This window comes from Pseudomonas sp. NBRC 111132, assembly GCF_001320565.1.
GTDB classification, from domain to species: Bacteria; Pseudomonadota; Gammaproteobacteria; order Pseudomonadales; family Pseudomonadaceae; genus Aquipseudomonas; species Aquipseudomonas putida_P.
Genome location: NZ_BCBI01000011.1, coordinates 56278 through 112121 on the forward strand (window position 1 = coordinate 56278; position 55844 = coordinate 112121).

The 55844-nt window shown below is 62.1% G+C and carries 58 protein-coding genes (2 of these 58 only partly in view); 7 read left to right on the forward strand and 51 right to left on the reverse strand.

Features of this window, described 5'->3' with window-relative positions:
• From APH35_RS07645 to APH35_RS07880, 48 genes are all read right to left on the reverse strand, one after another.
• Window positions 1–1367: the 5' portion of a chemotaxis protein CheA gene (locus tag APH35_RS07645; protein WP_012273488.1), read on the reverse strand. The gene continues 865 nt to the left of window position 1, outside the view; 1367 of the gene's 2232 nt are visible here — the first part of the coding sequence; the start codon lies at window positions 1365–1367; its stop codon lies beyond the left edge, outside the window.
• Between the two features lie 12 nt (window positions 1368–1379).
• On the reverse strand, window positions 1380–2168 hold the full coding sequence (locus APH35_RS07650; protein ID WP_012273489.1) for a protein phosphatase CheZ: 789 nt from the start codon (window positions 2166–2168) through the stop codon (window positions 1380–1382).
• Window positions 2169–2188: 20 nt separating this feature from the next.
• Window positions 2189–2563, reverse strand: a complete 375-nt coding sequence (locus tag APH35_RS07655) for a chemotaxis response regulator CheY (RefSeq protein WP_171577279.1) — start codon at window positions 2561–2563, stop codon at window positions 2189–2191.
• A gap of 107 nt (window positions 2564–2670) precedes the next feature.
• Window positions 2671–3411 carry an RNA polymerase sigma factor FliA gene (gene fliA / locus APH35_RS07660; protein ID WP_012273491.1) on the reverse strand — a complete coding sequence of 247 codons (741 nt, stop codon included), beginning with the start codon at window positions 3409–3411 and terminating at the stop codon, window positions 2671–2673.
• Window positions 3408–4241, reverse strand: a complete 834-nt coding sequence (fleN, locus tag APH35_RS07665; RefSeq protein ID WP_012273492.1) for a flagellar synthesis regulator FleN — start codon at window positions 4239–4241, stop codon at window positions 3408–3410. The genes fliA and fleN overlap by 4 nt, the downstream gene beginning before the upstream one ends.
• A gap of 93 nt (window positions 4242–4334) precedes the next feature.
• Window positions 4335–5642, reverse strand: a complete 1308-nt coding sequence (flhF, locus tag APH35_RS07670) for a flagellar biosynthesis protein FlhF (RefSeq protein ID WP_012273493.1) — start codon at window positions 5640–5642, stop codon at window positions 4335–4337.
• Between the two features lie 11 nt (window positions 5643–5653).
• Window positions 5654–7783: a flagellar biosynthesis protein FlhA gene (flhA, locus tag APH35_RS07675; RefSeq protein ID WP_012273494.1), complete on the reverse strand. Its 2130-nt coding sequence runs from the start codon at window positions 7781–7783 to the stop codon at window positions 5654–5656.
• A 141-nt stretch (window positions 7784–7924) separates the two neighbouring features.
• Complete coding sequence (flhB, locus tag APH35_RS07680; protein ID WP_012273495.1) at window positions 7925–9067, reverse strand: flagellar biosynthesis protein FlhB; 1143 nt, start codon at window positions 9065–9067, stop codon at window positions 7925–7927.
• A gap of 2 nt (window positions 9068–9069) precedes the next feature.
• Entirely contained in the window at window positions 9070–9846 is a 777-nt protein-coding gene (gene fliR, locus APH35_RS07685) for a flagellar biosynthetic protein FliR (RefSeq protein ID WP_012273496.1), read from the reverse strand.
• Window positions 9847–9853: 7 nt separating this feature from the next.
• Window positions 9854–10123, reverse strand: coding sequence for a flagellar biosynthesis protein FliQ (fliQ, locus tag APH35_RS07690; protein WP_012273497.1), 270 nt, complete (start codon window positions 10121–10123; stop codon window positions 9854–9856).
• A gap of 21 nt (window positions 10124–10144) precedes the next feature.
• Entirely contained in the window at window positions 10145–10900 is a 756-nt protein-coding gene (gene fliP / locus APH35_RS07695) for a flagellar type III secretion system pore protein FliP (protein ID WP_060514507.1), read from the reverse strand.
• Window positions 10900–11334, reverse strand: coding sequence for a flagellar biosynthetic protein FliO (gene fliO / locus APH35_RS07700; RefSeq protein ID WP_012273499.1), 435 nt, complete (start codon window positions 11332–11334; stop codon window positions 10900–10902). Before fliO ends, fliP begins: the two co-directional genes overlap by 1 nt.
• A gap of 12 nt (window positions 11335–11346) precedes the next feature.
• Complete coding sequence (gene fliN / locus APH35_RS07705) at window positions 11347–11811, reverse strand: flagellar motor switch protein FliN (protein ID WP_012273500.1); 465 nt, start codon at window positions 11809–11811, stop codon at window positions 11347–11349.
• Between the two features lie 47 nt (window positions 11812–11858).
• Window positions 11859–12827 carry a flagellar motor switch protein FliM gene (fliM, locus tag APH35_RS07710; RefSeq protein ID WP_012273501.1) on the reverse strand — a complete coding sequence of 323 codons (969 nt, stop codon included), beginning with the start codon at window positions 12825–12827 and terminating at the stop codon, window positions 11859–11861.
• A 9-nt stretch (window positions 12828–12836) separates the two neighbouring features.
• Window positions 12837–13334 carry a flagellar basal body-associated protein FliL gene (gene fliL, locus APH35_RS07715; protein ID WP_012273502.1) on the reverse strand — a complete coding sequence of 166 codons (498 nt, stop codon included), beginning with the start codon at window positions 13332–13334 and terminating at the stop codon, window positions 12837–12839.
• Between the two features lie 151 nt (window positions 13335–13485).
• Window positions 13486–14751: a flagellar hook-length control protein FliK gene (locus APH35_RS07720; protein WP_060514508.1), complete on the reverse strand. Its 1266-nt coding sequence runs from the start codon at window positions 14749–14751 to the stop codon at window positions 13486–13488.
• A 72-nt stretch (window positions 14752–14823) separates the two neighbouring features.
• On the reverse strand, window positions 14824–15171 hold the full coding sequence (locus APH35_RS07725) for an Hpt domain-containing protein (protein WP_060493030.1): 348 nt from the start codon (window positions 15169–15171) through the stop codon (window positions 14824–14826).
• 48 nt (window positions 15172–15219) lie between these two features.
• Window positions 15220–16911: a fused response regulator/phosphatase gene (locus APH35_RS07730; protein WP_060514509.1), complete on the reverse strand. Its 1692-nt coding sequence runs from the start codon at window positions 16909–16911 to the stop codon at window positions 15220–15222.
• Window positions 16912–16919: 8 nt separating this feature from the next.
• Window positions 16920–17225, reverse strand: a complete 306-nt coding sequence (locus APH35_RS07735) for an STAS domain-containing protein (protein WP_012273506.1) — start codon at window positions 17223–17225, stop codon at window positions 16920–16922.
• Window positions 17226–17339: 114 nt separating this feature from the next.
• Window positions 17340–17792 carry a flagellar export protein FliJ gene (fliJ, locus tag APH35_RS07740; RefSeq protein WP_060493032.1) on the reverse strand — a complete coding sequence of 151 codons (453 nt, stop codon included), beginning with the start codon at window positions 17790–17792 and terminating at the stop codon, window positions 17340–17342.
• Between the two features lie 6 nt (window positions 17793–17798).
• The gene (fliI, locus tag APH35_RS07745) at window positions 17799–19154 is read right to left on the reverse strand and encodes a flagellar protein export ATPase FliI (protein WP_012273508.1); all 1356 of its coding nucleotides are present in this window, start codon (window positions 19152–19154) and stop codon (window positions 17799–17801) included.
• Window positions 19144–19926: a flagellar assembly protein FliH gene (gene fliH, locus APH35_RS07750; RefSeq protein ID WP_012273509.1), complete on the reverse strand. Its 783-nt coding sequence runs from the start codon at window positions 19924–19926 to the stop codon at window positions 19144–19146. The genes fliI and fliH overlap by 11 nt, the downstream gene beginning before the upstream one ends.
• A gap of 36 nt (window positions 19927–19962) precedes the next feature.
• Entirely contained in the window at window positions 19963–20982 is a 1020-nt protein-coding gene (gene fliG / locus APH35_RS07755) for a flagellar motor switch protein FliG (protein ID WP_003254434.1), read from the reverse strand.
• Window positions 20975–22753 (reverse strand): flagellar basal-body MS-ring/collar protein FliF, encoded by a 1779-nt coding sequence (fliF, locus tag APH35_RS07760; protein WP_012273510.1) that lies wholly within the window; start codon window positions 22751–22753, stop codon window positions 20975–20977. The genes fliG and fliF overlap by 8 nt, the downstream gene beginning before the upstream one ends.
• A gap of 15 nt (window positions 22754–22768) precedes the next feature.
• The gene (gene fliE / locus APH35_RS07765; RefSeq protein ID WP_003254438.1) at window positions 22769–23101 is read right to left on the reverse strand and encodes a flagellar hook-basal body complex protein FliE; all 333 of its coding nucleotides are present in this window, start codon (window positions 23099–23101) and stop codon (window positions 22769–22771) included.
• 87 nt (window positions 23102–23188) lie between these two features.
• Window positions 23189–24544: a sigma-54-dependent transcriptional regulator gene (locus APH35_RS07770; protein ID WP_012273511.1), complete on the reverse strand. Its 1356-nt coding sequence runs from the start codon at window positions 24542–24544 to the stop codon at window positions 23189–23191.
• Window positions 24544–25761: a sensor histidine kinase gene (locus APH35_RS07775; RefSeq protein ID WP_060514510.1), complete on the reverse strand. Its 1218-nt coding sequence runs from the start codon at window positions 25759–25761 to the stop codon at window positions 24544–24546. Before APH35_RS07775 ends, APH35_RS07770 begins: the two co-directional genes overlap by 1 nt.
• A 209-nt stretch (window positions 25762–25970) precedes the next feature.
• On the reverse strand, window positions 25971–27446 hold the full coding sequence (fleQ, locus tag APH35_RS07780; RefSeq protein ID WP_060514511.1) for a transcriptional regulator FleQ: 1476 nt from the start codon (window positions 27444–27446) through the stop codon (window positions 25971–25973).
• Window positions 27447–27614: 168 nt separating this feature from the next.
• Window positions 27615–27944: a hypothetical protein gene (locus APH35_RS07785; protein WP_060514512.1), complete on the reverse strand. Its 330-nt coding sequence runs from the start codon at window positions 27942–27944 to the stop codon at window positions 27615–27617.
• Window positions 27925–28326, reverse strand: coding sequence for a flagellar export chaperone FliS (gene fliS / locus APH35_RS07790; RefSeq protein WP_012273515.1), 402 nt, complete (start codon window positions 28324–28326; stop codon window positions 27925–27927). The genes APH35_RS07785 and fliS overlap by 20 nt, the downstream gene beginning before the upstream one ends.
• A gap of 127 nt (window positions 28327–28453) precedes the next feature.
• Window positions 28454–29842: a flagellar filament capping protein FliD gene (fliD, locus tag APH35_RS07795; RefSeq protein ID WP_060514513.1), complete on the reverse strand. Its 1389-nt coding sequence runs from the start codon at window positions 29840–29842 to the stop codon at window positions 28454–28456.
• Window positions 29843–29925: 83 nt separating this feature from the next.
• Window positions 29926–30282 carry a flagellar protein FlaG gene (locus APH35_RS07800; RefSeq protein WP_060514514.1) on the reverse strand — a complete coding sequence of 119 codons (357 nt, stop codon included), beginning with the start codon at window positions 30280–30282 and terminating at the stop codon, window positions 29926–29928.
• Between the two features lie 76 nt (window positions 30283–30358).
• Window positions 30359–31810 carry a flagellin N-terminal helical domain-containing protein gene (locus APH35_RS07805; RefSeq protein ID WP_012273518.1) on the reverse strand — a complete coding sequence of 484 codons (1452 nt, stop codon included), beginning with the start codon at window positions 31808–31810 and terminating at the stop codon, window positions 30359–30361.
• Between the two features lie 388 nt (window positions 31811–32198).
• A complete protein-coding gene (locus APH35_RS07810; RefSeq protein WP_012273519.1) occupies window positions 32199–33128 on the reverse strand; it encodes a ketoacyl-ACP synthase III in 930 nt (309 codons plus the stop codon).
• Window positions 33129–33415: 287 nt separating this feature from the next.
• Window positions 33416–34978 carry a flagellar hook-associated protein 3 gene (locus APH35_RS07815; protein WP_060493040.1) on the reverse strand — a complete coding sequence of 521 codons (1563 nt, stop codon included), beginning with the start codon at window positions 34976–34978 and terminating at the stop codon, window positions 33416–33418.
• A 13-nt stretch (window positions 34979–34991) separates the two neighbouring features.
• Entirely contained in the window at window positions 34992–37034 is a 2043-nt protein-coding gene (flgK, locus tag APH35_RS07820) for a flagellar hook-associated protein FlgK (RefSeq protein ID WP_060493041.1), read from the reverse strand.
• A gap of 12 nt (window positions 37035–37046) precedes the next feature.
• On the reverse strand, window positions 37047–38201 hold the full coding sequence (flgJ, locus tag APH35_RS07825; RefSeq protein WP_060514515.1) for a flagellar assembly peptidoglycan hydrolase FlgJ: 1155 nt from the start codon (window positions 38199–38201) through the stop codon (window positions 37047–37049).
• Window positions 38202–38212: 11 nt separating this feature from the next.
• Window positions 38213–39322 carry a flagellar basal body P-ring protein FlgI gene (locus tag APH35_RS07830; protein WP_049275241.1) on the reverse strand — a complete coding sequence of 370 codons (1110 nt, stop codon included), beginning with the start codon at window positions 39320–39322 and terminating at the stop codon, window positions 38213–38215.
• 12 nt (window positions 39323–39334) lie between these two features.
• Complete coding sequence (flgH, locus tag APH35_RS07835; RefSeq protein WP_012273524.1) at window positions 39335–40030, reverse strand: flagellar basal body L-ring protein FlgH; 696 nt, start codon at window positions 40028–40030, stop codon at window positions 39335–39337.
• A gap of 36 nt (window positions 40031–40066) precedes the next feature.
• Window positions 40067–40852 carry a flagellar basal-body rod protein FlgG gene (gene flgG, locus APH35_RS07840; RefSeq protein ID WP_012273525.1) on the reverse strand — a complete coding sequence of 262 codons (786 nt, stop codon included), beginning with the start codon at window positions 40850–40852 and terminating at the stop codon, window positions 40067–40069.
• Window positions 40853–40899: 47 nt separating this feature from the next.
• A complete protein-coding gene (gene flgF, locus APH35_RS07845; protein WP_012273526.1) occupies window positions 40900–41640 on the reverse strand; it encodes a flagellar basal-body rod protein FlgF in 741 nt (246 codons plus the stop codon).
• Window positions 41641–41800: 160 nt separating this feature from the next.
• Window positions 41801–41983, reverse strand: coding sequence for a hypothetical protein (locus tag APH35_RS07850; RefSeq protein ID WP_016498521.1), 183 nt, complete (start codon window positions 41981–41983; stop codon window positions 41801–41803).
• Between the two features lie 158 nt (window positions 41984–42141).
• A complete protein-coding gene (flgE, locus tag APH35_RS07855) occupies window positions 42142–43464 on the reverse strand; it encodes a flagellar hook protein FlgE (RefSeq protein ID WP_012273528.1) in 1323 nt (440 codons plus the stop codon).
• Window positions 43465–43492: 28 nt separating this feature from the next.
• Window positions 43493–44194 (reverse strand): flagellar hook assembly protein FlgD, encoded by a 702-nt coding sequence (gene flgD, locus APH35_RS07860; RefSeq protein ID WP_012273529.1) that lies wholly within the window; start codon window positions 44192–44194, stop codon window positions 43493–43495.
• A gap of 12 nt (window positions 44195–44206) precedes the next feature.
• Window positions 44207–44650: a flagellar basal body rod protein FlgC gene (gene flgC, locus APH35_RS07865; RefSeq protein ID WP_012273530.1), complete on the reverse strand. Its 444-nt coding sequence runs from the start codon at window positions 44648–44650 to the stop codon at window positions 44207–44209.
• Window positions 44651–44652: 2 nt separating this feature from the next.
• Window positions 44653–45063: a flagellar basal body rod protein FlgB gene (flgB, locus tag APH35_RS07870; RefSeq protein ID WP_012273531.1), complete on the reverse strand. Its 411-nt coding sequence runs from the start codon at window positions 45061–45063 to the stop codon at window positions 44653–44655.
• A gap of 272 nt (window positions 45064–45335) precedes the next feature.
• Window positions 45336–46163, reverse strand: coding sequence for a protein-glutamate O-methyltransferase CheR (gene cheR, locus APH35_RS07875; RefSeq protein WP_012273532.1), 828 nt, complete (start codon window positions 46161–46163; stop codon window positions 45336–45338).
• A gap of 49 nt (window positions 46164–46212) precedes the next feature.
• The gene (locus tag APH35_RS07880) at window positions 46213–47142 is read right to left on the reverse strand and encodes a chemotaxis protein CheV (protein WP_010955104.1); all 930 of its coding nucleotides are present in this window, start codon (window positions 47140–47142) and stop codon (window positions 46213–46215) included.
• Between the two features lie 77 nt (window positions 47143–47219).
• Between APH35_RS07880 and flgA the strand changes: the two genes are divergently transcribed.
• The 4 genes from flgA to APH35_RS07900 all read left to right on the forward strand — a co-directional run bounded on the left by flgA (window position 47220) and on the right by APH35_RS07900 (window position 49791).
• On the forward strand, window positions 47220–47972 hold the full coding sequence (gene flgA / locus APH35_RS07885; protein WP_012273534.1) for a flagellar basal body P-ring formation chaperone FlgA: 753 nt from the start codon (window positions 47220–47222) through the stop codon (window positions 47970–47972).
• A gap of 164 nt (window positions 47973–48136) precedes the next feature.
• The gene (gene flgM / locus APH35_RS07890; RefSeq protein WP_012273535.1) at window positions 48137–48451 is read left to right on the forward strand and encodes a flagellar biosynthesis anti-sigma factor FlgM; all 315 of its coding nucleotides are present in this window, start codon (window positions 48137–48139) and stop codon (window positions 48449–48451) included.
• 49 nt (window positions 48452–48500) lie between these two features.
• The gene (locus APH35_RS07895; protein ID WP_012273536.1) at window positions 48501–48968 is read left to right on the forward strand and encodes a flagella synthesis protein FlgN; all 468 of its coding nucleotides are present in this window, start codon (window positions 48501–48503) and stop codon (window positions 48966–48968) included.
• A 79-nt stretch (window positions 48969–49047) separates the two neighbouring features.
• Window positions 49048–49791: a flagellar brake protein gene (locus APH35_RS07900; protein WP_012273537.1), complete on the forward strand. Its 744-nt coding sequence runs from the start codon at window positions 49048–49050 to the stop codon at window positions 49789–49791.
• A gap of 105 nt (window positions 49792–49896) precedes the next feature.
• Here the strand turns inward: APH35_RS07900 and APH35_RS07905 are convergent, their stop codons facing one another.
• The 3 genes from APH35_RS07905 to bkdR all read right to left on the reverse strand — a co-directional run bounded on the left by APH35_RS07905 (window position 49897) and on the right by bkdR (window position 53267).
• Entirely contained in the window at window positions 49897–51240 is a 1344-nt protein-coding gene (locus APH35_RS07905; RefSeq protein ID WP_012273538.1) for an MFS transporter, read from the reverse strand.
• Between the two features lie 128 nt (window positions 51241–51368).
• The gene (locus APH35_RS07910; protein WP_177335355.1) at window positions 51369–52610 is read right to left on the reverse strand and encodes a glutamine synthetase family protein; all 1242 of its coding nucleotides are present in this window, start codon (window positions 52608–52610) and stop codon (window positions 51369–51371) included.
• 171 nt (window positions 52611–52781) lie between these two features.
• The gene (bkdR, locus tag APH35_RS07915) at window positions 52782–53267 is read right to left on the reverse strand and encodes a Bkd operon transcriptional regulator BkdR (RefSeq protein ID WP_012273540.1); all 486 of its coding nucleotides are present in this window, start codon (window positions 53265–53267) and stop codon (window positions 52782–52784) included.
• A gap of 198 nt (window positions 53268–53465) precedes the next feature.
• Here bkdR and APH35_RS07920 point away from each other — a divergent pair, with 198 nt between their 5' ends.
• The 3 genes in view from APH35_RS07920 to APH35_RS07930 are tightly spaced (at most 1 nt apart) and all read left to right on the forward strand, a layout consistent with a single transcriptional unit that may run on beyond the window.
• Complete coding sequence (locus tag APH35_RS07920) at window positions 53466–54698, forward strand: 3-methyl-2-oxobutanoate dehydrogenase (2-methylpropanoyl-transferring) subunit alpha (RefSeq protein WP_012273541.1); 1233 nt, start codon at window positions 53466–53468, stop codon at window positions 54696–54698.
• Window position 54699: 1 nt separating this feature from the next.
• Window positions 54700–55758 carry an alpha-ketoacid dehydrogenase subunit beta gene (locus APH35_RS07925; RefSeq protein WP_012273542.1) on the forward strand — a complete coding sequence of 353 codons (1059 nt, stop codon included), beginning with the start codon at window positions 54700–54702 and terminating at the stop codon, window positions 55756–55758.
• Window positions 55759–55844 carry the start of a dihydrolipoamide acetyltransferase family protein gene (locus APH35_RS07930; protein WP_060493046.1) on the forward strand. 1186 nt of this gene lie beyond the right edge of the window, so the window shows 86 of its 1272 coding nt (coding positions 1–86); the start codon lies at window positions 55759–55761; its stop codon lies off the right edge, out of view.

The following is a 55844-nucleotide window of genomic DNA, read 5'->3' on the forward strand; positions in this document are numbered from 1 at the left end:
TTGTCCAGGTCGGTCTCTTCGCCGACCAGCTCCAGGTTGATCTCTTTCTTCAGTTGGCGAGCCAGGTCGCGAACCAGCCGCGGGAAGCGGCCGAAGACTTTCTTGATCGGCTGCATGCGGGTTTTCATCACCGCGGTCTGCAGGTCGGCGGTGACCACATCGAGGTTGGACACGGCCTTGGACATGGCCTCGTCACCGCTGTTCAGGCCCAGGCGCACCAGGCGGTTACGCACCAGCACCAGTTCGCCGACCATGTTCATGATCTCGTCCAGGCGTGCGGTATCGACGCGCACGGTGGTTTCCGCTTCGCTGACGGCATGCTTGTCGGCGGTCGGCGCCGGTGCGCGCGGTGCTGCGGCAGGTTTGCTGGCCGGCGCTGGCGCGGCGGCGGGCTTGGCCACCGGCTGGCTGGTGGCCTTGGCGGCAGCCGGCGCTTGCACCTTGGCCGCAGCCGGCGTCTCGACAGCGGCAACGTCACCACCGAACTTGCCCTTGCCATGCAACTGGTCCAGCAGGGCCTCGAACTCGTGCTCGCTGATTTCATCGCTGGTGGCGCTGTTGTCGGCCACGGCAGGCGCCGGCGCCTTGACGGCAGGCAAGGCGTCAGCCTGGAAAGTACCCTTGCCATGCAGCTGGTCGAGCAGCGATTCGAATTCGGCGTCGGTGATTTCGTCACTGAGCGCTTCGGCGCTGACGGCAGCCGGCGGCACAGCAACCTCGGCACTGAACTGGCCTTTGCCGTGCAACTGGTCGAGCAGCGATTCGAACTCGGCGTCGGTGATTTCGTCACCGGCACCACTGACGGCCTCGCCCTGCATCTGTTCATCGGCCGCCGCTTGCGCCTTGACCGCATCGAGCGAATCGAGCAGCTGCTCGAACTCGCTGTCGGTGATGTCCTGCTGTTGCTCCTCGGCCTCTGCCGGCTCCGCAACCGCCACCTCGGCAACGGGCGCCGGCGCTGCAACAGCTTCGGCCCCACCAGGTTCGGCCAGGCGCGACAACGCGGCCAGCAACTCAGGGGTGGCGGGCGTGACTTCGGCACGCTCGCGCACCTGGCCAAACATGCTGTTGACCGTATCCAGTGCCTCGAGCACCACATCCATCAGTTCCGCATCGACCCGGCGCTCACCTTTGCGCAGGACGTCGAACACGTTCTCGGCGATATGGCAGCACTCCACCAGCTCGTTCAGCTGGAGGAAGCCGGCGCCCCCTTTTACAGTGTGGAAACCGCGAAAGATCGCATTGAGCAGGTCGGCATCGTCGGGCCGGCTTTCCAGCTCGACCAGTTGCTCGGACAGTTGCTCAAGAATTTCGCCGGCTTCTACCAGGAAATCCTGGAGGATTTCTTCATCGGCGCCGAAGCTCATCAAACGTGCTCCTTAAAAACCCAGGCTGGACAGCAGATCATCGACATCGTCCTGACCGGACACGACGTCTTCACGCTTATCGGCATGAATCTGCGGACCTTCACCCCGAGTCGGATGTTTTTCTCGATCTTTTTCTGCGCGCAATTGATCGTGGTCATGCTGAATGCCTGCAAAACGATCAACTTGGCTGGCCATCAGCACCAGTTTCAGCAGGTTGCTTTCCACTTCGGTTACCAGGCTGGTAACGCGTTTGATCACCTGGCCGGTCAGGTCCTGATAGTCCTGAGCCAGCAAAATGTCGTTGAGGTGGCCGGCGACCTTGCGGTTACCTTCGGCGCTGTGCGTCAGGAAACTGTCGACACGCTTGACCAGGTCACGGAATTCCGGCGCAGCCACTTCGCGGCGCATGAAGCGTTGCCAGTCGGTACTCAAGGCCTTGGCCTCGCTTGCCAGGTCGTTGAGCACCGGGGTGCTTTCCTCGACCAGGTCCATGGTGCGGTTGGCCGCGCCTTCGGTCAGCTTGACCACGTACGACAAGCGCTCGGTGGCGTCGGTAATCTGCGACACCTCCTCAGCCTGCGGCATGGTCGGGTCGATCTGGAAACTGACGATGGCGCTGTGCAGCTCGCGGGTCAGCTTTCCCACTTCCTGGTACAGGCCGCGATCGCGGGTTTGGTTCAGCTCGTGAATCAGCTGCACCGCCTCGCCGAAACGGCCCCGCTCCAGGCTTTCGACCAACTCCTGGGCATGCTTCTTCAGGGTCGATTCGAACTCGCCCAAAGAGGTTTGTGATGAATCCATGGCGCGCCCCCTGACGTGACTCAGCCGTTGACGCGTTCGAAGATCTTCTCGATCTTTTCTTTGAGCACCTGAGCGGTGAACGGCTTGACCACGTAACCATTGACGCCGGCCTGGGCCGCTTCGATGATCTGGTCGCGCTTGGCTTCGGCGGTCACCATCAGTACCGGCATGCTTTTCAGCTTTTCGCTGGCACGCACTTTACGCAGCAGGTCGATGCCGGACATGCCCGGCATGTTCCAGTCGGTCACCAGGAAGTCGTAGTGGCCGTTCTCCAGCATCGGCAGCGCCGTGGTGCCGTCATCGGCCTCTTCGGTGTTGGTGAAGCCCAGGTCACGCAACAGGTTCTTGATGATCCGCCGCATCGTCGAAAAGTCGTCAACGATGAGGATTTTCATGTTCTTGTCCAATTAGACCTCCAAGCAGTCTCAAACGCGCTCGGCCTACCGAGCACGCACTCATTCAATTCGGTACAACGTGGAAAACGACTGCAACGAAAGCGGGCTCAACGTGCCCGCCATTCCCCCAGGCGGCTGCGCAGGCGCGCGGCACACTGGCTGTGCAACTGGCTGACCCGCGACTCGCTGACACCCAGTACCTCGCCGATTTCCTTGAGGTTCAGCTCTTCGTCGTAGTACAGCGCCAGCACCAGGCGCTCACGCTCCGGCAGGTTGGCGATCGCCTCGGTCAGGGCAACCTGGAAGCGCTCGTCTTCCAGGCCACGCGCAGGTTCGACCTGGCCACTGGCGCCATCCTCATGCAGCCCTTCGTGCTCGCCGTCCTGCAACAGGTCGTCGAAGCTGAACAGGCGGCTGCCCAGGGTATCGTTCAAGATCCCGTAGTAATCATCGAGACTCAATTGGAGTTCGGCAGCAACTTCATGATCTTTAGCGTCACGGCCAGTTCTAGCCTCAACCGCACGCATTGCGTCACTGACCATACGAGTGTTGCGGTGTACCGAACGCGGCGCCCAATCGCCTTTGCGCACTTCGTCCAGCATGGCCCCGCGGATGCGGATGCCGGCGTAGGTTTCAAAGCTGGCGCCCTTGCTAGCGTCGTACTTGTTGGCCACTTCCAGCAGGCCGATCATGCCGGCCTGGATCAGGTCCTCGACCTGGACGTTGGCCGGCAAGCGCGCCAACAAGTGGTAAGCGATGCGCTTGACCAGCGGGGCGTAGCGTTCGATCAGCTCGTACTGGGCGTCTTTCGCCGCCCGGCTGTACATCTTGAAGCCGCTGGCGTTCATAGCACGGGTCCCGCGCTGGTGGGTTGCACCAGACGCTCGACAAAGAACTCCAGGTGGCCGCGCGGGTTGGCCGGCAGCGGCCAGCTGTCGACCTTTTGCGCAATCGCCTTGAAGGCCAGCGCACACTTGGAGCGAGGGAAGGCTTCGTAGACGGCGCGCTGCTTCTGCACCGCCTTGCGCACGCACTCGTCGTACGGCACGGCGCCCACGTACTGCAGGGCAACGTCAAGGAAGCGGTCGGTGACTTTGGTCAGCTTGGCGAACAGGTTGCGCCCTTCTTGCGGGCTCTGCGCCATGTTGGCCAACACACGGAAACGGTTCATGCCGTAGTCGCGGTTGAGCAGCTTGATCAGGGCGTAAGCGTCGGTGATCGAGGTAGGCTCATCGCACACCACCAGCAGGACTTCCTGGGCGGCGCGAACGAAACTGACCACCGACTCGCCGATACCCGCAGCGGTATCGATCACCAGCACATCGAGGTTGTCGCCGATTTCACTGAACGCCTGGATCAGCCCGGCATGCTGGGCCGGGGCCAGGTGCACCATGCTCTGGGTACCCGACGCTGCCGGCACGATGCGCACACCGCCAGGGCCCTGCAGCATCACATCACGCAGCTCGCAGCGCCCTTCGATGACATCGGCCAGGGTACGTTTGGGGGTAAGGCCCAGCAACACGTCGACATTGGCCAGGCCCAGGTCGGCGTCCAGCAGCATGACCCTGCGGCCAAGCTCGGCCAGCGCCAGGGACAAGTTCACTGAAACGTTAGTCTTGCCGACGCCACCTTTGCCGCCGGTCACGGCGATCACCTGTACGGGATGCATGCTACCCATGTCTGTTCTTTACCTTGTCTCGCTGGGACTCAGGCCACACGTAGGGCAATTCTGCGTGCCCCTTGGCATAGCTACTTTGCACACGCTTCATGCTCAACCCGCTCGCCGTGGGTTGTGATAGAGATCAGCGAACATGTCGGCCATGGCCTCTTCGCTGGGCTCGTCCTGCTGCTGCACATTTACCGCGCGGGTGACCAGTTGGTGGCCCCGCGGCAGGTGCAGGTCGTCAGGAATGCGCGGGCCATCGGTAAGGTAGGCCACAGGCAGTTCATGACTGATGGCAAGGCTCAGCACGTCGCCAAGGCTTGCCGTTTCATCGAGTTTGGTCAGGATGCAGCCGGCCAGGCCACAACGCTTGTAGCTGTGGTAGGCAGCGGTCAGCACCTGCTTCTGGCTAGTGGTAGCCAGCACCAGGTAATTCTTAGCGGCGATGCCACGCCCGGCCAGGGTTTCCAGCTGCATGCGCAGCGCCGGGTCGCTGGCCTGCAGGCCGGCGGTATCGATCAGCACCACGCGCTTGCGCAGCAACGGCTCCAGCGCGGCTGCCAGCGACTGGCCTGGGTCGACGTAGGTCACCGGTACATTGAGAATGCGACCGAGGGTCTTGAGCTGCTCCTGAGCGCCGATACGGAAGCTGTCCATGCTCACCAGCGCCAGGTTCTGCGCGCCGTACTTGAGCACGTAGCGCGCAGCCAGCTTGGCCAGGGTGGTGGTCTTGCCCATGCCGGCCGGGCCGACCATGGCGATGACCCCGCCCTCTTCGATCGGCTCGATTTCAGGAATCTCGATCATCCGTGCCAGGTGCGCCAGCAGCATGCGCCAAGCCTGGCGCGGCTCTTCGATCTCGGCGGTGAGGTCCAGCAGCTCGCGGGCGATAGGCCCGGACAAGCCGATGCGCTGCAGGCGGCGCCAAAGGTTGGCCTGCTGCGGCTTGCTGCCCTGCAACTGGGTCCAGGCCAGCGAGCCGAGCTGCACTTCCAGCAGCTCGCGCAGGCCCGACAGCTCGGAGCGCATGGCATCGAACAGGCGCGGGTCGACCGGCGCGGCAGCCGGCGCAGCGGCAACCTCAGGGGTATCGACGTGCGGCTCGATCAACGGTTCGGCAGCGGTCAACGACTGCCCGGCGAACAATTGGCGGTTGTTGTCGCTGCTGTCCTGACGGTGGTCCAGCTCGGCCTGGGCAGTGGCGATGCGCGTATGGGTCTTGCGCAGCTCTTCTTCCAGCTCGGCGTTGGGCACGCGCGGGGCCAGGGCGGACAGCTTGTAGTCCAGCGCGGCCGTCAGTTCGACACCACCGGCAATGCGGCGGTTGCCTATGATCGCGGCATCGGCGCCCAGCTCGTCACGGACCAGCTTCATGGCCTGACGCATATCGGCGGCGAAAAATCGCTTAACTTGCATTATCCACTACCTCAGCCGTTAGGGCCCACGGTGGCAACGATGGTGACTTGCTTGTTGTCCGGTATTTCCTGATACGCCAGAACATGCAAATTCGGTACAGCCAGGCGACCGAAACGCGACAGCATGGCGCGGATCGGGCCGGCGACCAGCAGGATGGCCGGCTGGCCCTGCATTTCCTGGCGCTGGGCCGCTTCGATCAGCGAACGTTGCAGCTTCTCGGCCATGCTCGGTTCCAGAAGAACACCCTCTTCCTGACCCTGCCCGGCCCTTTGCAGACTATTGAGCAAAATCTGTTCCAACCTTGGCTCCAAGGTAATCACTGGCAGCTCCGACTCAACGCCGACAATGCTTTGCACGATGGCGCGACACAATCCGACGCGCACCACCGCCACCAGCGCGGCGGTATCTTGACTCTTGCCGGCGTTGTTCGCGATGGCCTCGGCAATACTACGAATATCGCGCACTGGCACCTGTTCCGACAACAGCGCTTGCAGCACCTTGAGCAGCCCCGACAAGGAAATGACACCCGGCACCAGCTCTTCTGCCAGTTTAGGCGATGCCTTGGCCAGCACCTGCAGCAACTGCTGAACCTCTTCGTGGCCGATCAGCTCGTGGCAATGCTTCTGCAAGATCTGGTTGAGGTGAGTGGCCACCACGGTGCTTGCGTCGACCACGGTGTAGCCCAGCGACTGCGCCTGCGAGCGCTGCCCAACGTCAATCCACACGGCTTCCAGGCCAAACGCCGGGTCGCGCGCAGCAATACCGTTGAGGGTGCCGAACACTTGCCCTGGGTTGATCGCCAGTTCGCGGTCCGGGTAGATCTCGGCCTCGGCCAGGATCACCCCCATCAGGGTCAGGCGATAGGCACTGGGTTGCAGGTCGAGGTTGTCACGAATGTGCACGGTAGGCATGAGAAAGCCCAGGTCCTGCGACAGCTTCTTGCGCACGCCCTTGATTCGCGCCAGCAACTGGCCGCCCTGGTTGCGATCGACCAGCGGAATCAGCCGATAGCCGACTTCCAGGCCGATCATGTCGATCGGCGTGACGTCGTCCCAGCCCAGCTCCTTGGTTTCCAGCGCACGCTGCGGCGACGGCAGCAGGTCCTGCTGGCGCTGCGCCTCTTCCTGGGCCTTGGCCTTGACCTGCTGCTGCTTCTTCCACACCAGGTAGGCGCCGCCACCGGCCAGCAGGCCGAGGCTCAGGAACGCCACATGCGGCATGCCTGGCACCAGCCCCATGACGATCATCAGTGCGCCAGACACCGCCAGCGCCTTGGGCGAATCGAACATCTGCCGGTTGATCAGCTTGCCCATGTCCTCGGAGCCCGAGGCGCGGGTGACCATGATCGCAGCGGCGGTGGACAGCAACAGTGATGGCAATTGCGCCACCAAACCGTCACCAATGGTCAAAAGCGCGTACACCTTGCCGGCATCGCCGAAGCTCATGCCGTGCTGCAGCATACCGATCAGCATGCCACCGATCAGGTTGATGAACAGGATCAGCAAGCCGGCGATGGCGTCGCCGCGCACGAACTTGCTGGCGCCGTCCATCGAACCGTAGAACTCGGCCTCCTGCGCCACTTCGGCACGGCGGTGCTTGGCCTGGGCCTGGTCGATCAGGCCGGCGTTGAGGTCGGCGTCGATGGCCATCTGCTTGCCGGGCATGGCGTCCAGGGTGAAACGCGCACTCACTTCCGAGATGCGCCCGGCACCCTTGGTCACCACCACGAAGTTGATGATCATGAGGATGGCGAACACCACGCCACCGACCACGTAGTTACCGCCGATCACCACTTCACCGAAGGCCTGGATCACCTTGCCGGCGGCGCCATGGCCTTCCTGCCCGTGCAGCATGACCACGCGGGTGGAAGCCACGTTAAGCGCCAGGCGTAAAAGCGTGGCCACCAGCAGGATGGTGGGAAAGGCTGCGAAGTCGAGCGGGCGCAGGGCGTACACGCAAACCAGCAGCACCACGATCGACAAGGCGATGTTGAAGGTGAAGAACACGTCGAGCAGGAACGGCGGTATCGGCAACATCATCATTGCCAACATCACCAGCAGCAACAGCGGCACACCCAGGTTGCCCCGGCCGAGCCCGGCCAGGTTGTTACGGGCGTTGCTGATTAACTGAGTGCGATCCACCGCGAGTCCTCTTGATGCAAAACTTTGACGCCCAGGGGGCGCCTGGGCGAGGCTCTGCAAGAAGCCTTCCAACTTTGCTCGGTGAGTGGTCGCCTCAAGATTTTTTACGCCTGTGGGATCGAGCGCCGCCCGCGTGGCGCATCAGCTGTCGCGGCGCAGGTCCGGCGGGATCGGCAGGTCGTCTTTCAACGGCTCAGGGCGCTTGCCCTTGCCGGAGCGGTACTGACGGATCTGGAACACATAGGCCAGCACTTGAGCCACGGCCAGGTACAGGCCGGCAGGGATTTCCTGTTCAACCTCCGTGGAGTAGTAAATCGCCCGCGCCAGCGCTGGCGACTCGAGGATCTGGATCTTGTGCTCCACGCCGATTTCACGAATCTTCAAAGCCATGAAGTCGCTACCCTTGGCCAACAGCAGCGGCGCCGCTCCGCCCTTCTCTGGGTCGTACTGCAGCGCTACCGCATAGTGCGTCGGGTTGGTGATGATCACATCGGCCTGCGGCACCGCCGCCATCATGCGTCGCTGCGACACCTCGCGCTGCAACTGACGAATGCGCTGCTTCACCTCGGGCTTGCCCTCGCTGTCCTTGTACTCGTCGCGCACTTCCTGCTTAGTCATTTTCATTTTCTTGTGCGTCTGGTACAGCTGGAACGGCACGTCCGCCGCAGCGATCAGCAGCAGCCCGGCCGACATCCACAAGGCGCTCCAGCCCACCACCTGCAGGCTGTGGATGATGGCCTGCTCCAGCGGTTCATTGGCAATCGACAGCAAGGCCTGGCGGTCGTTGGACAGCACCACCACCGCCACGATCAAGATCACGAAAAACTTGGCCAGCGCCTTGAGCAGCTCGGTCAAGCTGTTCATCGAAAACATGCGCTTGATCCCGGACAGCGGGTTCATGCGGCTGAATTTTGGCTGCAGCAGGCTGCCGGAAAACAGAAAACCACTGAGGGCAATGGGCGCTACGAAAGAAATAACGAACAGCAGGATCAAAACCGGCTGCACCGCCCATATCGCCATTTTTCCCGAGGCCAGCAGGAACGCGCCCATGGCCCGTTCGTCGACGATGACCTCGCGAGTCAGGCTGAAATTCATGCGCATCATGCTCAGCAACGTCTCGGCCAGGTGGCCGCCAAACGCCAACAGGCCGCCGGCGCCCGCCAGGGTGACCGCCACCGTGTTCAACTCCTTGGAGCGGGCGATTTCGCCTTTCTCGCGAGCATCGCGCTTGCGCTTCTCGGTGGGGTCTTCTGTCTTGTCCTGACCGCTCTCGCTTTCCGCCATGCTCAGCGCGCCCTCGCCAGTTCACGCAGCCATTGCAGCGTCTCGCTGGCCAATGCCTGATAGTGGGACAGCACATCGGCCAGGCCTACCCAGAAGATGAACATACCCAGCACCAGGGTAAGCGGGAAACCGATGGAGAAGATATTCAACTGCGGCGCGGCACGGGTCATCACGCCAAAGGCGATGTTCACCACCAGCAACGCGGCGATCACCGGAAGAATCAGCAGCAGGCCGGCGGCAAACACCCAACCCATGCGCCCGGCCAGTTCCCAGAAGTGGTTGACCACCAGCGCGCTACCCACCGGCAACGTGGTAAAGCTCTCGGTCAGCACCTCGAAAACCACCAGGTGGCCGTTCATCAACAGGAACAGCACGCTCACCAGCATGGTCATGAACTGGCTGATCACCGTGACGTTGACGCCGTTGGCAGGGTCGACCATCGAGGCGAAGGCCATACCCATCTGCACCGCGACGATCTGCCCGGCAATCACGAAGGCCTGAAACAGCAGCTGCAAGGCCAGGCCGAACAGCGCGCCGACGATGATCTGCTCGGCGCACAGCAACAAACCGCGCAGGCTCAGCGGGTCGAACTCAGGCAGCGGCGGCAGCGCCGGCACGATCACCACGGTAATCGCCACCGCCACGTACAGGCGTACCCGCGCAGGTAACATGCGAGTACCGAAGATCGGCATGGTCATCAGCACCGCGGTCACCCTGAACAACGGCAGGATGAAGGTGGCGACCCAGGTGCCGATCTGCGTATCGGTCAGTTCCAGCATCGCCGCATCAACCAATGAGCTGCGGGATGTTGGTGTAAAGGGTGGTGATGTACTCCATGAACTTCTGCACCAGCCACGGCCCGGCGACGATCAACGTGATCAGCATCACCAGCAGGCGCGGCAAAAAGCTCAGGGTCTGCTCGTTGATCTGCGTGGCAGCCTGGAACATCGCCACTACCAGGCCCACCAACAGGCTAGGCACAACCAGCACGGCAACCATCAAGGTGGTCAGCCACAGGGCGTCACGGAACAGGTCGACAGCTACTTCAGGTGTCATCGGCGGCTCTCCTTGACGGCGTCAGACGCCGCCGAAACTGCTGGCCAGGGTGCCCATGATCAGCGCCCAGCCATCCACCAGCACGAACAGCATGATCTTGAACGGCAGCGAGATGATCAGCGGCGACAGCATCATCATACCCATGGCCATCAGCACACTGGCCACCACCATGTCGATGATCAGGAACGGGATGAAAATCATGAAACCGATCTGGAACGCCGTCTTCAACTCGGAGGTGACGAACGCTGGCACCAGGATGGTCAGCGGCACCTGGTCGGGGCCGGCGATGTCGGTACGCTTGGACAGGCGCATGAACAGGTCGAGGTCGCTTTGCCGGGTTTGCGCCAGCATGAAGTCCTTGAGCGGCCCCTGGGCCTTGTCGATGGCCTGCTGGGCCGTCATCTGCTCCTTCAGGTAAGGCTGCAGGGCGTCCTGGTTCACCCGGTCGAACACCGGGGCCATGATGAACATGGTCAGGAACAGCGCCATGCCGGTGAGCAACTGGTTCGATGGCGTCTGCTGCAGGCCCAGGGCCTGGCGCAGGATCGAGAACACGATGATGATGCGGGTGAAGCTGGTCATCAGGATGACGAACGCCGGGATGAAGCTCAGCGCCGTCATGATCAGCAGGATTTGCAGGCTGACCGAATACTCCTGCTGCCCGTCCGCGGTATTGGACAGCGTAATGGCCGGGATCGACAGCGGGTCGGCAGCCAGGGCCAGTGGCGCGGCCAGCAGCAGCGCCAGAGTCAACAACGTACGCAGCGCGCCGCTCATCACTTGTTGTCCTTAGGGTCCTTGCCCATCAGCTCCATCAACCGCTGGGCAAACTCCGGCGCCGCCTGACGGGCGCTTGCCGGTACTTCCACGGGTTCGGCCAGCACATGCAGCGCCTCGATGCTGCCGGGGGTATGGCCGATCAGGATCTGCTCCTTGCCCACCTGCACCAACAGCAGGCGGTCACGCGGGCCGATGGCACGGCTGCCGACAATCTCGATCACCTGCCCGCCCTTCACCGCCGTGCTCTGCAGGCGCCGCAGCAGCCAGGCCAGAAAGAAGATCAGGCCAACGACCAACAGCAGGCCGAAGACCATCTGCGCCAGCTGCCCGCCGAGGCTGCCAGGTGCCGCTACCGGGGTCGCCGCTGGCGTAGCCGCAGCCAGGCAGGCGTGGCTGCCAAGCAGCGCCGCTAGTGCCGCGAGGGCGCGCATCGTGCCCTTCACTCAGCGCAGCTTCTTGATACGTTCGCTGGGGCTGATCACGTCAGTCAGGCGAATGCCGAACTTTTCGTTGACCACGACCACTTCGCCATGGGCAATCAGTGTGCCGTTGACCAGCACGTCGAGGGGCTCGCCGGCCAGGCGGTCGAGCTCGATCACCGAGCCCTGGTTCAGCTGCAGCAGGTTGCGGATGTTGATCTCGGTGCTACCCACTTCCATGGAGATGTTCACTGGGATGTCCAGGATCACGTCCAGGTTAGGGCCTTCGAGGCTGACGTTTTCGTTCGGCTTCGGCGAACTGGCGAACTCTTCCATCGGCAGGCGACCAGAACCGCTGCTGCCAGCATCACCGCCCAGCAGCGCATCGATGTCGGCCTGCCCGGCCGAGCCGGTTTCTTCAAGGGCAGCAGCCCATTCATCGGCCAGTGCCTGGTCCTCTGCGGAGGTGATCTCGTTTTCGTTAGCCATGGTTTCCTCGACAGGCATTCAATTCGTTGTGAGCGACCGGCACGCCGTCAGCGGCGTTCGATCGGGTCGATAATCTGCAGGGCCAGGTTGCCCTTGTGCGAACCCAGGCGCGCCTTGAACGCCGGCACGCCGTTGGCGCGCAGCACCAAGTGCTCGGGCAGTTCCACCGGGATCACGTCACCCGGCTGCATGTGCAGGATGTCGCGCAGCTTCAACTGGCGCCGGGCGACCGTGGCGGTCATTGGCACGGCAACGTCCAGCACGTCCTCGCGCAGGGCCTTGACCCAGCGTTCGTCCTGGTCGTCCAGGTCGGACTGGAAACCGGCATCGAGCATTTCTCGCACCGGCTCGATCATCGAGTACGGCATGGTTACATGCAGGTCGCCGCCGCCACCGTCCAGCTCGATGTGGAAGGTGGACACCACTACCGCCTCGCTGGGGCCGACGATGTTGGCCATGGCCGGGTTGACCTCGGAGTTCATGTACTCGAAGGTGACCGGCATGATCGCCTGCCAGGCTTCCTTGAGGTCGACGAAGCACTGGTCCAGCACCATGCGCACCACGCGCAGTTCGGTTGGCGTGAACTCACGGCCTTCGATCTTGGCGTGGCGGCCATCGCCGCCGAAGAAGTTGTCCACCAGCTTGAACACCAGCTTGGCGTCGAGGATGAACAACGAGGTGCCGCGCAACGGCTTGATCTTGACCAGGTTGAGGCTGGTCGGCACATACAGCGAGTGCACGTATTCGCCGAACTTCATCACCTGCACACCCCCTACGGCCACGTCGGCGGAGCGGCGCAGCAGGTTGAACATGCTGATGCGGGTGTAACGGGCGAAGCGCTCGTTGATCATTTCCAGGGTCGGCATGCGACCCCGCACGATACGGTCCTGGCTGGTCAGGTCGTAGCTTTTGATGCTGCCAGGCTCGGATGCACTCTCGGTCTGCACCAGCCCGTCGTCGACGCCGTGCAACAGGGCATCGATTTCATCCTGGGACAGCAGGTCCTGTACGGCCATTGCGGACTCCTACTGCAATACGAAATTGGTGAACAGCAACTGGTCGATGACCGGCTTGCCGACTTCTTTCTGCGCCACTTCCTGGACCACCGCAGTGGCCTTCTGGCGCAGCATCTCCTGCCCTACCGGGCTGCTGGCAAGGGTGTCGAAGCCTTGCCCGGAGAACATCATCACCAGGTTGTTGCGGATCACCGGCATATGCACCTTGAGCGCATCCAGGTCGGCCTGATTACGCGCCTGCATGGTGATGCTCAGCTGCATGTAGCGCTGGCGGCCGTTCTGGTTGAAGTTGACCACGAAGGCCGGGGTCAGCGCTTCGTAGATGGCCGCAGGCTTGACGTTGCTGGCTGCAGCGTCGGCGGCCGGGGCCGGCTCGCTCTTGTGCATGATGAACCAGGTAGCGCCCACCGAAAGGCCGATCGCCAGCAACAGGCCCACGACGGCCAGCAGGATCAGCTTGAGTTTGCCTTTAGTGGCGGGGTCTTTGACTGCTTCGCTCTTCGCCATGCCAATAATCCGTCGTCCATCGGGGGTTCAAGGGAGGATGGCTTGGCTTGAGCAAGTGTTATGCCAGATTTTGCAGAAGATCGGTTTCACCAGGATCTGCAGCACCGCCTTCTTCGCGGGCGAGCCCGCGAAGAGGCCAGGTTAACGGCGGTCAGGCGTAGTAATCGACCGCGCTGTCGCCGACAACCACCTGCTGTTCCACAGGCCGCGCACTGTCGGCAACCTCAACCCCACCCTGTTCGCCCCGGCGCGCCGCCACCCCGGACAGATTGCTGCCCTGTGCCTGCCCCTGTTGCTGTTGCTGTCCGCGCGACTGGTCGGCCACGTTCACATCCGGTTGCGCCAAGCCCTGCTGGGCGAACAGTTCGCGCAGGCGGTGCACCTGGCTGTCGAGGGCATCACGCACGCCGGCGTGGCCGCTGATGAAGGTCACCTGGGTGGCCTGGTCCGCCGCAACATTGACGCGAATGTCCAGGCGGCCCAACTCTGCAGGCTCCAGCTGGATATCCGCCGACTTGAGGTTCTGGCTGGACAGGTACATGACCCGGTTGACCAGGCCTTCGGCCCAGGCATTCTGATTCATCGGCAACGGTTGATGCAGCGGGCTGGCATTGGCCGGCACGGCGTTGGCGGTCTTGGCCGTGGCGGCCTGGGTCAGGCTGGCCAGGCGGTTGGCGAAATCATCGACACGGGTGTCGCTGCTGGCGCTCTTGGTGTCCTTCAGACCCTCTTCGACCAAGGCACCGAAGGCCTTGTCACCGGACTCGGTGCTATCACCTTCGGCATTCTCGACCAGATTCGCCAAGGTATTGACGGCTGCCCGCCCCTCTTCACCCTGGGCCTGAGTGGGGTCCAAGGCATGTGCAGAGGTAGCCCCCTTGGCCTGGGCACTGTGCTCCAGGGCCAGGCGCAGGGTCGGCAAGTTGGCCAGAGGGTCGGCATCCGGGTCGAAGGCCTCTTCGGCAGAAGGCTCTTCAGGCAGCGTCGCGGCAACCTGGGTTTGCGCAGTGGCAGCCTGCAGCACCGGCGCTACCGCCTCGGCCTGGGCCTGGATCAGTTGCGCGCCGGGCTGGGCATCGGTGACTTGGCCGGCCACCAGGCTGGCATCACGCAGCCCGGTATCGGCCTGGGCGGCATCGTCTGCAGGCAATTTGTTGCCGTCATCGGCAACGGCGGTTTTGTCAGCGGGGTCTTTCTTGCCGCTCGCTGCCGCCTCGGGTTTGTCCTTGGGCTTGGCCTGGGCGGCCTTGTCATCTTGCCCGGCAACCTTGTCGCGGCCCTGCCTGGCCATCACCTGGCCAAAGCCGTCGCCCTTGCCGCCAAACGCCTGCAGCGGCTTGTCCGCCTGCATGGCGGCCGAACGCGAGGTATTGGTAACGGCATTGGCTTGCAACAAAGGGTTGGGTGCGACAGGCATCGAGCGGTCTCCGCGCCAGAAACAAAAAAATCATCCGGACAGAGACAGGCAAGACTCGCGCCAACTCGCGAATCAGCCTGCGGAAATACGTTCTTGCTCACCACGGTAGAAGCGCTGCACCTCGACGAATTCCAGGTCGATGCGGCTGATCAAGTCTTCAATACCGTACAGCGGGGGCCGCCGTGCGCGCTCTTCCAGCTGTTGGCACAGGTTGGCCAGGGCCACCGCCCCCATGTTGCTGCTGCTGCCCTTGAAGCTGTGAGCGGCTGCACCCAGCTCTTCGGCACTTTTGGCCGCGTGCAGCTGGCCCAGGCGCCGTTCGGAGTCGTCGAGAAAGGTTTGTACCAACTGCAGGTAACCCTCTTCCATGACTTCACGCAGGTCGCTGAGTACCTTGTGGTCAATATGCAGGTCAGACACTTGTTCACTCCTTGATCAAGCCAGATTATGCCCGAGCCAGCTGGTGGCTCACCATACGAACTCCACTTGCGCGCAACGCCCGCCATCACTCCAGCGCGCGTCACTGGCCAACCGCCGAACCAGGTTCAGACCACGGCCGCTAAGCCCCTGATTCCGCGAGGGCCGCGCAAGTACCCGCTGCACGTCGAAGCCGGCACCGCTGTCGCGCACCTGAATCTTCAGACGGCCACCGTCGCCATGGGGTTCAACCTTGAAATCGATGCTTACAAAGCCGCCTGTCAACGACCCCAGGCGCCGCGCGCGCTCCTGATAATAGTCGGCAAAGCCCTGCACATCGCGCTTGAGCTGAGAATCCAGGCCCAGCACACCATGCTCCAATGCATTGGAATACAACTCGCTGAGCACACTGTGCAGGCTGCCAGTGCGCGCGCGCAGGCCGTGAATTTCCTGCAACAACTGCACCAGATACGGCACCGGATTGAAGCGTTTCAGGCTCTCGCCACGCACCTCGAAGCCCAGCGACCAGTCCAGCGGGCTAGAGCGGCCGCTATCAGAGTAGATCATCGGCGCCGGCACCCGCTCCTCGGCGGTGAACATGCGAATATCGCACAAGCTGATGTCATCGCGTGGGCGCCCACCAAAGCGCTCCAGGGCCTGCATCAGTTCATCGAACAACTGCGCTGGGTCGCGGTTGTCGGCCAGCACCTGACGTAGGCGCTGCACGCCAAACAAGCGGTCCTGGTCGTCGGCGGTATCGAGTACGCCGTCCGACAGCAGCAACAGGCGCTCGCCCGGCGCCAGCGGCAACACTTCAGTGCTGTCATCGAAGCGCTCGGCAGCGAGAATGCCCAGCGGCAGGTGCCGTGAATTCAGCACCGACAGCACCTGGCCATCCACCGACAGGCGATAACCATCAGGCATGCCGCCATTCCAAACCTCCACCGAACCGCGCTGCATACTGAGGTTGAGCAGTAGCGCGCAGCAGAACATGTCCACTGGCAGGATACGTTTGAGCTTGGCGTTCATCTCGCGCAGGATCTGCGCCATACCGTAGCCCTTGGCGGTCATGCCGTAGAACACCTCGGCCAGTGGCATGGCGCCGACCGCCGCCGGCAAGCCATGCCCAGTGAAATCGCCGAGCAGTACGCGCATATCGCCGGCCGGGGTAAACGCTGCCAGCATCAGGTCGCCATTGAACAGCGCGTAGGGCGATTGCAGGTAGCGGATGTTGGGCGCGCCAAGGCAGCCGGAGTGGGCCACCTTGTCGAACACTGCCTTGGCCACCCGCTGCTCGTTCAGCAGGTGGTGATGGTGCCGGGTAATCTGGTCGCGCTGCTCCAGCACAGTGGCCTGCAACCGGCGCAGGCGGTCCATGGCGCGTATCTTGGCGGCGAGGATCACCGCGCTGTAGGGTTTGGCCATGAAGTCATCGCCACCCGCTTCCAGGCAGCGCACCAGGCCTTCCTCCTCGTTCAGCGAGGTCAGGAAAATGATCGGCACCAGCGCTTCGCCCGCCAGGGCCTTGATTTGCCGCGCCGCCTCGAAGCCGTCCATCACCGGCATCAGCGCATCAAGCAGCACCAACTGCGGGCGCCGCTCGATGAACAGTGCTACCGCCTGCTCGCCGTTTTCCGCGGTGACGACCTGGTGGCCCTGACGGCGCACGATCTGCGCCAACAACAGGCGGTCGGCGGCCCCGTCCTCGGCGACCAGCACGGTCAACGCCTGTTCGGCCGGCATGTCGGCGCTCAACTGATATCGAAGAGTTTTTCGAAATTGGAAATGGCGAGGATCTTGCGCACGTCAGAGCTGGCATGCACCACCCGCACATCGGACTCATCGCCGCCCGCGTGGTCGCGCAGCAACAGCAGCATGCCGAGCGCGGAACTGTCGAGGTAGGTGGTGTCCTTCAGGTCGACGACCACCGAATCGGGCCGATCGGGCTGACGTTCGTAGGCATCGCGAAATTCCTGATGCTTGCCGAAATCGAAGCGACCCTTGACCTTGATCGTCAGCTTTTTCCCGTCCTGCGAAAAATCAGTCTCGACTGCCATGCTAGCGATTCCTTCGATGATGGCGGATGCAACTCCTTAAGGTTTAGCAGGCGATGCCGGGGGTGACAAGTGCTCGGCACAGGCGCAGAAAGTGCCAGGGCAAGCACCCGAGACCTATAAATGACTCTGCCGAGGCAGGCGCTGGGACAGTTCGTCCAGCAACCGCTGCTCACGCTTGTCTTCAGCGCGCCGGGCTTCGTCCATGTAGCGCTGCACCAGCTTGCGCAACCCTTCCACCCGGGCATAGGCCTGCTGCCAGACACCACGGGCGTTGTTGAGGTTGTTCTGATGCCAGACCAGGCTTTGCCGCTGCTGGGTCATGGCCGCTTCCAACTGCCCAAGAAAACGCTGGTAGTTGACCAGCCAGCTGCCATTGACGCCCTGCCCGCCGCGGTTGATCCACTGCAACTGGTAATCCTCGCGAAAGCGCTCCAGCTCGGCCAGCTTGGCCTGGGCCGTGACCACCTGCTGCTGGAAGTGCCCAAGGCGCTGAGCCGCCTTGCGCTCGGCCTCTTCGGCCATGTCCACCACCGGCGCCAGGCGCGCGGCGCGTCCGGGCAGCGCCATGGCTTATCAGCCTGCCGGGGGCGTGAAAATCGCCCCCAGCTGTTCGCGGCTCTGCGCCATACCCACGTTTTCACGCAGGCCTTGGCGCAGAAACTCCACCAGCTTCGATTGCAAGGCAATGGCCAGGTCGGTCTCCGGGTCACCACCCGCCACGTAGGCACCCACGCTGATCAGGTCGCGGCTTTGCGACAGGCGCGACCACAGCTGCTTGAACTTCTGCGCCTGGCGCAAGTGGTCGGCATCGACCACCTGGGGCATGACCCGGCTAATCGAGGCTTCGATGTCGATAGCCGGGTAATGGCCTTCCTCAGCCAGCCGGCGCGACAGCACAAAGTGGCCGTCGAGCACACCCCGTGCCGAGTCGGCGATAGGGTCCTGCTGGTCGTCGCCCTCGGACAGCACGGTATAGAACGCCGTGATCGAACCACCGCCCGGCTCGCCATTGCCTGCCCGCTCCACCAGCTTTGGCAGCTTGGCGAACACCGATGGCGGGTAACCCCGGGTGGCCGGCGGCTCACCGATGGCCAGGGCGATTTCCCGCTGAGCCTGGGCGAAACGGGTGAGCGAGTCCATCAGCAACAGCACATTCTTGCCTTTGTCGCGGAAGTACTCGGCAATGCGCGTGCAGTACATGGCGGCACGCAGGCGCATCAGTGGCGCATCGTCAGCCGGCGAGGCCACCACCACCGAGCGCTTGAGGCCCTCCTCACCGAGGATATGCTCGATGAATTCCTTCACTTCGCGCCCCCGCTCACCGATCAGGCCGACCACGATGATTTCGGCTTCAGTGAAGCGTGTCATCATGCCCAGCAGCACCGATTTACCCACACCGGTACCGGCAAACAGGCCCAATCGCTGACCACGGCCGACAGTAAGCAGACCGTTGATGCTGCGAATGCCCACATCCAGTGGCTTGCTGATAGGGTCGCGGTTGAGCGGGTTGATCACCGGGCCGTCCATCGGCACCCAGTCCTCGGCCTTCATGCCGCCCTTGCCATCCAGCGCGCGGCCGGCGCCGTCGAGCACCCGCCCCAGCATGCTCATGCCCATGGGCAGGCGGCCGCCGTCATCCAGCGGCACCACCCGGGCGCCCGGGGCAATGCCGACGATGCTGCCAACCGGCATGAGGAACACCTTGGGCCCGGAAAAGCCCATGACTTCGGCCTCGACCTGCACCGGGTGGTAACTGTCGTCGTTGATCACCAGGCAACGGCTGCCTACTGCGGCGCGCAGGCCCTCGGCTTCCAGGGTGAGGCCGACCATGCGCAGCAGGCGGCCTTCAACGACAGGTTGCGCCGGCAGTTCGATGGCCTCGGCGTAGGTGCCCAGGCGCTTGCCGAAACTGGTGCGCTCAAGGTGCATCAGCGGTATCCACCGGACTGCCCAGGTCTACCGACATGTCTGGCGCCGCCGGGTGCAGGGAATGGTCGTGCAACTGGTCGAACAGTTGTGCAACGGCTTTTTCGATACGTGTTTCCATGGTCGCGTCGATACGGCTGTGGGCCGTTTCAATGCGGCAGCCGCCAGGCAGCAGTGCGCTGTCTTCCAGCAGCCGCCAGCTTTCCTCATGGCGCTCTCGCAGGGCCTTGGCCAGGTCGAAATCCTGCGGGTTGAGGTGGATGCGGATATTGTCCGCGCCCATGGGCAGCAGCTTGAGCGCTTCGCGCAACACCTGGGTGATCTGGCTGGAATCGTTGCGCAGCTCGCGACCTATCACCTGACGGGTCATGTGCGCCACCAGGTGTACCAGCGACTTCTCGATTTGCGTGTCCTGCTCGGCAATCGGCTCCATCAGGTTGGCCATCAGCCGCTCGAGGCTTTCCAGCTTGGCCTTCAGAGCCTCTTCGGCTTCCTGGCGGACCTTAAGCTGGGTACTGTGGAAGCCTTCACGCTCACCGGTGGCGAAGCCCTCGTTGTAGGCCTCCTGGCGGATGGCTTCGAGCTCTTCCAGGGTTAGCGGCTGGACTTCTTCCAGCGGCACTTCCTCGACTTCTTCCTCGATGACCTCAGGCTCCGGCTCAGGCTCGGGGACGGGCTCTGGCTCGGGGTCGAAGCTGGGCAGCGCCCATACGTCCACGCCCTCTAGGTCGCGGGCACGGATCAGGTCGCTGGGGTGATGTTCTTTGGTGGACATTGAAATGCCTGTTGGTCAAAGCGTGAAGCTTGCCGCTTAAATCATTTCCTCGGCACCCTTGCCGCCGAGCACGATCTCGCCGGCCTCGGCCATGCGACGGGCGATGGTGAGGATTTCCTTCTGCGCCGTTTCCACGTCGCTGACCCGCACCGGCCCCTTGGCCTCCAGGTCGTCGCGCAGCAGTTCCGAGGCACGTTTGGACATGTTCTTGAAGATCTTGTCCTTGACCCGCTCGTCGGCACCCTTGAGCGACACCACCAGCACGTCGGACGACACTTCGCGCAGCAGTGCCTGGATACCCCGGTCGTCGACGTCGGCCAGGTTGTTGAAGACGAACATCAGGTCCTCGATCTGCTCCGACAGGTCGCTGTCGATTTCGCGGATCGCATCCATCAGCGCACCTTCCACCGAGCTGTCGAGGAAGTTCATGATGTCGGCAGCACGCTTGATACCACCCAGGGTGGTGCGTGCGGCGTTGGAGTTGCCCGAGAACTGCTTCTCGAGGATCTGGTTAAGCTCCTTCAGCGCCGCCGGCTGCACGGTGTTCAGCGACGACACGCGCAAGACGATGTCCAGGCGCACCTTGTGGTCGAAGTTGCTCAGCACTTCACCAGCCTGGTCAGGGTCGAGGTAGGCCACCACGATGGCCTGGATCTGCGGGTGCTCGTAGCGGATCACGTCGGCCACGGCGCGTGGTTCCATCCACTTGAGGCTGTCCAGGCCGCTGGTGTTGCCGCCAAGCAGGATGCGGTCGACCAGGCCATTGGCCTTGTCCTCGCCCAGCGCCTGGTTGAGCATCTTGCGGATGTACGCGTCGGACCCCACGCCCAGGCTGGTCTGGTCGCCGACGATGTCGACGAATTCGCTCATCACCTGCTCGACCTGGTCACGGTGCACATTGCCCATCTGCGCCATGGCCACACCCACCCGCTGCACTTCCTTGGGCCCCATGTGCCGCAGCACCTGGGCCGCATCGGTCTCGCCCAGCGAGAGCAGAAGGATCGCCGCTTTGTCGACGCGGCTCAGCTTGGCGGTAACGGCTCGGTTATCACTCATCGGCGTTGATCCAGTCTTTCACGACCTGGGCGACACGGCCCGGGTCTTCGGCCACCAGGCCTTTGATTGCGTTGAGCTGTGCCTCGTAACCCTCGCTCGGGCTAGGCAGCAGAATGCTTGTCGGGCCACCCAGGCTGACGCGGTCGTTGGCCAACTCGCCATCCAGACCCATCATGCCGCCCAGCTCCATGTCGCTATCCGAGGCAGCCTGCTTGCCGCCCCCTGTAATATTGTTGAGCACCGGCCGCAGCACACCGAACACCAGCACCAGGATGAACACCACACCCAGCACCTGCTTGACGATGTCCCAGAACCACGGCTGCTGGTAGAAGGCGATGTCGGCGATTTCCTCGCCACGGTCGGCGGCGAACGGCACGTTGATCACCGTCACGCTGTCGCCACGGCTGGCATCGAAGCCGACGGCGTCCTGCACCAGGCGGGTAAAGCGCGCCAGGTCCTCGGCAGCCCACGGCGCACGGGTGGCGTCACCCGTGGCAGGGTCGAGCTTGACCTGATCGTCCACCACCACCGCCACCGACAGACGGGTCATGCGGCCTTGCTGCTGGCGGGTATGGCTGATGGAACGGTCCAGTTCGAAGTTCTTGGTGCTTTGCTGACGTTTATCTGACGGGTACGGCGCGAGCATCGGCTGGCCGGTGGCTGGGTCCATGATCTGCTGGCCGTTGGCATCGACCAGCGGCTGGCCCGGCTGAATGGCCGAAGCTGGCGTGGCAGCGCCACCGGTGGTTTGCGGTGCCGACGCGGCGCCCGGCGGCTGGTTGCTCAGCGCGCCTGGCACGCCTTGCGGGCCTTGGCTGCTGGCACGTTGTTCATCGACCGACTGCTCGCTGCGCAGTGCCGGCTGGTCGGGATTGAACTGTTCGGAGGTGGACTCGACCGCGCTGAAGTCGAGGTCGGCAGACACTTCGGCCTTGTAACGGTCGTTGCCCAGCACCGGCTGCAGGATGTTGTGCACACGCTGGGTGAGCATGCTCTCTACCCGGCGGCTGTAGTCGAACTGCTTGCCGGCTTGGGTCAGTGATGAATCCTGGATCTGCTCGGACAGCAGGTTGCCCTTCTGGTCGACGACGGTGACCTGGGATTTGTCCAGTTCCGGCACACTGGTGGCTACCAGGTTGACGATGGCCATCACCTGCCCGGCTTCCAAGGCGCGACCCGGGTACAACTCGACCAGTACCGAAGCGCTGGGCTTGCGCTCATCACGCACGAACACCGAGCTTTTCGGGATAGCCAGGTGCACGCGCGCGGCCTTGACGTTGTTCAGGCTGGAAACAGTGCGCGCCAGTTCGCCTTCGAGGCTGCGGCGGTAGCGAGTGGCCTCCATGAACTGGCTGGTGCCCAGGCCCTGCTCCTTGTCGAGCAGTTCGAAACCGACATTACCGTCGCTTGGCGCTACGCCGGCGGCTGCCAGTTTCAGGCGCGCACGGGAGAGGTCGTCGGCCTTGACCAGCAGAGCACCCGAGTTGGGCTCCACGTTGTAGGGGATGTCAGCAGCGGCCAGGGTATCCATGACCTGCTTGGTGTCCATGCCCGACAGGCTGCCGTACAACGGACGGTAATCGGGCTGTTGCGACCACAGCACCACGGCAAAGCCAATGGCCACGCTGGCCGCCAGGCCAACCATGAGGCCAATTTGGCGCAGCATGGGCATCTGCGAGATGTTTTCCAGAAACGCCATGCCAAACAACGGCGGCTTGGCCGCTGGCGAGCCAGCCTTGGCGGGGGCGTTTTCGACGACTGCTTCAGCCATGGGTTACATCCGTCCTCAAACCGGCATCTGCATGATGTCCTGATACGCCTGGACCAGCTTGTTGCGTACCTGGGTCATGGCCTGCATCGACACGCTGGCCTTTTGCGAAGCGATCATCACGTCGGTCAGGTCGACGCCGCTCTTGCCGATTTCGAAGGCGTTGGCCAGTTGGGTCGAAGCCTGCTGCGTCTCATGCACCTTGCCGATGGCCTGGCCGAGCATGTCGGCGAAGGTACTTTGCCCAGGCGCCAGCTCTGGTGCTGCGGTGACCTTGGGCAGCGACATGGCATCGGCCTGCATGGCCCGCATGTCCAACATCAGACGATTGAATTCAACACCTTGGCTCATGACCCTTCTCTCTCCTGCGGCCGCATTTTTTTGACACTCATGCGGCGAATAGCCTACGTAAAGCAACAAAGGTGCCAGCCTTGCAGCTCAACCGAAAAGGCTGGCCTCGACGTCAAACCCGGCATCACGCATCTGCGCCAGCTTATAGCGCAAGGTACGCGGGCTGATCCCCAGGCGTTCGGCCGCCTCTTTGCGGCGGCCGCGCTCGGCGCGCAGGGTGTCGATGATCATCTGGTACTCGTGACGGCGCATGTCATCACCCAGGCCGCCGGCCTCAGCGGCCACCTCAAGCGATGGCTCCGTGCCAGCCGACAACGGAATGGCGCCTGCCAGACAAAAATCCGCCGCCTCGATCACGCCACCCTGTTGCAGGATCAGCGCCCGCTGCAACGCGTTGTCCAGTTCGCGCACATTGCCTGGCCAGGCATAGGCCTGCAGGCAAGCGCGTGCCTGCGGCGATAGGCGCACCGGGGCATGCTTCATCTTGGCCACATGCCGCGCCAGCAAGCGCTCGGCCAGCTGCAGGATATCGCCTGGGCGCTCACGTAGCGGGCGCCAGGCCAGCGGGAACACCGACAAGCGGTAGTACAGGTCTTCGCGAAAGCGCCCAGCTGCCACTTCCCCCGCCAGGTCACGGTTGGTGGTGGCCAGCACACGAATGTCGAGGCTGATCGGCTTGCGGCCGCCCACCCGCTCCACTTCGCGTTCCTGCAGCACGCGCAGCAGCTTGGCCTGCAACGCCATGGGCATTTCCGAGATCTCGTCGAGCAGCAGGGTGCCGCCTTCGGCCTGCTCGAACTTGCCGGCCTGGGCGGCGATAGCGCCGGTGAACGCCCCCTTCTCGTGGCCGAACAGGGTGGCTTCGAGCATGTTGTCGGGGATCGCCGCGCAGTTGATCGCGACGAAGGGTTGCGTGGCACGTGGCGACTGCTGGTGAATGTAACGCGCCAGCACTTCCTTGCCGGTACCGGACTCGCCGGAAATCAGCACGGTCGAGTCACTGCGCGCAACCCGTGCGGCCAGCTCCAGCAGTTGGCGGCTGGCCGGCTCGCAGGCCACCGGCCCCTCTTCGCCGGTCACTCGCCCGGCGGCATGGCGCTGCACAAGACTCAACAGCGCCTTGGGCTCGAACGGCTTGACCAGGTAATCGGCGGCGCCCTGGCGCATGGCCTCGACCGCACGCTCGACGGCAGCGTGCGCCGTCATCAACAACACCGGCAGCTGTGGTTGCTGGCGGCGCAGCTGACTCAGCAGCTGATGCCCATCCATGCCAGGCATGTTCACGTCACTGACCACCAGGCTGAAGGCGTCACCCCGCACAGCCTCCAGCGCCTCTTCAGCACTGCCCACGGCCTGGTAGGCGAAACCGCCGATTTCCAAGGTATCGCCCAGCGCCTGGCGCAATACGCGGTCGTCCTCGACCAGCAGCACCTTGACCGCCATTACACACCCTCCGCCAATTGCCCGTCGATCAAGGGCAGTTCTACCCGCACGCAGGTACCCCGGCCTACCTTCGAGCGCAGGTTGATCGTGCCCTGGTGCGCCCGCACCACCGCCTTGACTACAGCCAGGCCCAAGCCCGTACCTGTGGCCTTGGTGGTAAGAAACGGCTCACCCAGGCGGCCGAGCAAATCAGCATCGATGCCGCTGCCGGCATCGCTGACGCACAGGTGCAAGCTGCATTCGCGGCGGTACAGGTGCACCTTGAGCCGCGCCGGGCCGTCGCTGGCCTGCAGGGCATTTTCGATCAGGTTGAGCAAAGCGCCGACCAGGGTGTCGCGGTTGCACAGCAGCTCACCCAGGTGGCTGTCACACTGCCAGCGCACGGCGTGCCCCTGCACATGCGCCTGGGCCGCTTGCTGCAGGGCCTGGAACAAGGCTTTCGGGGTCACCCGATCACCCAGCGGCAACTCGCCACGGGCGAATACCAGCATGTCACGCACCTGGTGCTCCAGCTCATGCAGACGCTCTTTCAAGGTAGCGGCGAAGCGCTGGCGGGTTTCCGCGCTCAGTGCCGGCTCGTCATCGGCCAGGTGGCTGGCGTAGAGCATGGCGGCCGACAGCGGTGTGCGGATCTGATGGGCCAGCGAGGCGACCATGCGCCCCAGCGACGACAGACGCTCGTGACGTGCCAGCTGGTCTTGCAGGCGACGGGTTTCAGTCAGGTCGTTGAGCAGCACCAACTGGCCGGGTTCGGCATCCAGCGAGCGAGTGGCGATCGACAGGCGGCGGCCGTCGCGCAGTGAGACTTCGTGGCCGTCATCCTTGCGCGGGGCGAAGCTGCGGGCGATTACCTGGCGCCACAATTGGCCGATAAGCGGCTCGCCAAGCAGCTGGGAGGCGGCCGGGTTGGCTTCGCGCACCAGGCCCTGACCATCGATCACGACCACCCCACCAGGCAGCAGGTCCAGCAGGTTCTGCAGGCGGTTGGCCAGGCGTTCTTTTTCGCTGAGTTCGTCAATGCGCTGGGCGCTGACCACGGCCAGCTCACCCTTGAGCTCACTGACCCGAGCTTCGAGCAGGCTGTAGGACTGGCTCAGCTGGCTGGATACCTGATTGAACAGGGTGAAGGCTTGCTCGATACCCAGGCGGCTGTCCTGCTCGACCGGGGTTTGCCCCTGTTGATCGGGGGCTCGGGTTATGTGGGCGGCCTGGGGCATCGTGCTCTCTCGCGTGGCTGACCGTCATAAAAACGGTGTGTTGCCAGCGGTGTAGCAATAGCCGTGCCGGGGATGGGGTTAAATGTATAACTGGGGCATGACTCGGCCATGACTGAGGGATGTGGTGGGGCGGAAATCGAGCGCCGCGCGGGCGGCACTCGATCTGACAGGCACCAAAGAAGCCGAGGCGAACACCACCCCCAACAAGGTCAATCTTCTGCCTGATCCTCGCCACCCTGGCGGCTCATACCATACTTGCGCATCTTCTCCACCAGCGTGGTACGACGAATACGCAAACGTTCCGCTGCGCGCGCAACGATACCGTTGGCATCGTCCAGCGCCTGCTGGATCAGCCCCTGCTCCAGGCTGCCGAGGTAGTCCTTGAGGTCCAGGCCTTCAGGCGGCAGCATGGCATGGTTGCTGAAGTTCGGCGTGTGGCCATTGATGGCCACGCGCTCCTCCAGATCACTGCGCAGGCTGTCGACCATCTGCTCGTCTTCATCGTCGACATAGCGGAATTTCTTCGGCAGTTCGGACACGCCAATCACCCCGTACGGGTGCATGATCGCCATGCGCTCGACCAGGTTGGCCAACTCACGCACGTTACCCGGCCAGCCGTGGCGACACAGCGACATGATCGACGCAGAGTTGAAGCGAATGGACCCGCGCTTCTCGTGCTCCATGCGCGAAATCAGCTCGTTCATCAGCAACGGGATGTCTTCCACCCGCTCACGCAACGGCGCCATCTCGATGGGGAACACGTTCAGGCGGTAGTACAAGTCTTCACGGAAGGTGCCGTCCTCGATCATGCTTTCGAGGTTTTTGTGCGTCGCGGCGATGATGCGCACATCGATGCTCTGGGTCTTGTTGCTACCCACGCGCTCGAAGGTGCGCTCTTGCAGCACGCGCAACAGCTTGACCTGCATCGGCAACGGCATGTCACCGATTTCGTCGAGGAACAGGGTGCCGCCATTGGCCAGCTCGAAACGCCCGGCACGGCTGGTGATTGCCCCGGTAAAGGCACCCTTCTCGTGACCGAACAGTTCGCTTTCCAGCAGCTCAGCCGGGATCGCACCGCAGTTGACCGGTACGAATGGCGCTTCACGGCGCTTGGAATGGTAGTGCAGGTTGCGCGCCACCACTTCCTTGCCAGTGCCCGACTCACCCAGGATCAGCACGCTGGCATCGGTATCGGCCACTTGCTGCATCATCTGCCGCACATGCTGGATGGCACGGCTGGTGCCTACCAGGCTGCGGAACAAGTTGGGCTCGCGTTGGCGACCGCGCTCGCGCGCCTGGTCGTACATTTCGCGGTAGACCTGGGCACGGTGCAGCGAATCCAGCAGTTGGCTGTAGCTTGGCGGCATTTCCAGGTTGGAAAGTACCCGGCGGCGAAGGTCTTCTGGCAACTCTGCAGAAGAAATTTCACCTAAAAGCAGAACCGGAAGGAACTCATCCCAGGCAGCCACTGTCTTAAGCAGCCCAAGAAGGTTGCCCGGAGCATTTACGGTACCGATGAGCACGCACAGCACTTCGCGGCTCGAGGACAAAGGCTCCACCGCCTGCTGCCAGTCATGGCTGGCGCACGCGAGGTTTTCTTCGCCGAGGAAGTTCAGCACCACCGCAAGGTCGCGGCGGCGCGCGCTGTCGTCATCGATCAGCAGAATCTTGGTTTCACGCCACATGCAATAGCAACTTCCCTAGTCATATCGGCGCCCTGCAGGGGCATGCTCGACATCATTCCGACTGAATGGTCAGTGTTCGGACGTCTGAAATTCGAAAACAGCCACTAGTAAAGTCAAAAAGGCCCACACAGTCAAATTTATGGCGCCTTTTGTTAAGTTGTGCGCATCTTAACTGAACAGATGGTAAACCTTCGAAGCATTTTTAGCTTGATTGATCTGCATCATCTCTTCGGCAATTGCCTGGCGTTCACCGGTTGTCACGTCGATCAGGTTGCGGTAGACCTGCAGCACCCCTTCCAGCTTCTCCCGCAGCAACGCCTGGTCCATCGCGTGGGTTGCCAGCACCTCGTCAATGCACGTGCGGCACGCCACATCCAGCTTGGCGATGGCTTCCCAGTCACGCTCACCCAAGGCGCCGATCAGGGCGTCGCAGGTGTCATCGAGGCGTTGCAGTGCGGTCACGGTAATCTCCTTGCCTTCAGCTGGCAGGCTGAGCATCGGCAATGCCATCCCAACCACTTTTCACGGTAATCAGCAGTTGGGCAACTTCGTCGATAATGCCGGCATCGTTGTCCACGTTGGCCTGCATCAGGCGGTTGGTCATGTAAACGTAGAGGGCGTCGAGTTTTTCAACGTACTCGGGGTTTTCACTCTTTTCAGGCTGCAGGCCATCGCGCAGACCAATGATGATGTCGATCGCCTTGCCGAGCATCAGGCCCTTTTCCGCAATGTCGCCACGCGCCATGGCACCCTTGGCCTGCGCCATGCGATCGAGACCGCCTTCCATCAGCATCTGCACCAGGCGATGCGGCGTAGCTTCGGAAATCTGGGCATGGGAATTGACCTTCTGGTACTGACGAAGGGCTCTCATGGGATTCATCTTGCGACCTCGTGACGGGCAGGCTTAAGGGGGAGATATTCCTTGTATCGGGCAGGCGGCGAAAAACTTTACCGGCCGATGACATGAAGCCCGGCATCATGCCCGGACTCCATGCAATGTTCACGGATTAATCGTCACTGTTCGACTTGTTCAGCGCGTTGAGGGTGCTGAGCACGGAATTCTGCTGCTGGCGCAGCTGGGTGACCAGGGTATCCATGTTGTTGTACTTGTCCTGCAGGCTCTTCTGCAGGGCTTCCATACGGGCGTCCAGGGTGTCCTGCTCGGTCTTCAGCTTGGTCAGGCTTTCGCTCAGGACCTTGGAGCGTTCGGCGAGGGTGCCGGTACTGGCCTTGGCGAAGGGCTCGGTCACCTTTTGCAAGCGTGCCAGCAGGCCATCCTTGCCATTGAAAATACTGGTCAGGTCCGCAGCATTGGTGGAAGCAGCCTTCTCCCACTTCTTGTCGTCGAGACTAAGCGCACCGCCATCCTGAGCGGAGGTAACACCGAAGGCGGCGAGCGATTTCAAGGTACCGTTGCCGGATACTGCATTGAGCTCTTCACGAATAGACGTCATCAAAGTGCGCATCGTGGCATCACCGGTCAGCGCCGCAGCAGTCATGGAGCCATCGGCATTCTTGGTGACCTTGGTTTCTGCGTTCATCACAGTGAGCAAGGCATTATAGGTATCGATGAACCCCTTCAGCCCCGACTTCAATGTGGCGGAACTGGTAGTCAACGAGAGAATAGTCGCTGTCTTTTCACCACTCGTAGCATTTGTCGGCGACGTACCCACTAACTTGATATTGAGCCCGCTGACGGCATCGTTGATGTCGTTGGTCTTGGACTTCATGGCAACACCGTCGAGCGTGTACTCGGCGTCTGCCGGCTCTTCGACCACGGTATAGCCGGTATCGATACCCGAGTTGCCCGAAAGCGTAATGTCGGAGCCTTCGCCCATCTTGGTAGAGGTAACAACCAGACGCGAGCCATTGGCATCCGTCAGTACGTTGGCACTCAGACCCGCCGTACCAAACTGGCTATTGATGCTATCGCGCACCTGCTGCAAGGTTGCACCGGCAGGAACACTGAGATCGTAAGCCTTGCCATTCTGAGTCATCGTCAAGGTGGTCGGCGTGCTACCGGGGTTTACTACCGAGCCCGCACCATTGGCGTAAACCTTGGTCGAAACCTTCGACGCCGTCGCCAGCTTGTCGACAATCAACTTGAACGAGCCGTTGGCAGCCCCGGTGCCCATGGTCACGGTCGCGACCTTCTCATCCGAAGACTTAAGGCTCAGGCCACCAAAGCTATTGGTGTCGGTCATGTTGGTCAAGGCGCCGCGGAACGCATCCAGGGCCGCCTGAATCTTGCCAATAGAGGACAACGTGGTGGTTGCCTTCAGCGTTTGCGTATTGATCTGCGCCTGCTTCGGCGCTTTCTGCGCGGCCACCAGCGAATCGACGATCGCCTGGGTATCGATGCCCGAGCCAATACCGCTGACTGTTGTACCTGCCATCATTGCTCTCCTTGTTCAGTAGCTGCTGGATCCTTGGCGGACAAAACCACCAAAGCGTCGACAGCAACAAAAATCATGCCAGCCTATGCTTGATCATCGAATAGCAGGCTGCTGGCTTCACTGAGGCTTTGCGCCAATTTCAGCGCAAGTTCCGACGGAAGCTGCCGGATCACCTCGCCGGACTGGGTGGCAATTACCTTGACCACGACCCGACCGGTGGAATCATCAATGGAAAAATCCAGCTGACGCTGGCTCGACTGGACGAAATCACGAATCTCGCCAACCGCCTTTTCCAGGTCTTCGCGCGAGTGCGGCTGGTTATCGGGGGTAGCAGCTTCCTGCACTTTGGCAGGCACCGCAGGGTCCCGGTCACGATCAGCGACTGGCGCCTGGGGTAACACGGACGGATACACCTGGCTCAGCTTGACACTCATGTCCATGTTTCGAACTCCTCATGTCAAAAAGGGCGAAAGGGCACGTAAACGCGCCCTTTCACCCTTTACTCAGGCGCCTGAATTACTGGAGCAGTTTCAGGACCGAGGATGGCAGCTGGTTAGCCTGCGACAGGATTGCAGTCGAAGCCTGTTGCAGAGTCTGCTGCTTGGTCAGCTCGGCAGTTTCCGAGGCGAAGTCCACGTCCTGCACGGTGGAGCGAGCAGCGGTGGAGTTCTTCTGGATGTTCTGCAGGTTGTCGACGGTGGTTTGCAGACGGTTCTGAGTAGCACCCAGGCCCGAACGGACGCTGTCGATCGAACCGATGGCCTTGTCGATAACCGCCAGAGCGTTCTGTGCCTTGGTAGCGTCCGTGACGTCGGTGTCAGCGATAGTAGTCTTAACCGAGGTCGCTGCAGTACCAGCAGCAGAGAACAGCTTGGTTACACCACCGCCGGTCAGCGAGTAGCCTTTGGCCGAATCCAGCGAAATTGCACCGGTAACATACAGATCAGCAGCGGTCAGTGCAGTGCCGGAAGCAGCGTACTCGCCATTACCGTCTTTGGCATTAACCTTGATACCAGCTTGAGCAGCTGCGTCACCGGCACCGAATACCAGGTTTTCGCCGGTATCCGACTTGACGGAAAGCGAACCGCCGTTGGATTCATCATAGTTGACGCTGATGCCCAGCTTAGCGGCGTTAGATTTCAGCTGGTCTGCAAGACTAGCAGTGTCGGTCACACCAACAAACGATACTTTCTGGCTACCAACGGTCAGCTCGAAGTTGGCGGCAGGACCAGCAGTCACGCCGGCAATTGCAGTTTTATCAACACTGAACTGAACTTCAGTGCTTGCAGTTGCAGTCAAACCACCGATAGCGCCATTGAGGTTGGCAGCGATCGTTTTGGCCGAATCACCGGCAGTAACGGTAACGTCCTTGGTTTGACCGTTACCGGTCACAGTTACAGTACCTGCGTCAACACCCGTAGCGCTTGGAGTGATAGCAACGCTTTTGACCTGCTGCGAGCCAATGTTGTTAGCAGCAACGTTGTCCAGCGTCAGGTTGATGGTTTCGTTGGCGTTGGCGCCGACCTGGATGGCCTTGGTGCCGTACGAACCGTCCAGCAGTTTCTGGCCACCGAACGTGGTGGTCTGCGAGATACGGGTCAGTTCCGCGGTCAGAGCCTGGTATTCGTCGTTGTTCGACTTACGGTCGTCGGCGCTCAGGGAGCCAGTAGCCGAGGACAGTGCCAGGGTACGCATTTTTTGCAGGATGTCGGTCGAAGCCTGCATTGCACCTTCAGCGGTCTGGGCGATCGAGATACCGTCGTTGGCGTTCTTCACAGCCTGGCCCAGGCCGTTGATCTGGCTGGTCAGACGGTTGCTGATCTGCAGGCCAGCAGCGTCATCTTTGGCGCTGTTGATGCGCAGACCCGAGGACAGACGCTGCATCGAAGTGGTCTGGGCAGTGCTGGCCTTGGTCAGGTTGCCCTGGGTGGTGATCGACGCAATGTTGGTGTTTACAGTTAAAGCCATGACGAAATCCTCGTTGGATGGGTACTGCGGCTTCCGGCCTTGGCAACCGCCGGATTGGCCTAGAGAACCTTCGTAATAGTTATCGTCGGGTGCGCGGGTTGCTTGAGGGCTTTTTCGAAAAAAAAATGCTGGCATGGGGCCAGCCCCGAGAAATCAAGGGGTTAAGGCCGGTTTATTGGCGTCAAAAACCCAGAACGAAGCAGCCACAGCTCCCTGTAGGAGCAGCCTTGCGCTGCGAAGAGGCCCGCACGACCACAAAAATTCATTTGCCTTGCTGGCCCCTTCGCAGCACAAGGCTGCTCCTACAGGGCATCGGGGCCGCATGCCACAGACATGAAAAAAGCGCCGGGCGGTGGCCGCCGGGCGCTTTTTTGGACTAACCGGGGGATCAGTCGCGATACAGGATGGCAGAGCCCCACGACAGGCCCACACCAAAGCCACTGATGGCCACACGCTTCCAGCTGCCATCGAGCATGTGCTTCTGCAGCAGCAGCGGCACACTGGAGGACACGGTATTGCCGGTTTCCAGCATGTCCTTGACGAACTTCTCCGGGTGCTGCTCTTCGAAACGTCGCGCCACGGCGTCGACAATCGCCGCACTGCCCTGGTGAATGCAGAAGGCATCGATATCCGACGACTTCAGGCCACTGGCATCCAGCAGTTCGTGCAGGTGCGCCGGCACCTTGACCAGGGCAAAGTTGAACACCTGGCGGCCGTTCATGAAGAACTTGCCATCGGTGACCTTCAGGTGCTCGGCACCGGAACCATCAGTACCAAAACGCGCCTGGCCGAGGTTCCACACCGCATCTTCGCCCATCCAGGTAGCCGTGGCGGCATCGCCGAACAGCATGGTGGTGTTGCGGTCTTCCGGGTCGACGATCTTCGAATACGGGTCGGCGGTGATCAGCAGGCCATTCTTCAGCCCTGCCGCCTCCATGAAGCCCTTGATCGCATACAGGCCATACACGTAGCCCGAGCAGCCCAGCGACACGTCGAACGCCGCCACGCGGGTCGACAGGCCAAGTTTGCTCTGGACGATGGCGGCGGTGTGCGGCAGGCCTTCTTCGTCACCGTTCTGGGTGACCACGATCAACGCATCGATCGATTGCGGATCAAGGTCGGGGTTGCTGGCGAACAGGGCCCGGGCGGCTTCCACGCACAGGTCGGAGGTTTCCTGTTCTTCGGCCTTGCGCGGCAGGAACGAGGCGCCGATCTTGCCGAACATGAACTCTTCGTCCTTGCCGAACTTCGCACCCTGGACGTAGTTGTCCAGGCCAGCGGTGGGCACGTAACTCGCGATGCTTTTGATGCCAATCATTCTGGCTTCCCAATGAAAACAGCCAAAGACCACCACTCGATGAATTGAGGGCGCCAAATACCGGAGCGTCACCGCCAGGGGTTGAAGGCAGAGCTCGCCTGCGCACCGGTAACAAAATGCTGCAACAGCTGCTGCATAGAATACAGGGAAGATGACCGTTTTGACTCATTGGTCACATTGAAATGCTACGAAAGCCGTGCCAATGGTGTGGAGACTGGGGAATTCGAGGAATGACCAGGCGGACACAAGGCCGATGTGGGGGCGGCCTTGTGTCGCGAAAGGGCAGCTTAAAGCTTGTTGAACAGGCTCAGCTGGGAAATACGCGAGAAAGCCAGCTGCGAGGCCTCCAGCATGGCCTGCTGCAAGGTCAGGGTGATGGCCGCCTGCGACATGTCGGTGTTGCCGATGGCGTTCTGGGTGGTCTTGTTGGCCAGGCCCAGGCTGGTGTTCTCCTGGCGCTGGATCTCCAGCGAGTTGCCACGGGCACCGATCGAACCCCGGGTAATGTCCACCTGCTCACGGGCGCTGGCCAGGTTGGCGATGGCCGAAGCTGCCGCGTCCTTCAACGCATTGGCCGAGCCAGCACCGGTCACCGGCGTGTCCAGCGCAGCACGCAGCTGGCTGATGGTTTCCAGCACGTTCTGGTTCTGGTGGGTATTGGCAGTGACCGCGAACTGGTCACCCGCCTCCGGCGAACCGGCCACCTGGTAAGTCACCCCGGCCACGGTCAACGACGGCGCGGTAAAGGTACCCGTGGCTATCGCCTTGCTATCGGCCGTCAGCGGCTGGGCATAGAGCTCGTAAGCGCCAGGACCTGTGAACTTGATCACCGCACCATTGCTGGGGAAGGTGCTGCGATAGGCGGCTTCGTCGGTCACGCTGCTGCTGGTGATCTGGGCACTGGACGTGTTGTTGCCATTACGCGTGGCATTGAACGAGTCTGGGCGTGCCTCCAGGGAAAACTCGCGCCCCGCCACTGCCGCATCGGCATCGGCGCCCTCTTCCAGGGTAACGGTGATTTCGAACTCCACGCCACGCAGGGCAATGCGGTTGGCCCCTTCCGTCTTGCTGTCGAATGTACCGTTGGTAGGGGTTTCAGACGTAACGTCCCGGCCATTGGCATCGGTGATGGTGTATTGGGTTGCGCTGGTGAAGGTCAACTTGTACGGCTGGCCTGCCGTGAAGCTGTTGTTGTAACTGGTGCTCGAGGTCATCAGGCCTGACGACACCCCGACCACGCCATCGTCGGTGGCAGGCACCAGCAGGGTCGACTGGGTGCGGCTCTTGTTGCTGGCCGAGTCGAAGATGCTGAAACCCGTGTCGTTGGTAGCCAGGTTCAGGGTATCGGACACCTGCAAGCTCAGCTGGGTCTGGTCGCCGTGGTAGCTGTAGGTGCCATCGGAATTGCGCACATAGGGCGGCGTAGTGCTTTTGGAGCCGCCAAACATGTAGTCGCCGTTGGCATCGCGCGAGTTGAGCAAACCGAAGATATTGGCCTCGATCTCTTTCAGCTCGGTGCTGATGGCTGTGCGATCAGAGTCGGTAACCCCAGCGCCACCGGCGCGAATCGCCAGCTCGCTGGCGCGCTGCATGGCGTCGTTGATGGTGGAGAGCACGCTCTCCTCCTGCAGCAGGGAATTGCTGACGGTATTGATGTTGCCGCTGTACTGGTCCAACAACGCCTGCTGCTGTTGCAGCAACAGCAGGCGCGCAGCACCGACCGGGTCATCGGCGGCGGTCTGGATACGGATACCCGACGTCACCTGATCGTTGGTCTTGTTCATGCTGGAGAAGTTCTTGGAGTAGCTACTGGCGCTGGCCTCATAGAACTGAGCAGTGGAAATACGCACGAGAGTCTACTCCTTACAAAGCATTGATCAGGGTGCTGAAGGTTTCTTGCGCCGCCTTGATGATCTGCGACGACGCCGTGTAGTAGTGCTGGAACTTGACCAGGCTGGCCGCTTCGTCATCCAGGTTGACCCCGGACACCGCGCTGCGGCTTTCACTGGCGGACTTGAGCACCGCCTCGGTCGCCGTGGTGTCGATGGTCGCCTGGTTGGCCTTGGCACCTACGCGCTCGACCAGCGAAGCATAAGCCGAGGTGAAGCTGGTGCCGCCGCCAGAACCGGTGTTGACCGTCGACTTGGTCTGCAAGCCCAGCAGCGCCGTGGCGTTACGGTTGTCGGCCTTGCCATCGGCATTGAACGACAGGGTAAAGCTGTCATTGGCTGCCGGGCTGCCGCCGATAGTGGTCTCGACGCTGAAGGTACGCGGGTTGCCGCTGGCATCCTTGATTGGGTTTCCGGCCGCATCGAGCATCGGCACGGCAATCGACAGTTTGTTGTCCGTACCCGGCACCACGCTGCCAGTGCCGATCTGGGTGCCCTTGGCATCGAACAACTTGTAGCCTTGAGAACCACCGCTGGCAGCATCGAACACCACGCGCACCGGCATCGAGTCGCGAATCGACTGCTGGATCAGCGCGGTGTCGGCACCGCCGTAGATGTCCAGCGATTCGCCCAGGGTCGGCTGGGTGATGGTGCCCGTGCCGCTGTTGCCGCTGCCCGAGGTGGCGCTGATGGGCCCGGCGAAGGCCAGCTTGTTGGCATCGGTCAGGGTGGTGGTGATGCTGCCGGCCGCAGCGCGCGTAGGGATAACCTTGAAGCTGTCGCCTGCCGCCAGGCCGCCACCGTTCAGCGACAGGCTGAAGCCGTCGATCACCGGCGCCGGGTCGGCGTTGAGGTCGAAGCTGCCCATGTCGGTGCCGTCGGAACGGCGCACGCTGTACTGGTTGGCGCTGGTGAACTTGACCTCGTAGTCGTAGGTGGTCAGCGCACCGCTGTTGGCGATGGTCACATCCAGGTTGCCAGAGCCGGAACTGTTGTTCGACGAGGCCAGGCTGCGCTGCGCCAGGGCAGTGGCACTGTTGATGCTGGAGAACAGCGAGCTGCCGAACTGGCCATTGGCATCCAGGCCCTGCCCCAACTGGCTGTTGATGCTGTCAGCCACCACCAGGGCAACGCGCCCCAGCTCGTTCATCGACGGCGTCAGCACATCCTGGCGATAGCGCAACAGGCCACCGATCGCGCCACCGGTCACCACCGAGGTCACATCAGAGCTGAACGACTCGTAGTTGATACGCAGGCTGGCCTGGCTCTTGTCGGCAGCACCAGGCTCTACCGACAGGGTGTTGGCCTTGTTGCCGGTTACCAACGACTGGCCGCTGCCCAAGTACACGTCGTAGTTGCCGTCACGCTCCTGCACCGTGACACCCACCAGCTCGTTAAGCTGACGCACCGCTTCGCTGCGCGCATCCAACAGGCTGTTAGGGGTGTTGCCAGTGCCGCTGGCCGCGGCGATCTGCTTGTTGTACTCGGCAATGCTGGCGGTCAGCTTGTTGACCTGGCCAGCCATGGTGTCGAGCTGGGAGTTGATCGTGGCATTCTGCTGGGTGAGCTGGGTGCTCACTGCGTTGAAACGGTTGCTCAGGGTTTGCGCCTGAGTCAGCAGCAGCTGGCGCGAAGCGACGTCACCGGGCTTGGCCGCTGCAGTCTGCAGGGCCGAGAAGAATGCGGTGAGCACCGAGCTGATGCCGGTGTCACGGTCGGCCAGCAGCTTGTCGATGCTGGTGATCTGGTCCTGGAAGGCAACCGAGTCCGCCTGCAACGAGGTGGCGGTCTGCAGTTGGTTGTCCAGGTAGGAGCTATAAATGCGGCGCACATCCGCCAGCGTGGTACCTGTACCCAGGAACCCGGCGCCGATGTTGTGCGAGGCCCCCGCTGCCTGAATCGTCTGCTGGCGCGAATAGCCACTGGTCGCGGCGTTGGCGATGTTGTTACTGGTTACCGACAAGGCCGCCTGGCTGGCACTCAGGCCACTCAGGCCGATCGAAATCAGGCTCGACATGATTTAGTCCTTTTATAGATTCGTGGTTCTGCCAGCCATGGCGTACTGCGGGGTTGACTGCATTTGCTGGGCGATGCTGATGATCTTTCTCGCATAGCCCGGGTCGGTCGCATAACCTGCCTTTTGCAGCTCTCTTGCAAACTGCTCAGGGTTATCGGCCGAGTCCAGCGCATCTTGATAGCGCGAATTGCTCTGCAACAGGCTTACCAGGTCGTGGAAGCTGTCCTGGTACGAGTCGTAGCTGCGGAACGCCGCCGTTTCCTTGACGAACTGGCCATCGCGGAATTCGCTGGTGATCGCCCGCGCCTGCTCGCCCTGCCAACTGCCAGTGGCTTTGATGCCGAACAGGTTGTGGCTGCTGCTGCCATCGCTGTTGCGCATCACCGACTTGCCCCAGCCGGTTTCCAGCGCGGCCTGGGCCACCAGGTAGCGTGGGTCGATACCAATGCGCTTGGCGGCCTGCTCGGCCATCGGCAACATGGTGGCGACGAATTCATCACTGTCGGCAAACGCCTTGTTCGGCGCCAGCGGTGGCTGGGCCACGGCACGGCCGACAATGCGCAGGCCGTTGTCGGGCACGGCGAAGGCCTTGGCCACTTGCTGGCCGTCACGGGCTGGCACAGCGGCGGTATTGGTGGTGGCCGCCGATGGCACGATACCGGCCAGCAGGCGGTCGGTGAGCTTGCTCGGCAAGGCCAGGCGCCGCGAGTTGAGCGCAGCGACGTCGTTGCGGGTCGTGGACGCGTCCGTGGCATGCACCGGCTCTGCGACCTTGTTGCCCCACAATGCCGGGCCACTGTTATCGACGCGCGGGAACGGGCTGGTGTTGACCGACGCACTGCGGCCCTTGGTCAGCTGACGCACCAGTACGTCCTGCAGGCCGATACCGCCCCCTTCGCGGGACATGCTCACGGCCAACTGCTGGTCGTACATGTCGCGGTACTGCTTCACCGTTTCAGTGTTCATCGGGTTGTCGTCGGCCAGCACGTCGCTGGCCTTGCGCGAGGCCTTGAGCATTTCGCTGATGAACAGCGATTCGAACTCCTGGGCCACCTTGCGCACGTTGGCTTCGCTGTCGCGATCGCCGTGCTTGAGGGCACTGAGGCGGTTGAGGTCGGTATAGGCGCCGCTGTCGACACTGCCGGAAACCTGGCTTTTGATGTTCATCCGCGCCGTCCTCAGATCACGATCAGGTCGGCCTGCAAGGCGCCGGCCTGTTTCAGGGCTTCGAGGATCGCCATCAGGTCGCCGGGCGCGGCGCCCACCTGGTTCACCGCGCGGACGATTTCATCCAGCGTGGTGCCTGGGCCAAACTTGAACATTGGCTTGGCTTCCTGCTCGGCATTGACCCGCGAACGCGGCACCACGGCGGTCTGGCCATTGGAGAAGGCCCCCGGCTGGCTGACGATCGGGTCTTCGGTAATGGTCACGGTCAGGCTGCCATGGGTGACCGCCGCCGGCGACACCTTGACGTTCTGGCCGATGACGATAGTGCCGGTACGCGAATTGATGATGACTTTGGCTACCGCCTGGCCTGGGTCGATTTCGAGGTTTTCGAGGATCGACAGGTAATCCACACGCTGGCTTGGGTCCATCGGCGCACTGACCCGCACCGACCCACCGTCCACGGCCTGCGCCACACCTGGGCCGAGCAGGTCGTTGACCTTGTCGACGATGCGCTTGGCGGTGGTGAAGTCGGGGCGATTGAGGTTCAGGGTCAGGGTATTGCCCTGGTTGAAGCCGCTCGGCACCGCACGCTCGACACTGGCACCACCCGGAATACGGCCAGCCGACGGCACGTTGACGGTAATTTTCGACCCGTCACGGCCCTCAGCGTCGAAGCCGCCCACCACCAGGTTGCCCTGGGCAATGGCATAGACGTTGCCGTCGATACCCTTGAGCGGGGTCATCAGCAGGCTGCCACCGCGCAGGCTCTTGGAGTTACCGATCGAGGAAACGGTAATGTCCACCACCTGGCCAGGCTTGGCGAACGCCGGCAGGTCGGCATGCACCGACACCGCCGCTACGTTCTTCAACTGCACGTTGCCGGAACCGGCCGGCACCTTGATGCCGAACTGCGACAACATGTTGTTGAAGGTTTGCAGGGTGAACGGCGTCTGGGTGGTCTGGTCACCCGTACCGTTCAGGCCCACCACCAGGCCGTAACCGATCAACTGGTTGGAACGCACGCCAGAAATGCTGGCGATGTCCTTCAGGCGCTCGGCCTGTGCCGCAAAGGCACAGGACAGGAGCAGGGTTGCGGCAATCAGCTGCCTCACGTTGAACATGGTCATCCGTACTCAGAAAGGCCAAAGCGGGCTGATGAAGAAGCGGTCCAGCCACCCAGGCTGGCTGGCATCGGCGAACGAGCCAGTACCGGAATAAGTGATGCGCGCGTCGGCCACACGGGTGGACGGCACGGTGTTGTCGGTGGCGATATCGTCGGCACGCACCATGCCGGCAATGCGCACCAGCTCTTCGCCGGTGTTCAGGGTCAGCCACTTCTCGCCGCGCACGGCGATGATGCCGTTGGGCAGTACTTCGGCCACGGTCACGGTAATCGAACCGGTCAGGGTGTTGCCCTGGGTGGCCTTGCTGTCGCCTTTGGTGGCGCGCTCGCCGTTGTAGCCGGCTTCCAGCGACAAATCACCACCGCCGAACGGGTTGTTGGTGTTCGGTGTGCTGCCAAACAGCGAGGTCAGGCCGATGTCGGCCTTGCTGTTCTTCTGGATCTGCGAGCCCGCGTTCTTGCTGGCCGAGGTTTTCTCGTTGAGGGTGATGGTGATGATGTCACCCACCCGGAACGCCTTGCGGTCGCTGTACAGGTTCTGCTCGAAACCGGCCTGGTAGATCGAACCGTTGTTGGCCGCTGCCGGCAATGGGGTGCGCGGCAACACCGGCGCGTAGTACGGGTCGTTGGGCTTGGGCGTCGGCGCGACGCAACCTGCCAGCAACACCGCCCCCCCCAGGGCGAAAACGGACAACAGACGATTCATGACGCTTACCTCACGGGTGCAACGGAGTGACAGGGCTTAGAGCTGCTGGGTTACGAACGACAGCATCTGGTCGGCGGTGGAAATGACCTTGGAGTTCATCTCGTAGGCACGCTGGGTGGTGATCATGTTCACCAGCTCTTCCACGGTGCTGACGTTGGAGTTTTCCAGGGTCTGCTGCTGGGTGGTGCCGAAACCGTTCAAGCCTGGGGTGCCGACTTGTGGCGCACCACTGGCGGCGGTCTCGAGGAACAGGTTGTCGCCGATTGCCTGCAGGCCAGCCGGGTTGATGAAGTCGGCGGTCTGGATGTTGCCGATCACCTGCGCTGCCGGGTTGCCGGCGGTGGTGATCGACACAGTGCCGTCCTGGCCGACGGTGAAGGTCTGCGCATCGTTTGGCACCACGACAGCAGGCTCCAGGGCGTAGCCATTGGCGGTGACGATCTGGCCGTCGGAGTTCAGGTGGAAGGTACCGTCACGGGTGTACGAAACAGTGCCGTCCGGCTGCAGAATCTGGAAGAAACCACGGCCGTTGACCGCCATGTCCAGCGGGTTTTCGGTGGTTTGCAGGCTGCCGGCGACGAAGCTTTTCTGGGTGCCGACAATGCGCACACCGGTACCGACTTGCAGGCCCGAAGGCAGCTCGCTGTCCTGGGTGGACTGGGCACCAGGCTGACGCTTGATCTGGTAGAGCAGGTCGGCGAACTCGGCGCGATCACGTTTGAAGCCGGTGGTCGAGACGTTGGCCAGGTTGTTGGAAATGACCGTCAGGTTGGTGTCCTGGGCGGACAGGCCGGTTTTAGCGACCCAAAGAGCCGGAAGCATGTAAGTTCTCCTCGTGCGCCTGTTTTACGGCACCCGTTCAAAAGTGATTAGCCGATTTGCAAAACCCGAGCCATGGCTTCGTCGCCTTCCTTGGCCGTGTTCATCATCTTGACGTGCAGTTCGAACTGGCGGGACAGCGCCAGCACCGAGGTCATTTCCTCGACAGCATTGACGTTGCTGCCTTCCAGGAAGCCTGCCACCACCCGCACGTTGACGTCGGCATCGGCCGGCTGGCCGGAGGTGGTGTGGATCAGGCCATCCAGGCCCTTCGTCAGGCCTTTGGTGTCCGGGTTGACCAGCTTGATGCGGTCGACCTCGGCCATCACCCGCGGGTCTTCACCCATGGAGCGGATGCTGATGGTGCCGTCGGCGCCCACCTCCACTTTCTGCTCTGGCGGGATGGCGATCGGGCCACCGTTGCCCATCACCGGCATGCCATTGCCGGCACGCAGCACGCCGAGGGCATCGATGTTCAGGCTGCCGGTGCGCACATAAGCCTCGCTGCCGTCCGGTGCCTGCACGGCGATGAACCCCTTGCCGGTCACGGCAACATCCAGGTCACGCCCCGTCTCAACCAACGGACCTTCGCTGAAGTCGGTGGCCGGGCGCTCGGTCATGGCAAAGGCGCGCGCCGGAAAGCTGTCGCCAAACACCGGCATCGAACGGGCCTGCTCCAGGTCACGCTGAAAACCGTTGGTGGAAATGTTCGCCAGGTTGTTGGCGTGGGCCTTCTGCGCCAGCGCGTTCTGGCTGGCACCGGTCATGGCCACATAAAGCAACTTGTCCACAGTATCTCCTCTGCGCGTCGCTGCCGCGCTGTCACTTGGCAGGTTCGAAGCAATAATCGAACCAAGTCTGAAACCGCCTGTTTATGGGGGTTTAAGCGGGGCGAGGGGCAAAAAACGTCAGTTTGTCGGCGGATGTTTGCCGCCTGCGGCAAAGGCTTGTTCAGAAGGTGCGGCAAGCGGCGTTGTTGTAGGGGCCGGAATGGCGCACCCAACCTTCGCCCGGGTTGCTGGCCGAACACAGGTAGCGGCCGGTGGCCAGGCTTTGCCATTGGTAGAACGGGGCGGGAGCGGCCGAGAGCGGCAAGGCCATGGCCAGGAGAGCTGTGAGCATTAGCCGTTTCATGGAGGGGGAACCTTCGAGAATTTGGGGCCGCGTTGCGGCCCATCGCGACACAAGGCCGCCCCTACAGGTGAACGTGATCTCCTGTAGGAGCGGCCTTGTGTCGCGATGGGCTGCAAAGCAGCCCCAATTACAGACAACACCACACTAACAAGCGACCATCAGGTCATCTGAATGATGGTCTGCATGATGGTGCTCTCGGTGGAAATGGTCTTGGCGTTCGCCTGGTAGTTGCTCTGCGCCTTGATCAGGTTGACCAGCTCACCGGTCAGGTCGACGTTGGAGTCTTCCAGCGCACCGCCAGTGATCTGGCCCAGGGTGCCGGTGTCCGGGGCGCCGATCACCGGCACACCCGAAGCGTAGGACTCTTTCCAGTTGGTGCCGCCAATCGGGGTCAGGCCCTGCAGGTTGGCGAAGTTGGCGATGGCCACCTGGCCGATCACCTTGTCCTGGCCGTTGGTGAAGTTGGCGAACATGTTGCCGCTTTGGTCGATGGTCAGGCCCGACAGCTCACCGGTGGCAAAGCCGTCCTGGCTCTTGGCGGTGGTGGCGGATGCGGCGTTGTACTGGGTGGTGCCAAGCATGTCCAGGTTGACCCCGGCAACGTTGGCGGTAGCGCCGTTGGCACCCCATACACCGGCAGCGTTCTTCTGTGCCGGGATCCAGTTGTCGAGGGTGAAGCTTTTGTTGGCCGCGATGGTCATGCCACCCGCTACCGGGCCTGCGGTCATGGCCGCAGTGTCCAGGGTACCGTCAGACTTGAACGGCAGCTTGTTGGCCAGCGGCGTGGTCGAAGTCGGGTCGGCCGGGTTGCGCCCGTCGATGGTGGTGTACATGGTCCAGGAGTTGCTGGTGGCATCCTTGACGAAGTACTGGTTCAACTGGTGCGCGTTACCTTGGCTGTCGTACACATCGGTATTGAATGTGTAGTTGTAGGTGCCAGTGTTGGCGGGGTCGAACGGCGTCACGGCCGGTGCCGTGGCACTGGAATTCAGGTTGACGTTCTCGGAGATTTTTCCGGTCGGGTTCGGCGTCAGGTTCGAGGTGTCGATCTGCAGATCAGTCAACACGCCCTGGGTGATCTTGCCGTTGGCATCCACGGCATAACCTTGCAGCTTGGAGCCGGACGCGTTGACCACGTAGCCGTCCTTGTCGCTGTAGAACGCACCGGCACGGGTGTAGATCTTCGAGCCGTTGTCGCTCATCACGAAGAAGCCGTTGCCATCGATGGCCATGTCCAGCGCCTGGCCGGTGCCGTTGATGTTGCCAGGGGTGAACAACTGCGACACAGCCGCCGTCTTCACACCCGTGCCGACGGTGTTCTTGCCGGCACTGGTACCGCGAATGGAGTTGGAGTACTGGTCGGCGAACTCGGCGCGCGACGACTTGAAGCCGGTGGTGGCGACGTTGGCAATGTTGTTGCCGGTAACGTTCAGGGCCTTGTTCGCTGCATAGAGGCCGCTAAGGCCGATATTGAAAGACATGTGTAACTCCTGTCGTTTTGCTCAGGCCCTAGATGCCGATGCTTTGGATTTTGGAAAGCGCAACACTGCCCAGCCCAGCCAGGTTGAGTGTCATCTCCGAACCGTTGGTACCCATGGTCACACTGGTCACCGAGGCCGGCAGGTTGGTGGTCATGGCCGTGGCCTTGCCGTCGATCGAAGCGGTAGCCTTGAAGGTGTAGGTACCTGCTGCCGCTACTTCGCCGTCATCGTTCTTGCCATCCCAGGTAAAGTCGATCTTGCCGGCTTTCTGAGTACCCAGGTCGATGGTGCGAACCAGCTTGTCGTCCTTGTCGTAGATACCCACCGAGGTGGCGGTACTGGACGAGGTGAGGTTGACCGTGCCTTTCAAATCCTTGCTGGTGTCGACCACCGCCTTGTCGGTCTGGACAATCACATTGCGCCCGACCAGTGACGACGCCTGCAGCGCCTGGGAAGACTGCAGCCCCGCCGCGATATAGGTCACCGAGTCATTGAGCGACTGCATGCTCTCAAGGCTACTGAACTGCGCCAACTGCGCCACGAACTCGCCGTTTTCCTGTGGGTCGAGCGGGTTCTGGTTCTTCATCTGGGTAACCAGCAACTGCAGGAAGGCATCTTTGCCCAGTGCACTGCCGGCAGCGCCGGTGTTGCTGTTGTTCTTTGACGCCTGCTTCTGCAGTGAGGTCAGGTACGCACTGTTGACGTCAGAGGTGGAATTGGTGGTAGTCATGTCGGCTTCCTATCACTGCCCCAGGGTCAGGACTTTCTGCATCATGCTCTTGGCCGTGTTCATCAGCTCGGCGTTGGTCTGGAACGCGCGGCTGGCGGAGATCATGTCAGCCATCTCCTCGACCACATTGACGTTCGGGTAGTAGACGTAGCCATCCTTGTTCGCCGCCGGGTGGTTAGGCTCGTAGCGCGCCTCCAGGGTGCTCTGGTCTTCGACGATGCCTTTTACCTGCACGCCCTGCCCTGCTTCGCCCTGGTCTTCGAACAGCGATTGGCTGCCGCCAGCCTGTGCGTTCTGGAAGGTGGTGGCGAACACCGGGTGGCGAGCGCGATAGGTCTGGTCGATGCTCGAAGACACGGTCTCGGCGTTGGCAATGTTGGACGCGACGGTGTTCAGGCGCGTGTTCTGCGCGCTCATGCCGCTACCGGCAATGTTGAAGACACTGGAAAGGGACATGGTCATTCTCCCCGCAGGGCGGAAACCAGCCCTTTGAATTTACTGTTGAGCAAAGTGAAGCTGGCCTGGAAGCCAATGGCGTTTTCGGTGTAGTTCGATTGCTCGATCTGCGCGTCCACGGTGTTCTGGTCGATCGACGGCTGCAGCGGCGTGCGGTACTTGAGGGTTTCATCCGCCATGGCCAGGCCATCAGCCTCGATGTGCCGGCTGTTGGTACGGTCAAGGCTGAAGCGACCGCCGCTCTGCTGCTTGTCGCTTTCGGCGGCGAGCACCGAGGCGAAGTCCATGTCACGCGCCTTGTAGTTGGGCGTATCGGCGTTGGCGATGTTGTTGGCCAGCACTTCGGCGCGCTGGGCGCGGAAGCCCAGGGCCTTTTCGTGAATACCAAGCGCCTTGTCGAAGCTGATGCTCATGTCGGGGAAACCTTCGAAGGTTGACCGGAATTTCGTTGAGCAAGGTATAGCAAGGGCTGTGCCAACCCTTGAAAAGCCAGAGAATACGGGGCTGCGAGATGAAGTACTGTCAAGGTGATGCCAGAAAAGCGGCAAAGGCCTTCCGCCTAGGGCGGCGAAAGCGGCAATTGCCGGGCGGCAAAAGCGGCAAAACAAAAAATTGACGTCAGTGTTTGGCGATGTAGGTGTGGCGCCTGGGAGATCGAGCGCCACCACACCCCTCAAGACAGACCCTACTTGGCCTGGTAGATGATGCCCGGGCTGCATTGGACCATCTGGTAGTGGTCCGGCAAGCCATTGAGCGCCTCCGAGGCGCCGAGGAACAGGTAGCCACCCGGCTTCAAGGTACTGTGAATGCGCAGCAGGATGTCCCGCTTCACCTGCGCCGAGAAGTAGATCAACACGTTGCGACAGAACACGATGTCGAACTTGCCCAGGCTGGCATAGCTGTCCAGCAGGTTGAACGAGCGGAACTCGACGCGGCTGCGAATCGCCGGCTTGACCGCCCAGCGCCCAGGCCCCTTGGGGTCGAAATAGCGCTGCAGGCGCTCCTGGGACAAGCCGCGGGCAATCGCCAGGCTGTCGTACTCACCCGTCTTGCAATTGTTCAGCATGGTGCCCGACAGGTCGGTGGCAACAATCTGCGCGCCCATCTTCAGCTGGCCGAGGTTGCTGCGCTCGAACTCGTCGATGGCCATGGAGATGGAGTACGGCTCCTGCCCCGACGAACAGGCCGCCGACCACATGCGCAGGCGCTGGCCGGGGTTGTTGCGGATGAACTCGGGGATCACCTTGTTCTTCAGCACTTCGAACGGGTAGGTATCGCGAAACCACAGGGTCTCGTTGGTGGTCATGGCATCGACCACCTGCTCACGCAAACCGCCGCGCGGCTGGGCCTGGATGCGCTGCACCAGCTCGCCCAGGCTCTTGATGCCCTGTTGTTCCATCAGCTTGTTGAGACGGCTGGAAACCAGGTACTGCTTATTCTCGCCCAGCAGGATGCCACAGGCTTTCTCCAGGAAGACCCGGAACTGTTCGAAATCCAAATTACCCGTAGACACTACTGCCGCCTCTTTTCAATCACTGGTGCCGGGGCATGCCCCGGCTGCTTCAATGCGCTGCCTTGATCCGGTCGACCACCCGCTGGGCCAGGTCGTCCGGCTTGAACTTGGCCAGGAAGTCATCGGCGCCGACCTTCTTGACCATTGCCTGGTTGAACACCCCGGAAAGCGAAGTATGCAGGCAGATGTGCAATTTTTGCATACGCGGGTCGCTGCGGATCTCCGCCGTGAGCGTATAGCCGTCCATTTCCGGCATTTCAATGTCCGAGATCATCATCAGGAACTCTTCTTCCGGCTTTTTGCCCTCATCCACCAACTGACGCAGGTAGTTCAGAGCCTGACGGCCATCGTTGAGCGCAACCACTTCGACCCCTACGGTCTGCAGGCAGCGGCTGACCTGCTTGCGCGCCACCGACGAATCGTCGACGGTCAGCACCCGCATCAGCACGGCCTTGTCCTGCACCTCGGCATCGATCACCCCAGCCGATACCGACTCGGACGAAGGCGACACTTCAGCCAGCACCTTTTCCACGTCGATGATCTCGACCATGCGGTTGTCCACCCGGGTGACCGCCGTCAGGTAGTGGTCGCGACCGGTCCCCTTGGGTGGCGGATGAATCTCTTCCCAGTTCATGTTGACGATGCGCTCCACCGAGTGCACCAGGAAGCCCTGGGTCTTGGTGTTGTACTCGGTGATGATCACGAAGCTGTTGCGCGTGTCTTCCTGCAGCGGTCGCAACCCGGTGGCCATCGACAAGTCGAGGATCGGGATGGTTGCCCCACGGATATTGGCAACGCCACGCACCACCGGGTGCGCCTTGGGCAGCAGGGTCAGCGCAGGGCATTGCAGCACTTCCCTGACCTTGAATACGTTGATGCCGTATAGCTGTTCGCCATTGAGGCGGAACAGCAGCAATTCCAGGCGATTCTGCCCCACCAGCTGCGTGCGCTGGTTGACCGAATCCATAACACCCGCCATGCCAGACTCCTTTATCTTTCAGCCTTTCGTTGCAACTCAGGTAGCGAGTCGGCACGGGCTTTGCTTTTTTGAGCGTCATGCACACGAAAACGACATTTTTCCGACGATTGACGCGCCTGCTGACTGGCTCGCTGGCCACCCTGTGTCTGCTGGTGCCCGGCGTTCGCACGGTGGCGGACGCGTTTACCTTGCCTGAACAGCTTATCGGTGTCACCCAAGGGTTTCTTGAATTCACCGTCGAAGACTATCTGGCCACCACCCAGACCGCCGGCCGCTATGAAATCCAGGTCAACCCACTGGACCCGCGCCTGCGCATGCCGCTGTGCAGTCAGCAGCTGGACGCCTCACTGGAAAGCCCGGCTCAGCCGTTGGGCCGCGTGACAGTGCGGGTGCGCTGCGATGGCGCGGCGCCGTGGACGGTGTTCGTCCCCGCCACCGTGCGGCTGTTCCGCGACGTGGTGGTGGTTACCCGCCCGCTCAAGCGCGACAACACGGTGGGCGAAGGTGACGTGGCCCTGCGCGAGCGGGATGTCGGCACCCTGGGCCAGGGCTTTCTGACCGAGCTGGACCAGGCGGTGGGCATGAAAATGCTACGCCCCACGGTGATCGACCAGGTGCTCACCCCGCAACACCTGGAACAGGCCGAGGTGGTACGCAAGGGAGATCAAGTGGTGATCATTGCCCGCAGTGGCAGCCTGAGCGTGCGCATGCCGGGTGAGGCCCTGAGCAAGGGCGGCCTGAGCGAGCAGATACGGGTACGCAACCTCAACTCCAAGCGAGTGGTGAAGGCCAGGGTGACCGGCCCCGGCCAGGTCGAGGTCAGTATGTAGGCCGGCCACCAGATTAGGCTGGCAGTGAGGAACCGCTTTTCCTAAACTGTGTCAGAACACGGGTTCGCGAGCTTGCTGACAGGCGGCGATGCATTTGTGCCTAAAGTTTCTATCGGGTTGGCCGAAAACAAGGCAAGCGTCCAAATACCCAGAGGTTTCTGATCATGGTCATCGACTTCAGTCGTTTGAATAACTCTCCGTCCGTCACGGGCGGCGTGCGCGGCAACACCGCGTCCGGCAGCGCCGAAAAACCGGCAGCCAGCCAGGAAGCGGCAAGCGCCACCAGCACCAGCGGAGAAGCGGTACACCTCAGCCAAGAGGCACAGCAGTTGCAGAAGATCAGCGACAAGCTGCGCGACGAGCCGGTGGTCAACAGCGCCCGTGTGGCCCAGTTGAAACAGGCGATCGCCGACGGCAGCTACCAGGTCGATGCCGGCCGGGTCGCCAGCAAACTGCTCGATTTCGAAGCCCAGCGCTGACCGTACGGCGCGCTGACTTCACGGACGCTAGAAAAGCCAAGAGTTAGCCATGCACGACACCACCTTGCTGCAACTGATCGAAGATGACATTGCCCCGATGCAGGAACTGCTCGACCTTCTGCACAAGGAGGCGATCGCCCTGCATGGCCGCGACATGCCGCTACTGGAGCAAATCCTGGCGCGCAAGCAGTCGTTGATCATCTTGCTCGAGCAGCACGGCCAGCGCCGCAGCCAATTGCTCGGGAGCCTGGGCCTGAGTGCCGATCGCAGCGGTGTGCAGGCGGTAGCCGCGCAGTCGCCGCATGGCGATGTGATGCTGCAGCGCCTCGACATGCTGTCGCAACTGATGGACGACTGCCAACAGGTCAACCAGACCAATGGCCGGATCATCCAGGTGCAGCAACACGTCACCAACAACCAGGTCAGGATCCTCATGGGCGGCGATTCGCCCTCGCTCTACGACAGCCGCGGCAGCACCTCGCCGCTGGCCAAGCCGCGCGCCCTCAGCCAAGTGTGATTTTTCTATCAAGGCACGGAACATACTGGCAAAATGCCGTTACTTGCGTGTGTCGCTTTTGCCTGGAGAACGATAAGCCGTGTTCAATGAATCCGATGCCCCGCAACCACCAAAGGTGCTGAGCACCCCCTTGGAAATTGCGGCCAACTTGCGGCAGTTGCAGGAAAGCCACGACCCTCTGATCATCACCTTCCACGACCGCAGCCAGCGTTTCCAGAGCTACGTGGTACACGTGGACCGAGAAAGCAACACCCTGGCACTGGACGAGATGATCCCCCGTGACGGCGAGAAGTTCATCGAAAACGGCGAGCACTTTCGCGTCGAAGGCTTCCACGATGGCGTGCGCATCGCCTGGGAATGCGACCACGAGCTGAAGATCAGCGAAGTCAACGGCCACCGCTGCTACAGCGGCGCCCTGCCGCAAGAGATGACCTACCACCAGCGCCGCAACGCCTTCCGTGCCGCGCTGAAACTGTCGCAGCTGGTCGATATCATCCTCGATGGTGCCCACCTCAAGGGCAACGGCGCCCTGCGCGGCAAGCTGCTGGATATTTCGGCCACCGGCTGCAAACTGCGCTTCGAAGGCAATGTCGAAGACCGCCTGCAACTGGGCCAGGTGTATGAGCGCTTCAAGGCGGGCAACCCGCTCGGCCTGGTGGACACCATGGTCGAGCTGCGTCACCTGCACTATGAAGAGCGCATCAACACCACTTTTGCCGGCGTGCGTTTCCATAACCTGAGCGGGCAGGCACAGCGCAAGATCGAGAGCTTTGTGTACCAGCTGCAGCGTGAGGCGCGGCGGTTCGACAAAGACGACTATTGATCGTCGGCTGATTGCAAAAACGCCACCTGTCGAGGTGGCGTTTTCATTTGTGGTCCTCCTGTGCCGACCCTTTCGCGGGTTTAGCCGCAAAGGGCCGGCACAAGCTTAAACGGACTTGCTGACCTCCCCTTCCGGCGCAGCCGCTTGTTGCTCGGCGGTCTTCTCTTCCTCCTCGGTATCCTCCGCCGCCACCGGTGCCTGCATCACGTCCTGCACAGTCTGCTCATCCACCCGTGGGTCCAACGCTGCCGACAGCGGTGAGCCGGCCGCCGGCATGGCCACGTGACCCAGCGGTGCGTCCTGCACCTGATGCAGGCCGGTAACCGCTTTCGGTCGGATGCGCCACACCAGCACCAGCGCAAAGAACACGAAGAAGGCATACAGCATCTGCGCGCCCAGCATCTTCATCAGCACACCCGCCGCCAGCGGCCCGATGCACGCGCCCACGCCATAGGTCACCAACAGCATGGCCGTCAGCGACACCCGCCGCTCGCTCTCCACGTGGTCGTTGGAAAACGCCACAGCCAGCGGATACAGGCAGAACTGCAGCAACGAAATCAGGAAGCCGATACCGAACAGCAGCTCCAGCGGCACACTGGGCAGTATCGCCAATGGCGCAGCGGCCAGCGCCAGGCCTATTGCCACGCTACGGATCAGCACTGCCCGGTCGTAACGGTCAGACAACCATCCCAGCGGCCACTGCACCAGCAGGCCGGCAAAAATGCAGCTACCCATGAACAGACCAATCTGCTCGGTCGTCATCCCTTGGCTTGAGGCATACAAAGGCGCCAAGCCGTAGAACGAACCCACGATCAACCCGGAACCGAGCACCGTACTGAGCGACTGCGGCACACGCTTGATGAAGAACTTCGGCTCCATCGGGGCCGGGCGCAAGGGCGCCGGGTGAATGCGCCGGGTCATCGCCACCGGCACCAGGCACAGGGCAAAGCACATCGCTACCAGCATCAGCAGCTCAGGGCCGAGCTGCGGGTGGACCACCAGAATAAGCTGGCCCAGGACCAGGCCCAGGTACGAAGCGATCATGTAGCCGCTGAACACCGCGCCGCGGTGTTTCACATCGGCCTGCTCGTTGAGCCAGCTCTCGATGACCATGTACTGGCACATCATGCCCAAGCCCACGATCATGCGCAGCCCCACCCAGGCAGGCAGCCAGTTGGTCAGGCCATGACCGAGCACTGCGGCGCCGACAATACCGGCGCAGGTGGCATAGGCGCGTATATGCCCTACCCGGCCGATCAGCCGGTGGCCGACTTTGCCGCCAACCGCCAGGCCAAAGTAGTTGGCCGCCATCAACGCACCCACCCACAGGCTGTCGACATGGTCGGCAGCCAGGCGCAGGGCCAGGTAGGTACTGAGCAGGCCCGAGCCGATCAACATCATCAGCGCGGCGAAATACAACGACTGAAACGGCTTCCATACATTTCGCATACGTACCGAGAAGCTCCCTGGTCAGGTGGCGGTAGGTGCTAGCAGCATAAGGGCAAATGCCGGTCAGTGCAGGCCCCCGCCAGCAAAATGCCGCGGCGAGGACGTGTCCGATGCAGGTCGTGTCGCGATCAGGCCTGTGCCGCCAGCACCCGGCGCTCCCACGGGGTGATCTCATCGTAGAAATCGGTCAGTTCCAGGGTCTTGCTGGCGATGTAGCCTTCGATGAACTCGCTGCCGAACAGTTCCCGTGCCAGTGTGCTGCGCTTGAGCCTTTCAAGGGCTGCATGCAGGGTACACGGCAGGCTCAGGTGCTCGGGCACTTCGAACTCGCCCTGGATGGCGGGCGACGGCTGCAGGCGCTGCTCGATGCCGTGCAGCCCGGCGGCCAGGCTGGCGGCGATGGCCAGGTAGGGGTTGGCGTCGGCACCGGGTAAACGGTTTTCGACCCGTCGCGCTGCCGGCGCACTGGCCGGAATGCGCAAACCGGCGGCACGGTTGTCCTCGGACCAGCAGGCATTGTTCGGCGAGGCATAGGGGTGGCACAGGCGCTGATAGGAATTGACGTTGGGGGCGAACAGCGCGGTGAAATCGGCCATGCACGCCTGCAAACCGCCGATGAAGTGGTAGAAGGTATCGGTCGGCAGGCCCTGCTCGTCGCTGAACACATTACGCCCGCTGCTGGCCTCGACCAGGCTCTGGTGGATATGCATGGAACTGCCAGGCGTACGCGCCAACGGCTTGGCCATGCACACCACGGTCAGCCCATGCTTGAGCGCCACTTCCTTGAGCAGGTGCTTGAACAGGAACGTCTGGTCGGCCAGCAGCAGCGGGTCGCCATGCAGCAAGTTGATCTCGAACTGGCTGACGCCCATTTCGTGCATGAAGGTGTCGCGCGGCAGGCCGAGCGCGGCCATGCACTGGTACACCTCTTTGAAGAACGGGCGCAGGCCGTTGTTGGAGCTGACACTGAACGCTGAATGGCCCAGCTCGCGGCGGCCGTCGGTGCCCAGCGGTGGCTGGAACGGCTGCTGCGGGTCACTGTTGGGGGCAAACACGAAGAACTCAAGCTCGGTCGCCACTACCGGTGCCAGACCCAACGCTGCGTAGCGGGCGATCACGGCCTTCAACTGGCCCCGGGTGGACAGTGCCGAGGGCCGGCCATCCAGTTCATTGGCATCGCAGATGGCCAGGGCGCGACCGTCATCGCTCCAGGGCAAGCGATAAACCTGGCTGGGTTCGGCTACCAACGCCAGGTCGCCGTCGTCACTGCCGTAGAATTTCGCCGGCGGGTAGCCGCCCATGATGCATTGCAGCAGCACCCCACGGGCCATCTGCAGGCGGCGGCCTTCAAGAAAGCCTTCGGCGGTCATCACCTTGCCGCGTGGGACGCCGTTGAGGTCGGGGGTGACGCATTCGATTTCATCGATGCCCTGGAGCTGAGCGATGCTCATGACGCTTGTCCTTGTTGTTGTAGGCTGACAACAACATAGGCTGGGGGTGTTTAAAATATCAAGCAGCCTCTCGAACGCCTGGGGCCTCTTCTATTCGCGCAAGGTCATGCCATTGGCCGGCAACGGCAAGGCCGTCTTGTAGCGCACCTGTTTCAAGGCAAAACTCGAGCGGATATTTGCCACCCCCGGCAACCGGGTCAGGTAGTCGAGAAAGCGCTCCAGCGCCTGGATACTCGGCAACAGCACCCGTAGCAGGTAATCCGGGTCCCCGGTCATCAGGTAGCACTCCATCACCTCGGGCCGTTCGGCAATTTCTTCCTCGAAGCGGTGCAACGACTGCTCTACCTGTTTTTCCAGGCTGACATGGATGAACACATTCACATCCAGCCCCAACGCCTCGGGCGACAACAAGGTCACCTGCTGGCGGATCACCCCCAGTTCTTCCATGGCCCGCACCCGGTTGAAACAGGGCGTGGGCGACAGGTTGACCGAGCGTGCCAGCTCGGCGTTGGTGATGCGGGCGTTTTCCTGCAGGCTGTTGAGAATGCCGATATCGGTACGATCGAGTTTGCGCATGAGACAAAATCACCGGTTTTTTGTGTTTATGCGGAATGTTTATCTGCCCCGCTCGGCAAAGGCAACCAACTTGAGAGAAAAATTCTCCCGCCGGGCCACTAACATGTAGATGACGCTGACCTACCAGTCACAAGCCGGTATTCAGCGGCGGCCGCTTCAGAGCTCACAAAAACAAATACCCGAGCGAGCGTAAAAAGCATGAACGAGTACGCCCCCCTGCGTTTGCATGTGCCCGAGCCCACCGGCCGGCCAGGCTGCCAGACCGATTTTTCCTACCTGCGCCTCAACGATGCAGGTCAAGCCCGTAAACCCCCTGTCGATGTCGACGCTGCCGACACTGCCGACCTGTCCTACAGCCTGGTCCGCGTGCTTGACGAGCACGGCGACGCGCAAGGCCCGTGGGCCGAAGACATCGACCCGCAAATTCTCCGCCAAGGCATGCGCGCCATGCTCAAGACGCGGATCTTCGACAGCCGCATGGTGGTTGCCCAACGGCAGAAGAAGATGTCCTTCTACATGCAGAGCCTGGGCGAAGAAGCCATCGGCAGCGGCCAGGCGTTGGCGCTGAACCGCACCGACATGTGCTTCCCGACCTACCGCCAGCAAAGCATCCTTATGGCCCGTGACGTGTCGCTGGTCGAGATGATCTGCCAACTGCTGTCCAACGAGCGCGACCCGCTCAAGGGCCGACAGCTGCCGATCATGTACTCGGTACGCGAAGCCGGCTTCTTCACCATCAGCGGCAACCTGGCCACTCAGTTCGTGCAGGCGGTCGGCTGGGCCATGGCGTCGGCGATCAAAGGCGATACCAAGATCGCTTCGGCCTGGATCGGCGACGGCGCCACCGCCGAATCGGACTTCCACACTGCCCTCACCTTTGCCCACGTGTACCGCGCCCCGGTGATTCTCAACGTGGTCAACAACCAGTGGGCCATTTCTACCTTCCAGGCCATCGCCGGTGGCGAGTCGACTACCTTTGCCGGCCGTGGCGTGGGTTGTGGTATCGCTTCGCTGCGGGTTGACGGCAACGACTTCGTCGCCGTGTACGCCGCCTCGCGCTGGGCTGCCGAGCGCGCTCGTCGCGGCCTGGGCCCAAGCCTGATCGAGTGGGTCACCTACCGCGCCGGCCCGCACTCGACCTCGGACGATCCGTCCAAGTACCGCCCTGCCGATGACTGGAGCCACTTCCCGCTGGGCGACCCGATCGCCCGCCTGAAGCAGCACCTGATCAAGATCGGCCACTGGTCCGAGGAAGAACACCAGGCCACCACGGCCGAGTTCGAAGCGGCGGTGATTGCCGCGCAGAAAGAAGCCGAGCAGTACGGCACCCTGGCCAACGGTCACATCCCGAGCGCCGCCTCGATGTTCGAGGACGTGTACAAGGAGATGCCCGACCACCTGCGCCGTCAACGCCAGGAACTGGGGGTTTGAGATGAACGACCACAACAACAGCATCAACCCGGAAACCGCCATGGCCACCACTACCATGACCATGATCCAGGCCCTGCGCTCGGCCATGGATGTCATGCTCGAGCGCGACGACAATGTGGTCGTGTACGGCCAGGACGTCGGTTACTTCGGCGGCGTGTTCCGCTGCACCGAAGGCCTGCAGACCAAGTACGGCAAGTCGCGCGTGTTCGACGCGCCAATCTCCGAGAGCGGCATCGTCGGCACCGCCGTTGGCATGGGTGCCTACGGTCTGCGCCCGGTCGTGGAGATCCAGTTCGCCGACTACTTCTACCCCGCCTCCGACCAGATCGTCTCCGAGATGGCGCGCCTGCGCTACCGTTCGGCCGGCGAGTTCATCGCCCCGCTGACCTTGCGCATGCCTTGCGGCGGCGGCATCTATGGTGGCCAGACCCACAGCCAGAGCCCGGAAGCGATGTTCACCCAGGTGTGCGGCCTGCGCACCGTCATGCCGTCCAACCCGTATGACGCCAAAGGCCTGCTGATTGCCTCGATCGAATGCGACGACCCGGTGATTTTCCTGGAGCCCAAGCGCCTGTACAACGGCCCGTTCGACGGCCACCACGACCGCCCGGTAACACCCTGGTCGAAGCACCCGCACAGCGCCGTACCCGACGGCTACTACACCGTGCCGCTGGACAAGGCCGCCATTACCCGCCCTGGCAATGACGTGACCGTGCTCACCTATGGCACCACGGTATACGTGGCCCAGGTGGCCGCCGAAGAAAGCGGCGTCGATGCCGAAGTGATCGACCTGCGCAGCCTGTGGCCGCTGGACCTGGACACCATCGTCGAGTCGGTGAAAAAGACCGGCCGCTGCGTGGTGGTGCACGAAGCGACCCGCACCTGCGGCTTCGGTGCCGAACTGGTGTCGCTGGTGCAGGAGCACTGCTTCCACCACCTGGAGGCGCCGATCGAACGAGTCACAGGTTGGGACACCCCCTACCCTCACGCACAGGAGTGGGCTTACTTCCCAGGGCCTTCGCGGGTAGGTGCGGCATTGAAAAAGGTCATGGAGGTCTGAATGGGCACGCACGTCATCAAGATGCCGGACATTGGCGAAGGCATCGCGCAGGTCGAGTTGGTGGAATGGTTCGTCAAGGTCGGTGA

What these genes read in the sequence shown, in the direction of transcription:
- fliL (WP_012273502.1), bottom strand. Translation starts at nt 13,334, where the DNA reads ATGGCGAAGAGCGAAGCAGTCAAAGACCCCGCCACTAAAGGCAAACTC.
- fleQ (WP_060514511.1), bottom strand. Translation starts at nt 27,446, where the DNA reads ATGTGGCGTGAAACCAAGATTCTGCTGATCGATGACGACAGCGCGCGC.
- APH35_RS07850 (WP_016498521.1), bottom strand. Translation starts at nt 41,983, where the DNA reads ATGAAACGGCTAATGCTCACAGCTCTCCTGGCCATGGCCTTGCCGCTC.
- APH35_RS07810 (WP_012273519.1), bottom strand. Translation starts at nt 33,128, where the DNA reads ATGATTGGCATCAAAAGCATCGCGAGTTACGTGCCCACCGCTGGCCTG.
- fliI (WP_012273508.1), bottom strand. Translation starts at nt 19,154, where the DNA reads ATGCACCTTGAGCGCACCAGTTTCGGCAAGCGCCTGGGCACCTACGCC.
- flgJ (WP_060514515.1), bottom strand. Translation starts at nt 38,201, where the DNA reads ATGAACATCAAAAGCCAGGTTTCCGGCAGTGTCGACAGCGGCGCCTAT.
- APH35_RS07650 (WP_012273489.1), bottom strand. Translation starts at nt 2,168, where the DNA reads ATGGATTCATCACAAACCTCTTTGGGCGAGTTCGAATCGACCCTGAAG.
- APH35_RS07770 (WP_012273511.1), bottom strand. Translation starts at nt 24,544, where the DNA reads ATGGCGGTCAAGGTGCTGCTGGTCGAGGACGACCGCGTATTGCGCCAG.
- flgA (WP_012273534.1), top strand. Translation starts at nt 47,220, where the DNA reads ATGCACACGAAAACGACATTTTTCCGACGATTGACGCGCCTGCTGACT.
- flgD (WP_012273529.1), bottom strand. Translation starts at nt 44,194, where the DNA reads ATGACTACCACCAATTCCACCTCTGACGTCAACAGTGCGTACCTGACC.
- APH35_RS07800 (WP_060514514.1), bottom strand. Translation starts at nt 30,282, where the DNA reads ATGGACATGAGTGTCAAGCTGAGCCAGGTGTATCCGTCCGTGTTACCC.
- fliO (WP_012273499.1), bottom strand. Translation starts at nt 11,334, where the DNA reads ATGCGCGCCCTCGCGGCACTAGCGGCGCTGCTTGGCAGCCACGCCTGC.
- APH35_RS07920 (WP_012273541.1), top strand. Translation starts at nt 53,466, where the DNA reads ATGAACGAGTACGCCCCCCTGCGTTTGCATGTGCCCGAGCCCACCGGC.
- APH35_RS07880 (WP_010955104.1), bottom strand. Translation starts at nt 47,142, where the DNA reads ATGGCGGGTGTTATGGATTCGGTCAACCAGCGCACGCAGCTGGTGGGG.
- fliF (WP_012273510.1), bottom strand. Translation starts at nt 22,753, where the DNA reads ATGGCTGAAGCAGTCGTCGAAAACGCCCCCGCCAAGGCTGGCTCGCCA.
- fliG (WP_003254434.1), bottom strand. Translation starts at nt 20,982, where the DNA reads ATGAGTGATAACCGAGCCGTTACCGCCAAGCTGAGCCGCGTCGACAAA.
- fliM (WP_012273501.1), bottom strand. Translation starts at nt 12,827, where the DNA reads ATGGCCGTACAGGACCTGCTGTCCCAGGATGAAATCGATGCCCTGTTG.
- APH35_RS07735 (WP_012273506.1), bottom strand. Translation starts at nt 17,225, where the DNA reads ATGGCAGTCGAGACTGATTTTTCGCAGGACGGGAAAAAGCTGACGATC.
- fleN (WP_012273492.1), bottom strand. Translation starts at nt 4,241, where the DNA reads ATGGGTAGCATGCATCCCGTACAGGTGATCGCCGTGACCGGCGGCAAA.
- APH35_RS07655 (WP_171577279.1), bottom strand. Translation starts at nt 2,563, where the DNA reads ATGAAAATCCTCATCGTTGACGACTTTTCGACGATGCGGCGGATCATC.
- flgK (WP_060493041.1), bottom strand. Translation starts at nt 37,034, where the DNA reads ATGTCGAGCCTGATTTCGATCGGCCTGAGTGGCCTGAGTGCCAGCCAG.
- flgM (WP_012273535.1), top strand. Translation starts at nt 48,137, where the DNA reads ATGGTCATCGACTTCAGTCGTTTGAATAACTCTCCGTCCGTCACGGGC.
- fliP (WP_060514507.1), bottom strand. Translation starts at nt 10,900, where the DNA reads ATGAGCGGCGCGCTGCGTACGTTGTTGACTCTGGCGCTGCTGCTGGCC.
- APH35_RS07805 (WP_012273518.1), bottom strand. Translation starts at nt 31,810, where the DNA reads ATGGCTTTAACTGTAAACACCAACATTGCGTCGATCACCACCCAGGGC.
- fliH (WP_012273509.1), bottom strand. Translation starts at nt 19,926, where the DNA reads ATGTCCACCAAAGAACATCACCCCAGCGACCTGATCCGTGCCCGCGAC.
- flgH (WP_012273524.1), bottom strand. Translation starts at nt 40,030, where the DNA reads ATGAATCGTCTGTTGTCCGTTTTCGCCCTGGGGGGGGCGGTGTTGCTG.
- fliQ (WP_012273497.1), bottom strand. Translation starts at nt 10,123, where the DNA reads ATGACACCTGAAGTAGCTGTCGACCTGTTCCGTGACGCCCTGTGGCTG.
- flgE (WP_012273528.1), bottom strand. Translation starts at nt 43,464, where the DNA reads ATGTCTTTCAATATCGGCCTTAGCGGCCTCTATGCAGCGAACAAGGCC.
- APH35_RS07720 (WP_060514508.1), bottom strand. Translation starts at nt 14,751, where the DNA reads ATGCCTGTCGCACCCAACCCTTTGTTGCAAGCCAATGCCGTTACCAAT.
- fliN (WP_012273500.1), bottom strand. Translation starts at nt 11,811, where the DNA reads ATGGCTAACGAAAACGAGATCACCTCCGCAGAGGACCAGGCACTGGCC.
- fliE (WP_003254438.1), bottom strand. Translation starts at nt 23,101, where the DNA reads ATGAGCCAAGGTGTTGAATTCAATCGTCTGATGTTGGACATGCGGGCC.
- flgG (WP_012273525.1), bottom strand. Translation starts at nt 40,852, where the DNA reads ATGCTTCCGGCTCTTTGGGTCGCTAAAACCGGCCTGTCCGCCCAGGAC.
- flgB (WP_012273531.1), bottom strand. Translation starts at nt 45,063, where the DNA reads ATGAGCATCAGCTTCGACAAGGCGCTTGGTATTCACGAAAAGGCCCTG.
- fliJ (WP_060493032.1), bottom strand. Translation starts at nt 17,792, where the DNA reads ATGGCGCTGCCCGGACGCGCCGCGCGCCTGGCGCCGGTGGTGGACATG.
- fliR (WP_012273496.1), bottom strand. Translation starts at nt 9,846, where the DNA reads ATGCTGGAACTGACCGATACGCAGATCGGCACCTGGGTCGCCACCTTC.
- fliD (WP_060514513.1), bottom strand. Translation starts at nt 29,842, where the DNA reads ATGGCAGGTACAACAGTCAGCGGTATTGGCTCGGGCATCGATACCCAG.
- APH35_RS07910 (WP_177335355.1), bottom strand. Translation starts at nt 52,610, where the DNA reads ATGACCGCCGAAGGCTTTCTTGAAGGCCGCCGCCTGCAGATGGCCCGT.
- APH35_RS07775 (WP_060514510.1), bottom strand. Translation starts at nt 25,761, where the DNA reads ATGCCCCAGGCCGCCCACATAACCCGAGCCCCCGATCAACAGGGGCAA.
- APH35_RS07925 (WP_012273542.1), top strand. Translation starts at nt 54,700, where the DNA reads ATGAACGACCACAACAACAGCATCAACCCGGAAACCGCCATGGCCACC.
- APH35_RS07895 (WP_012273536.1), top strand. Translation starts at nt 48,501, where the DNA reads ATGCACGACACCACCTTGCTGCAACTGATCGAAGATGACATTGCCCCG.
- APH35_RS07905 (WP_012273538.1), bottom strand. Translation starts at nt 51,240, where the DNA reads ATGCGAAATGTATGGAAGCCGTTTCAGTCGTTGTATTTCGCCGCGCTG.
- fliA (WP_012273491.1), bottom strand. Translation starts at nt 3,411, where the DNA reads ATGAACGCCAGCGGCTTCAAGATGTACAGCCGGGCGGCGAAAGACGCC.
- fliS (WP_012273515.1), bottom strand. Translation starts at nt 28,326, where the DNA reads ATGAATCCCATGAGAGCCCTTCGTCAGTACCAGAAGGTCAATTCCCAT.
- flgC (WP_012273530.1), bottom strand. Translation starts at nt 44,650, where the DNA reads ATGTCCCTTTCCAGTGTCTTCAACATTGCCGGTAGCGGCATGAGCGCG.
- APH35_RS07830 (WP_049275241.1), bottom strand. Translation starts at nt 39,322, where the DNA reads ATGTTCAACGTGAGGCAGCTGATTGCCGCAACCCTGCTCCTGTCCTGT.
- APH35_RS07730 (WP_060514509.1), bottom strand. Translation starts at nt 16,911, where the DNA reads ATGCCGGCCGAACAGGCGTTGACCGTGCTGGTCGCCGAGGACGGGGCC.
- flhB (WP_012273495.1), bottom strand. Translation starts at nt 9,067, where the DNA reads ATGGCGGAAAGCGAGAGCGGTCAGGACAAGACAGAAGACCCCACCGAG.
- bkdR (WP_012273540.1), bottom strand. Translation starts at nt 53,267, where the DNA reads ATGCGCAAACTCGATCGTACCGATATCGGCATTCTCAACAGCCTGCAG.
- APH35_RS07785 (WP_060514512.1), bottom strand. Translation starts at nt 27,944, where the DNA reads ATGCTCAGCCTGCCAGCTGAAGGCAAGGAGATTACCGTGACCGCACTG.
- flhF (WP_012273493.1), bottom strand. Translation starts at nt 5,642, where the DNA reads ATGCAAGTTAAGCGATTTTTCGCCGCCGATATGCGTCAGGCCATGAAG.